General features: G+C 54.5%; 49 protein-coding genes, 1 tRNA gene, 1 pseudogene and 1 riboswitch (1 of these 52 cut by a window edge). Of the genes and pseudogenes, 30 read left to right on the forward strand and 21 right to left on the reverse strand.

Annotated elements, in window-relative coordinates; genetic code table 11:
• A protein-coding gene (locus AC2FNR_RS19410; RefSeq protein ID WP_170355795.1) for a WecB/TagA/CpsF family glycosyltransferase crosses the window boundary here: on the reverse strand, nucleotides 1-341 show its beginning. 460 nt of this gene lie to the left of the window's left edge; 341 of the gene's 801 nt are visible here — the first part of the coding sequence; the start codon lies at nucleotides 339-341; its stop codon lies off the left edge, out of view.
• A gap of 266 nt (nucleotides 342-607) precedes the next feature.
• Between AC2FNR_RS19410 and AC2FNR_RS19415 the strand changes: the two are divergent.
• Nucleotides 608-943, forward strand: a pseudogene (locus AC2FNR_RS19415) (Wzz/FepE/Etk N-terminal domain-containing protein); the annotation flags it as partial.
• A gap of 18 nt (nucleotides 944-961) precedes the next feature.
• Entirely contained in the window at nucleotides 962-2,842 is a 1,881-nt protein-coding gene (locus AC2FNR_RS19420) for an AAA family ATPase (RefSeq protein WP_496850919.1), read from the forward strand.
• Nucleotides 2,843-2,962: 120 nt separating this feature from the next.
• On the opposite strand, the gene AC2FNR_RS19425 is transcribed toward AC2FNR_RS19420, so the two are convergent.
• Nucleotides 2,963-4,267: a polysaccharide biosynthesis/export family protein gene (locus tag AC2FNR_RS19425; protein ID WP_353392688.1), complete on the reverse strand. Its 1,305-nt coding sequence runs from the start codon at nucleotides 4,265-4,267 to the stop codon at nucleotides 2,963-2,965.
• A gap of 42 nt (nucleotides 4,268-4,309) precedes the next feature.
• Nucleotides 4,310-5,014: a sugar transferase gene (locus AC2FNR_RS19430; RefSeq protein ID WP_170355789.1), complete on the reverse strand. Its 705-nt coding sequence runs from the start codon at nucleotides 5,012-5,014 to the stop codon at nucleotides 4,310-4,312.
• A gap of 258 nt (nucleotides 5,015-5,272) precedes the next feature.
• Between AC2FNR_RS19430 and AC2FNR_RS19435 the strand changes: the two genes are divergently transcribed.
• Nucleotides 5,273-5,623 (forward strand): hypothetical protein, encoded by a 351-nt coding sequence (locus AC2FNR_RS19435; RefSeq protein WP_480869055.1) that lies wholly within the window; start codon nucleotides 5,273-5,275, stop codon nucleotides 5,621-5,623.
• 301 nt (nucleotides 5,624-5,924) lie between these two features.
• On the opposite strand, the gene AC2FNR_RS19440 is transcribed toward AC2FNR_RS19435, so the two are convergent.
• Nucleotides 5,925-7,352, reverse strand: a complete 1,428-nt coding sequence (locus tag AC2FNR_RS19440; RefSeq protein WP_496850876.1) for an oligosaccharide flippase family protein — start codon at nucleotides 7,350-7,352, stop codon at nucleotides 5,925-5,927.
• A gap of 395 nt (nucleotides 7,353-7,747) precedes the next feature.
• Here AC2FNR_RS19440 and AC2FNR_RS19445 point away from each other — a divergent pair, with 395 nt between their 5' ends.
• From AC2FNR_RS19445 to AC2FNR_RS19455, 3 genes are all read left to right on the forward strand, one after another.
• The gene (locus tag AC2FNR_RS19445) at nucleotides 7,748-8,950 is read left to right on the forward strand and encodes an O-antigen ligase family protein (protein WP_496850877.1); all 1,203 of its coding nucleotides are present in this window, start codon (nucleotides 7,748-7,750) and stop codon (nucleotides 8,948-8,950) included.
• 187 nt (nucleotides 8,951-9,137) lie between these two features.
• Nucleotides 9,138-10,052, forward strand: a complete 915-nt coding sequence (rfbF, locus tag AC2FNR_RS19450) for a glucose-1-phosphate cytidylyltransferase (RefSeq protein WP_496850879.1) — start codon at nucleotides 9,138-9,140, stop codon at nucleotides 10,050-10,052.
• A gap of 109 nt (nucleotides 10,053-10,161) precedes the next feature.
• The gene (locus tag AC2FNR_RS19455; protein WP_496850880.1) at nucleotides 10,162-11,331 is read left to right on the forward strand and encodes a glycosyltransferase; all 1,170 of its coding nucleotides are present in this window, start codon (nucleotides 10,162-10,164) and stop codon (nucleotides 11,329-11,331) included.
• A gap of 248 nt (nucleotides 11,332-11,579) precedes the next feature.
• Here the strand turns inward: AC2FNR_RS19455 and rfbC are convergent, their stop codons facing one another.
• The 5 genes from rfbC to AC2FNR_RS19480 all read right to left on the reverse strand — a co-directional run bounded on the left by rfbC (nucleotide 11,580) and on the right by AC2FNR_RS19480 (nucleotide 17,315).
• On the reverse strand, nucleotides 11,580-12,113 hold the full coding sequence (rfbC, locus tag AC2FNR_RS19460) for a dTDP-4-dehydrorhamnose 3,5-epimerase (RefSeq protein WP_480869051.1): 534 nt from the start codon (nucleotides 12,111-12,113) through the stop codon (nucleotides 11,580-11,582).
• A 31-nt stretch (nucleotides 12,114-12,144) separates the two neighbouring features.
• Nucleotides 12,145-13,494: a UDP-glucose dehydrogenase family protein gene (locus tag AC2FNR_RS19465; protein ID WP_496850881.1), complete on the reverse strand. Its 1,350-nt coding sequence runs from the start codon at nucleotides 13,492-13,494 to the stop codon at nucleotides 12,145-12,147.
• Nucleotides 13,494-14,603 carry an NAD-dependent epimerase/dehydratase family protein gene (locus AC2FNR_RS19470; RefSeq protein ID WP_480869049.1) on the reverse strand — a complete coding sequence of 370 codons (1,110 nt, stop codon included), beginning with the start codon at nucleotides 14,601-14,603 and terminating at the stop codon, nucleotides 13,494-13,496. Before AC2FNR_RS19470 ends, AC2FNR_RS19465 begins: the two co-directional genes overlap by 1 nt.
• A gap of 19 nt (nucleotides 14,604-14,622) precedes the next feature.
• Nucleotides 14,623-15,927: an NAD(P)H-dependent oxidoreductase gene (locus AC2FNR_RS19475; protein ID WP_209195820.1), complete on the reverse strand. Its 1,305-nt coding sequence runs from the start codon at nucleotides 15,925-15,927 to the stop codon at nucleotides 14,623-14,625.
• Nucleotides 15,928-16,247: 320 nt separating this feature from the next.
• Nucleotides 16,248-17,315, reverse strand: a complete 1,068-nt coding sequence (locus tag AC2FNR_RS19480; protein ID WP_496850883.1) for a hypothetical protein — start codon at nucleotides 17,313-17,315, stop codon at nucleotides 16,248-16,250.
• Nucleotides 17,316-18,156: 841 nt separating this feature from the next.
• On the opposite strand from AC2FNR_RS19480, the gene AC2FNR_RS19485 reads away from it, so the two are divergent.
• Complete coding sequence (locus tag AC2FNR_RS19485; RefSeq protein ID WP_496850885.1) at nucleotides 18,157-19,209, forward strand: AAA family ATPase; 1,053 nt, start codon at nucleotides 18,157-18,159, stop codon at nucleotides 19,207-19,209.
• Nucleotides 19,210-19,352: 143 nt separating this feature from the next.
• On the opposite strand, the gene AC2FNR_RS19490 is transcribed toward AC2FNR_RS19485, so the two are convergent.
• Nucleotides 19,353-19,883, reverse strand: coding sequence for a hypothetical protein (locus AC2FNR_RS19490; protein WP_496850886.1), 531 nt, complete (start codon nucleotides 19,881-19,883; stop codon nucleotides 19,353-19,355).
• A 271-nt stretch (nucleotides 19,884-20,154) separates the two neighbouring features.
• Between AC2FNR_RS19490 and AC2FNR_RS19495 the strand changes: the two genes are divergently transcribed.
• Nucleotides 20,155-20,607 (forward strand): hypothetical protein, encoded by a 453-nt coding sequence (locus AC2FNR_RS19495; RefSeq protein WP_496850887.1) that lies wholly within the window; start codon nucleotides 20,155-20,157, stop codon nucleotides 20,605-20,607.
• Between the two features lie 512 nt (nucleotides 20,608-21,119).
• On the opposite strand, the gene AC2FNR_RS19500 is transcribed toward AC2FNR_RS19495, so the two are convergent.
• Both AC2FNR_RS19500 and AC2FNR_RS19505 read right to left on the reverse strand, forming a co-directional pair.
• The gene (locus tag AC2FNR_RS19500; RefSeq protein ID WP_058283652.1) at nucleotides 21,120-21,323 is read right to left on the reverse strand and encodes a hypothetical protein; all 204 of its coding nucleotides are present in this window, start codon (nucleotides 21,321-21,323) and stop codon (nucleotides 21,120-21,122) included.
• A 236-nt stretch (nucleotides 21,324-21,559) separates the two neighbouring features.
• Nucleotides 21,560-22,327 carry a helix-turn-helix transcriptional regulator gene (locus AC2FNR_RS19505; protein WP_480536629.1) on the reverse strand — a complete coding sequence of 256 codons (768 nt, stop codon included), beginning with the start codon at nucleotides 22,325-22,327 and terminating at the stop codon, nucleotides 21,560-21,562.
• Nucleotides 22,328-22,480: 153 nt separating this feature from the next.
• On the opposite strand from AC2FNR_RS19505, the gene AC2FNR_RS19510 reads away from it, so the two are divergent.
• The 8 genes from AC2FNR_RS19510 to AC2FNR_RS19545 all read left to right on the forward strand — a co-directional run bounded on the left by AC2FNR_RS19510 (nucleotide 22,481) and on the right by AC2FNR_RS19545 (nucleotide 30,010).
• Nucleotides 22,481-23,581, forward strand: a complete 1,101-nt coding sequence (locus tag AC2FNR_RS19510) for an ABC transporter ATP-binding protein (RefSeq protein ID WP_496850888.1) — start codon at nucleotides 22,481-22,483, stop codon at nucleotides 23,579-23,581.
• A gap of 34 nt (nucleotides 23,582-23,615) precedes the next feature.
• Entirely contained in the window at nucleotides 23,616-24,779 is a 1,164-nt protein-coding gene (locus AC2FNR_RS19515; RefSeq protein ID WP_093962198.1) for an ABC transporter substrate-binding protein, read from the forward strand.
• Nucleotides 24,780-24,817: 38 nt separating this feature from the next.
• Complete coding sequence (locus tag AC2FNR_RS19520) at nucleotides 24,818-25,669, forward strand: ABC transporter permease (RefSeq protein ID WP_093962199.1); 852 nt, start codon at nucleotides 24,818-24,820, stop codon at nucleotides 25,667-25,669.
• 7 nt (nucleotides 25,670-25,676) lie between these two features.
• Nucleotides 25,677-26,498 carry an ABC transporter permease gene (locus AC2FNR_RS19525; protein WP_093962200.1) on the forward strand — a complete coding sequence of 274 codons (822 nt, stop codon included), beginning with the start codon at nucleotides 25,677-25,679 and terminating at the stop codon, nucleotides 26,496-26,498.
• Between the two features lie 18 nt (nucleotides 26,499-26,516).
• The gene (locus tag AC2FNR_RS19530) at nucleotides 26,517-27,275 is read left to right on the forward strand and encodes an SDR family NAD(P)-dependent oxidoreductase (RefSeq protein ID WP_093962201.1); all 759 of its coding nucleotides are present in this window, start codon (nucleotides 26,517-26,519) and stop codon (nucleotides 27,273-27,275) included.
• 402 nt (nucleotides 27,276-27,677) lie between these two features.
• Nucleotides 27,678-28,271 (forward strand): recombinase family protein, encoded by a 594-nt coding sequence (locus AC2FNR_RS19535; RefSeq protein ID WP_496850889.1) that lies wholly within the window; start codon nucleotides 27,678-27,680, stop codon nucleotides 28,269-28,271.
• Between the two features lie 243 nt (nucleotides 28,272-28,514).
• Nucleotides 28,515-28,772 carry a hypothetical protein gene (locus tag AC2FNR_RS19540; protein WP_170665997.1) on the forward strand — a complete coding sequence of 86 codons (258 nt, stop codon included), beginning with the start codon at nucleotides 28,515-28,517 and terminating at the stop codon, nucleotides 28,770-28,772.
• A 185-nt stretch (nucleotides 28,773-28,957) separates the two neighbouring features.
• Entirely contained in the window at nucleotides 28,958-30,010 is a 1,053-nt protein-coding gene (locus AC2FNR_RS19545; protein ID WP_496850891.1) for a tyrosine-type recombinase/integrase, read from the forward strand.
• A 94-nt stretch (nucleotides 30,011-30,104) separates the two neighbouring features.
• On the opposite strand, the gene AC2FNR_RS19550 is transcribed toward AC2FNR_RS19545, so the two are convergent.
• Nucleotides 30,105-30,180 (reverse strand) — tRNA-Lys (locus AC2FNR_RS19550).
• A 211-nt stretch (nucleotides 30,181-30,391) separates the two neighbouring features.
• On the opposite strand from AC2FNR_RS19550, the gene dapF reads away from it, so the two are divergent.
• Both dapF and mtaB read left to right on the forward strand, forming a co-directional pair.
• A complete protein-coding gene (dapF, locus tag AC2FNR_RS19555; protein WP_496850893.1) occupies nucleotides 30,392-31,234 on the forward strand; it encodes a diaminopimelate epimerase in 843 nt (280 codons plus the stop codon).
• A complete protein-coding gene (gene mtaB, locus AC2FNR_RS19560) occupies nucleotides 31,231-32,487 on the forward strand; it encodes a tRNA (N(6)-L-threonylcarbamoyladenosine(37)-C(2))-methylthiotransferase MtaB (RefSeq protein WP_170355727.1) in 1,257 nt (418 codons plus the stop codon). Before dapF ends, mtaB begins: the two co-directional genes overlap by 4 nt.
• Nucleotides 32,488-32,629: 142 nt before the next feature.
• Here mtaB and AC2FNR_RS19565 read toward each other — a convergent pair whose 3' ends face one another.
• The 3 genes from AC2FNR_RS19565 to petA are packed head-to-tail and all read right to left on the reverse strand — an operon-like array spanning nucleotide 32,630 to nucleotide 35,360.
• Nucleotides 32,630-33,415: a cytochrome c1 gene (locus AC2FNR_RS19565; protein WP_496850894.1), complete on the reverse strand. Its 786-nt coding sequence runs from the start codon at nucleotides 33,413-33,415 to the stop codon at nucleotides 32,630-32,632.
• Between the two features lie 17 nt (nucleotides 33,416-33,432).
• On the reverse strand, nucleotides 33,433-34,764 hold the full coding sequence (gene petB / locus AC2FNR_RS19570) for a cytochrome b (protein WP_496850896.1): 1,332 nt from the start codon (nucleotides 34,762-34,764) through the stop codon (nucleotides 33,433-33,435).
• 11 nt (nucleotides 34,765-34,775) lie between these two features.
• A complete protein-coding gene (gene petA, locus AC2FNR_RS19575; protein ID WP_170355724.1) occupies nucleotides 34,776-35,360 on the reverse strand; it encodes a ubiquinol-cytochrome c reductase iron-sulfur subunit in 585 nt (194 codons plus the stop codon).
• A 490-nt stretch (nucleotides 35,361-35,850) separates the two neighbouring features.
• Here petA and AC2FNR_RS19580 point away from each other — a divergent pair, with 490 nt between their 5' ends.
• Nucleotides 35,851-36,294, forward strand: coding sequence for a c-type cytochrome (locus tag AC2FNR_RS19580; protein WP_496850898.1), 444 nt, complete (start codon nucleotides 35,851-35,853; stop codon nucleotides 36,292-36,294).
• 2 nt (nucleotides 36,295-36,296) lie between these two features.
• Here AC2FNR_RS19580 and AC2FNR_RS19585 read toward each other — a convergent pair whose 3' ends face one another.
• Nucleotides 36,297-36,911, reverse strand: a complete 615-nt coding sequence (locus AC2FNR_RS19585) for an FMN-binding negative transcriptional regulator (protein ID WP_496850900.1) — start codon at nucleotides 36,909-36,911, stop codon at nucleotides 36,297-36,299.
• 55 nt (nucleotides 36,912-36,966) lie between these two features.
• Nucleotides 36,967-37,115: riboswitch (FMN riboswitch) on the forward strand.
• A gap of 68 nt (nucleotides 37,116-37,183) precedes the next feature.
• Here AC2FNR_RS19585 and AC2FNR_RS19590 point away from each other — a divergent pair.
• The 5 genes from AC2FNR_RS19590 to cobO all read left to right on the forward strand — a co-directional run bounded on the left by AC2FNR_RS19590 (nucleotide 37,184) and on the right by cobO (nucleotide 41,133).
• Nucleotides 37,184-37,624: a 6,7-dimethyl-8-ribityllumazine synthase gene (locus AC2FNR_RS19590; protein ID WP_353392648.1), complete on the forward strand. Its 441-nt coding sequence runs from the start codon at nucleotides 37,184-37,186 to the stop codon at nucleotides 37,622-37,624.
• Between the two features lie 124 nt (nucleotides 37,625-37,748).
• Nucleotides 37,749-38,849, forward strand: a complete 1,101-nt coding sequence (gene aroC, locus AC2FNR_RS19595) for a chorismate synthase (RefSeq protein ID WP_496850902.1) — start codon at nucleotides 37,749-37,751, stop codon at nucleotides 38,847-38,849.
• Nucleotides 38,833-39,507, forward strand: a complete 675-nt coding sequence (locus AC2FNR_RS19600) for an HD domain-containing protein (RefSeq protein ID WP_170755124.1) — start codon at nucleotides 38,833-38,835, stop codon at nucleotides 39,505-39,507. Before aroC ends, AC2FNR_RS19600 begins: the two co-directional genes overlap by 17 nt.
• Nucleotides 39,508-39,539: 32 nt before the next feature.
• Nucleotides 39,540-40,475: a DMT family transporter gene (locus tag AC2FNR_RS19605; protein WP_480870611.1), complete on the forward strand. Its 936-nt coding sequence runs from the start codon at nucleotides 39,540-39,542 to the stop codon at nucleotides 40,473-40,475.
• A 58-nt stretch (nucleotides 40,476-40,533) separates the two neighbouring features.
• Nucleotides 40,534-41,133 carry a cob(I)yrinic acid a,c-diamide adenosyltransferase gene (cobO, locus tag AC2FNR_RS19610; RefSeq protein ID WP_496850904.1) on the forward strand — a complete coding sequence of 200 codons (600 nt, stop codon included), beginning with the start codon at nucleotides 40,534-40,536 and terminating at the stop codon, nucleotides 41,131-41,133.
• 53 nt (nucleotides 41,134-41,186) lie between these two features.
• On the opposite strand, the gene AC2FNR_RS19615 is transcribed toward cobO, so the two are convergent.
• The 4 genes from AC2FNR_RS19615 to AC2FNR_RS19630 all read right to left on the reverse strand — a co-directional run bounded on the left by AC2FNR_RS19615 (nucleotide 41,187) and on the right by AC2FNR_RS19630 (nucleotide 45,296).
• On the reverse strand, nucleotides 41,187-42,755 hold the full coding sequence (locus AC2FNR_RS19615) for an alkaline phosphatase D family protein (RefSeq protein ID WP_496850906.1): 1,569 nt from the start codon (nucleotides 42,753-42,755) through the stop codon (nucleotides 41,187-41,189).
• Between the two features lie 133 nt (nucleotides 42,756-42,888).
• Nucleotides 42,889-43,254, reverse strand: coding sequence for an SPW repeat domain-containing protein (locus AC2FNR_RS19620; RefSeq protein ID WP_170355715.1), 366 nt, complete (start codon nucleotides 43,252-43,254; stop codon nucleotides 42,889-42,891).
• Nucleotides 43,255-43,361: 107 nt separating this feature from the next.
• Entirely contained in the window at nucleotides 43,362-44,312 is a 951-nt protein-coding gene (locus AC2FNR_RS19625; RefSeq protein WP_496850909.1) for an AraC family transcriptional regulator, read from the reverse strand.
• A 117-nt stretch (nucleotides 44,313-44,429) separates the two neighbouring features.
• Nucleotides 44,430-45,296, reverse strand: coding sequence for a branched-chain amino acid aminotransferase (locus AC2FNR_RS19630; RefSeq protein ID WP_170755433.1), 867 nt, complete (start codon nucleotides 45,294-45,296; stop codon nucleotides 44,430-44,432).
• Nucleotides 45,297-45,456: 160 nt separating this feature from the next.
• Between AC2FNR_RS19630 and AC2FNR_RS19635 the strand changes: the two genes are divergently transcribed.
• The 6 genes from AC2FNR_RS19635 (at nucleotide 45,457) to dxs (ending at nucleotide 50,714) form a co-directional block, all read left to right on the forward strand.
• The gene (locus AC2FNR_RS19635; protein ID WP_480870543.1) at nucleotides 45,457-45,969 is read left to right on the forward strand and encodes a MarR family winged helix-turn-helix transcriptional regulator; all 513 of its coding nucleotides are present in this window, start codon (nucleotides 45,457-45,459) and stop codon (nucleotides 45,967-45,969) included.
• Nucleotides 45,966-46,667, forward strand: coding sequence for a response regulator (locus tag AC2FNR_RS19640; protein ID WP_170355711.1), 702 nt, complete (start codon nucleotides 45,966-45,968; stop codon nucleotides 46,665-46,667). The genes AC2FNR_RS19635 and AC2FNR_RS19640 overlap by 4 nt, the downstream gene beginning before the upstream one ends.
• A 69-nt stretch (nucleotides 46,668-46,736) precedes the next feature.
• A complete protein-coding gene (locus AC2FNR_RS19645) occupies nucleotides 46,737-47,663 on the forward strand; it encodes a histone deacetylase family protein (RefSeq protein WP_480870540.1) in 927 nt (308 codons plus the stop codon).
• Nucleotides 47,660-47,902, forward strand: a complete 243-nt coding sequence (locus tag AC2FNR_RS19650) for an exodeoxyribonuclease VII small subunit (protein WP_170355709.1) — start codon at nucleotides 47,660-47,662, stop codon at nucleotides 47,900-47,902. The genes AC2FNR_RS19645 and AC2FNR_RS19650 overlap by 4 nt, the downstream gene beginning before the upstream one ends.
• Complete coding sequence (locus tag AC2FNR_RS19655; RefSeq protein ID WP_496850913.1) at nucleotides 47,903-48,769, forward strand: polyprenyl synthetase family protein; 867 nt, start codon at nucleotides 47,903-47,905, stop codon at nucleotides 48,767-48,769.
• A gap of 16 nt (nucleotides 48,770-48,785) precedes the next feature.
• Nucleotides 48,786-50,714 (forward strand): 1-deoxy-D-xylulose-5-phosphate synthase, encoded by a 1,929-nt coding sequence (gene dxs / locus AC2FNR_RS19660; RefSeq protein ID WP_496850914.1) that lies wholly within the window; start codon nucleotides 48,786-48,788, stop codon nucleotides 50,712-50,714.
• The last annotated feature ends 108 nt before the right edge of the window (nucleotides 50,715-50,822 follow it).

Here is a 50,822-nt window from a genome sequence, read left to right on the forward strand (position 1 = left end):
ACGGCGACTTTTGCCGCCGAATGAATAAAGTCAGTGGTCGCAGTTCGTTCGGGGATTCGGGGTTGGCCCTTAATGAACTTGGAGGCCCAGACAACAATCTGGCCGTCCGCATGGACAATATCGGCAGAGTTCATGACCTTTGTGAACCGTTCATCCGTGGAATACGCGGAAATTGCATGCGCATTAGACGAAAACACCGTCAACGCACGGCCCAGCTGTCCTGACCTACGTTGCTTCACGTCTTCAACCATGGCTGACGTGAGTTCTTCGTCACTTGCAACTGCGACAGGCATTCCACCCACCAAAATATGCGGCAAACGCATTTCGGCATGTTTACTCATAATCAGTCGTCCCTAAAAACAAAGGTAGATACTAGGTACGGCGTAAGGTTAGCAGGCGTAGTGATTCTTACTATTAAATTTGGCTCTGAAACCCGGATTGCGGGCGAATTAACCTAAGTTAAGACTATTCTTATCACGTTATCTCGACTTTTAGCATCAATAGTTAAAATTTTAGTCTATTGTTCGCGCAATTGCAGATTTTCCTGTTGAATGCCCCCCTCTCGGCTTATGTTTCAAGATATAGATATTTAGTTTGTTTGTGAGTTATGACCGATCAGTACCGAAGAAGTTTGGATGCGGAACTATCAGGACTGGGACTGACCTCGGCAGGCGACCCGGAGCTTAGGGTTCTGTCAAACATTGCCTGGGCAATCAGGCGTTCTTTGTTTTGGGTACTATGTTTAGGTTTCATGGCGGCAGTTGTGGCCTATGCCCTGACGTATCTGTCGGTTTCAAAATATACGTCGAACGCCAAGGTAATGATCGAAACCCGCGTTCAGACAGAAACTGAATTCACACCGCAAGTATCCGGTTTGCCCTTGTCGCTAACTTCCCTTGAAAGCGAACTGGTCTTATTGCGCTCGACTGACTTGATAGAAACTGTCGTTGACCGGTTGGAGTTGCAGAACGACCCCGAGTTTTCAGGGCAAGACGAAGCTATTTCGTTGTCTCCGATTGATCTGGCACGGGGGCTGAAAGACCAGCTGGTCGCCTACCTTGTTGGAGAAGACAACGAGCTGGCGACCAGCGGTGAAGGTCAGCCAGAACTGGACCTGACGCGAGAAACCACCATAAAAAACCTGCAAGACTCAAGAAATATTGAACAGATTGGCGATCTTTCGGCGGTTTACGAAATTCGGGTAACCTCGGAATCTCCGCAAAAAGCGGCGTTAATCGCAAACAGTCTGGCTAGTGAATATATGACGCTTTTGACCAGAATGAAGCGCGACGACCTTGTGCAATCGCAGCAATGGCTTGCCACCCGGATCGGTCAAATACGCGAGGACCTGAACACGCTCAGCTCGGATCTCGAGGCGCACTCGATTGATACCCCCTTCACTCCGGACGAATACGCGACAATCAAGGCGCAGAGAATTAAGGCCGAAAAACGAGCAGCTCTGGTTGGTGATGAACTGTTTGAGATCGACGGGAAGTTAAAGACCCTGCGTTTCCTGAAAAGCAATGATCAACTGATTGAGGCGGTCGAGTTCGCGGCAGAGACCGGGCTGATGTCCCAAGTTCCGGGCAAGGCGCTCGACTCTAAGGAAAGCGTTGCGGTGCTCGAAGATGCCCAAAATGCTGCAGAACGCAGATCTGACGTTCTGAAAGGGCAACTTGCGGCACTGAATCTCACTATCGAAAACTTCAAGGAACAACAGGTTCGTCAAGTTCAGCACGATTCAGTCACCAAGAGAATTGAAAACGAAATTTTGGTCGCTGAAGCAATCTATCGAGATTTTGTTTCTCAGCTTGGCCGTCGTGCAGACCAAGGAGAGTACCTGGACGCTGGCGCGCATATTATCGAAACCGCGCGGGTTCCCGTTGAGCCTTCCGAACCACGGCGCTCCGTTACTGCGCTTATGGTCATGATCGTGGTTGTTTTCTTTGGGTTGGCATATGTTGTTATTCGCGAACTATTCCAAAAACGCCTGAGAACGACTTACGAACTTGAAAACACCACTGGCATCAAGTTGTCGGCGATTGTGCCAGAAATGAAACGGAACCGTCCGTTCGAAACATTTTTTACAAAGAACGGTAAGATCGATTCCCAGCTTCTTCACTACGGGCGCAAGCTTTTGGCGAACGCCGATTTTGGCTTACGAACACTTCGCCAGGATGGGGAATTGTCGACGTCTCAAGCTGCTGAGTTTTTTTCGAAGAGTCTGGACATCAAAAGCAACCATCGTACTCCGGAAAACGGGTGCATGATCTTTTCAGGCGCAACCGCGCTGGCGGATGAAGGCAAGACCTCTACGCTTCTACTGCTTGGTGCTGTCGGTGCCCAGGCGGGGTATCGAACATTGATCGTGGATTGCGACACAGTAACATCGACTTATCGAGACCTGTCTCAAGTCACCGAAGAGTCTCTGAAATACGCTGTCAACCACCCGTTATCTCTGCAGGATTTCATAGTTGGAACACCACAGGACGGGTTGGATGTTCTTCCCCTTGTCGGAACGCAAAAAGACACCAAACTGATCAAGTCCGTTGAGGATTTTCTGTGTTCTCAAACTTTCCTGAACCTACTGCATGGGTTGGCGGATTCATACGAGGTCATTCTGTTGGACACGCCACCACTTTTGCAGGCCGTGGAGTCCGCCTATCTTTCTCAAGTGTCGCAGCGTGTCATTCTGTTCACGCGCTGGAACAAGACTGACAGAAACTATGTTATGCAGGCAATGCGTGAGCTGGAAAATGCAGGGGTACGTCCGGCTGCCTTGGTCGCAACTCGCGTGGATATGAAGCAAATTAGAAAATATGGCGATCCGCTAATGGCGTAAGCCGGGTTAGCCGGTGGGTTCAAGCGTGCAGAACGTCTGCCGTCGTGAGTTTGAATGCGACCTGCCGATAAACACAGTTTAGCCAGTTTCGGTTCAGCACAAGGTCGGAAGAGAACGCGATCACTCCGTCAGCGGAGGCTCCGGCGCGATTTCCTGGACCGAGATCTCAAGGCTATCCCCAGGCAGCAACTGAGTCAGCTTGTCGACCTCTCGGGATTGCAACTGGCCATCTACCATCCGAAAAACGGTAACGGTGTAGTCGATATCCATAATCAGGCTTTCAGTACCGATTTCATCCGAGGCGCCCGCAAGATACTTCGAAATAGTGTCCATCTGATGCCGCGCGTCGCGAACGTCCAAAGTAGCTGCCCTTCGTTCCTGAAGCAGCCGCAACGATCGCTCTTGTTCGTATTGCTCTTGGTCCCGTATCAGCCGGGTCATGATCAGACTTGTGCCCGCGAGGTCTTCCTCGACATCCAAAAGGCGGGTCGCTGAAAGAACGGTCGTACGCCGCGTATCAGCCAAACGGGACCCAGGAGCCAGACCTTTGTCGACCAGGCTGACGACTCTAGCTTCTTCCTCTTCGTCGGCCTTCAGCGCCTTGGCCAATTCGGTCTTTTGCTCTTCGAGAATCCGAATTCTTTCAGAAGCCTGTTTTTTTGCATTCGTGAAAAATTCGCGTTCACCGGCCTCATTTTCCTGGTTGATTTTCCGGATTCTGATTTGCTCGGCCACCAATTCACTCAGAACTTTAGGTGATACCGAAACCGCAGTTTCCACTGGAGGCAGCAAATCCATGTCCTGAGCAATCTCGGACGAGGCACGCCACGCCGTAACAATACCTTCTGCATGTTTTAGTGCTGCTTGTCCGTAAGCGGTTTGCCATCGCAGCAATTGAATAGGATCAATGGTGATATCGTCAGTCAGCAGGCGGCTTCGGACGCCACCGGCCAAAGCCACAGCCTCGCGCGCGGTTATTGCCACCCGAAAATCGATTTGACCGGTTTGCGCAACATCGCCCCCTACGATAATCGGCCGGTAGCCGTTGCGCACGATTTCAATCTCATCGCCGTCCAGCTGGATAATGTAGATCTCGCCGTTCTGGTCGTATTGCTTGACGATTTTTCCGGCCGCATCCAGTCGGACGAGTTGTTCAAGTTCATCCGTGGACCTGCCCTGAGCTTGAAACTGTCCCAACCATTTTAAATTGACATCCCCATGCGCATCTATGGTCGCGTCAAAGGACAGATCCTCGAGCCCGGTGAAGGCGACAGTCACTTCGTCCCCCGGCTCAAGATCAAAATCTGCGGCTGCTGTGGTCGCCACCAACTGACTAAGGGACAAGCCCAATATCACTCCGGAGACCAAGCGAATGGCTTTCGCCCGTTGCACGCCGCAGTCACCGTTTCTTTCGTCGCGTTTCATTTCAAAATATCTCTTACCGAAAAACACCGTGACACGTCGCAGTCAGCAGCCGGTACCGTTGCAAACCGCCCCAACGGTTCGAACCAGTATCTTAAGGTCAAACCAAAGGCTGATCTTCCGCGAATAGTCGCTGTCAAAAATCGCGCGATGCGAGAATCCAACGTCGTTGCGTTCGGAAACCTGCCAAAGTCCGGTAATGCCCGGTTTCATCAGATTGTACTCCTTCCCGGGATACATCTTCTGCTGTTCAGGCAGCATGGGACGTGGTCCAACAAGGCTCATGTCACCAATCAAAACATTCCATAGCTGAGGCAGTTCATCCAAGGAGGTCATGCGGATAAATCGCCCGAGTTTCGTCACCCTTGGGTCGTCGTCCAACTTTTGCTTTGTTTCCCATTCAGACGCAAAGTTAGGATTATCGTCTAAATGTTTCTGCAAAAGCTGATCGGCGTTAGGCACCATCGAGCGAAACTTCAAAAAGTCGAATTCCCTGCCACCCAATCCAATGCGCTTTTGCCGGTAGATGACAGACCCCCCCTCAAGCTTGATCATAAGGGCAATTAAACCCATCAGCGGAAGGACAAATGGGGCACCAATCACAACCAGAAAAACATCCAGAATGCGCTTCCCTTTTACGGCATAAAAACTCTTCAAACTGTCTTTGTCACTCTCAAGCTGTACAGAAGCTTGATTATTTTGATAAATTTCAGCGTCTTCTAATTGGAAAGAACCTCGAAGTTGGTTCATGGTAACCCCCAAAACTAGCACTTTCGGACAACGGCCACATCGACGGAGCATTCTTCAAACAAAATGCACCCGAGAAACGCCTAGAACCCAAATGGCTCACGACGTTCCAGTAAACCTAATTTTCGCTCAATAGATTCGAGGTCGCGCGCGATGATGCGCGTTTACCCACCCATTATATTCTCCCGACTCACTAAAAAACGTGGTCAGAATTGTAGCCCCACAAGATGATCGCACTTCTGACGAGGCGAAACAACTTTTTTGTTATTAATTGACAAAGTGAATAGGCTCAGCTGCCTGAATTTTCCGCAAATTCCAGGCGCCGACGGTTCGCAGGACGATGTAGAATTTTTTGCTCGAAGAGTCAGATTAGCTAATCGTACAACACGCCGTCAGGCATTGCGACCAGAAGAGTTTTCGGTTTTCATCGACACTTTACGCGTGAATTTTTCACGCAACTTTAAGTTGAACGCAAAATTAAGACCCGCGATCAGAACCGGAGCACAACATCCGATGAACAAGCTGGTCAACGCAGCTGATCCAATGGTCGTTCCGGAAATAAGAAATGCTACAAAACACATTGCGGCGATCAACGGACCTGCCAGTAAGTAGACTGCTAGCATTGTTCTCTAAGCTCTTGCTCTTGCTCTTGGTGTTTCGCGTATTTTACTCTGCCTATCATGCGCCTCAAATGTGCGTTTTTTGGGGCACCCACTCACCAATATAGGTCAGTGAATCCTTTCGTTATGCTTTGACACATAATTTTGAAGCTGGTGTCATATTACCATCATATCTCTGGAACAACGACTCATCCGGCACAAAAAACCAAAATACGCAGCGTCGTTAGGCAAAATTGTGCCACCCAATATTTTTGGGCTTTGCGGGCATTGGTTAAGAAGCTGTTTATAATACGCTATTTCAAAGAGGGAAATTCGCCGATGTTCAGCCCGCGCCTGATTTTTGCGACGACAACAAGAGCGGCAGTTTGTTTTACGGCCACAAGAGTGGCAAACATCGCCACTGCGGCAAGGGTCAACAAGCCAAGTTGAACCGGCAAGCCCGATGACGAGTTGGCCAATAGCCCCAATGGAACAAAGGCAACGGTCCCGGCAATGGCCTTGTAGATTTCAGGCGCTGGCACAGTGACCGGATCAATTTTGCGACCGAAATACTGATAGGCCATAAAACTCAGGAGGGCGCTCAGTGCAAAGGCAAGAGCGGCGCCTCGCGCGCCCAAGAGCTCGATGATTAAGTAAGACAGGATCACATGCGCTATCAGGGCACAGCAGGTTATGGTCAGTTGCAACCCCGTCCGTTTCGCCCGCGTGAAAGAAAAGCTGATATAGGCACCCTGAAGCCCGAAAACAAACGAACCAAGCGTCAATATCCGAAGGTATTCTGAAGAATTCTCGACAAAATCAGCCTCGAACAGAAGACTGGCCAAGACCTCAGGAGCGCAGATCAGCGCCGCAGCAAGGGGAATCGACACCAGCATCAAGAACGAAAAGTAACGCTCCAGATAAGCGTTCGAGCTTGCGGTGCCATGCTTTTCCTGCATTTCAAAGACAGAGGGTGCGACAACGCGCATTATGGTGCTCATCAGTAGCCCCAAGGTTCGTGTAGCCAGTGCCTGCGCAGCGGCGAAGTATCCGGCAACCTCTAACCCGGCCAACGCAGCCAAAAGAGATTGCGACGACATCGCGAAGAACGTTGAGCTTGACGCAACCACGGCCAGCGGAAAACCGAACCACAGGTAGGTTTTTATTGCGCTGAGCTGTGGCCAGGCGATACCAGACTTCTTTAACGCGATACCCAGCGCATAGGCACCCGTCAGCGCAGCCCCCAGTGACATTCCGATCACCGCACTTTTGTACCCCCCGCCACTTAGCACAAGCCCGATCGCGAAGGCTACGCCAAGCGCATGACGCAGCAGGGTGACCGCAGCGAATTTCGGGCCTTCGTGATACAGCCGAAGGCACGTTGTTCCCACTTCGTGCATTGCCAGACTGACGCTGAAGATCGCAGCGTAAAACAGCCCGTCCACCCATGCTCCGGGCAAAATCAAGGAAGCAATTACGGAAACGACCAACATCATGACCGACAAGATCGCGCCCGCGCCCAAGGTCATTGCAATCGTGGTACCTTCGAATTCCTTAGCATGGTGAAATCGGCTGATCGCGATAACCAGCCAGAGAAACGTGAACGAGAACAGAATAGTCCCCAGTAACATTGTCAGATTGTACCTGGCAAAATCTGCCGGCCCCAAAACACGGGTAATTACGACTAGGATCGCCACCACAAAAACTGCGGACAGGATTCTGGGAACAAAGAACCAAGTCATCGAGACCGGCACCCTGTGGTCGCCTCTTTGAAACTCATTAGAACCTAACTGCCGTGATCAGGCACTTACACGACTCATAAACAACTGCACTGGAATTGCTGCAAGGATGGAGCCCTCCTTTTGACCTGTCAACTTTCCCCCTGGCTCGAGCAGGCAAAGTGGGCTCTGAAGCAGACTTGAACGAGCGTTCTCGAGACCGACCCGTTTCGATTGAGTTCACGAAGATAGACAAGGCGTAGGGTGGTTAGTACGCTTTCCCAGCCTGAGCCGTCTATTAGAGCTTATAGGCCACTTTTAGTCCGAACCCCGAATCGTGCCTTGACCCTATGAAAGCAACATACCGCACATTTTCGAGCCAGACCCTGGATGGGAGCACATTCCATCAGGTCGTATTAATGGTGTGCCAGGTTCTGATCGTTCTGACGGGAACTGGGCTTTTGTCCATCGTGCTGTGGCAAAACTCGCTGGCGAACAAAATCGAAATCCTATCTCTGGCGCCGATGCTTGCAATCACGTGCCTCTATTATCGGCATTTGCTCCGAGGGGCCGTCGCATCACCCGAGATCGTGTTGATTGTGATCCTTGCTGCAGCATCAGTGACGTGGAGCACCTATCCCGCCGAGTCTTTGGAACGCAGCATTCCGCTAATCGTAACAACCGCATTCGGCCTGGCCCTGGGCAGTATGATGTCGCTGCGAGGGTTGCTTTTGTTCATTGCGACATTTTTCGGCTTATCCATGGTGCTGGCAATGGGGGCAATCATTGCGTTCCCGCAAGCAAGGGGTATCCCGCCGTGGGGGGACACTTGGAATGGGATCTATATGCACAAAAATGGGCTTGGGGCAGCGGCCACAGCTGCCTTGTTGTCTTGCGCCTATGCAGTGAAAACACTTACGGGAAAACTGAAAACTCTGTTTGTTTTTCTAACATTGCTGTCCCTGTTTCTGCTTATTGCATCAGAATCCAGAACCTCTCAGATCCTGGCTGTGGTGACGATGTCTGCACTTTTTTTCCGCGGCCTCTTCCCAAATCGCGAAATCATGTGGGCCATCTGCTTCATACTAATCTCGCTGTTTTTGGTGGGCGTGACTGCATTTGTTCTGACATCGACTGTCGCAGAGCCTTTGTTCGCGCTGATCGGGCGCAAGCCAACGCTTTCAGACCGTATTCCGCTGTGGGAAATCGTATGGCCTTACGCGATGGACAGGTTTTGGCTGGGATACGGCTATGTCGCGCATTGGTACGAAGACGCACCGTACTTACGCATTTACTTCATCAAACTGGCGTTTCAGCCTTTCTATTCCCACAATGGCCTGATTGAAACTTTCCTGAATGTCGGATTTGTCGGCGTTGTTTTGTTTTTTCTTGCGCTCATGCGGTTCTTCTATGCGATTTTCTACAGCCTGTGGTTCATCCAGAACCGCGACTCGATCGCCTTCACCCTAGTTCTTGGGATGATGTTCGTCTTTGGCAACATAACTGAAAGTTTTATTCTGGAGAGGCTTTCCGCCACTTGGATGTTTTTCGTGGCTTATGCGACCAAGATGAACTTGATCGTTAGAACCGTGCGCACTGGTCAAGCTTCAGCCCAACAATAAAATTCGCGCGGCGCGTTTCCGTTATGGAAATAATATTGCATATTTTGAGCAATGTTTCCAAAAACTGCTTCTGCAATCGCGCTTTGATCTTGCGGGAAGATTGACAGCAACCCGCCAAGTGTTGTCGACTTTGAATATTGAAAATTCGAGTCTTTTTCTAATCTTAGGAACTTTTGGGGAGGCCCAATTGAAGACAGCAATATTTGCAGGTGGCAAAGGATCCCGCCTGATCGAAGAAACCCGCATCCGTCCCAAGCCTCTGGTTGAAATCGCCAACCGGCCTATCCTTTGGCATATCATGCAGCACTACTCGACCTATGGGCATCACGATTTTGTCTTGGCCCTTGGGTATATGGGCGATCTGATCAAGCAGTATATATCCGATCTATGCCAGCACGACGGAAACCTCCGAGTGGATTTCGCCAAACGCGAATTGTTCGGCGAGCCCGAATATCACAACAGTGTGCTGGACGCGCAGATGCCGCCCTGGACGGTCGATCTTATTGATACTGGGACCAATACCATGACCGGCGGGCGCCTTGCCCGACTACAGCCTTATCTGGGCAACGAAACTTTCATGCTGACCTATGGCGACGGCGTGTCCAACGTCGACCTTGATGCGTTGCTGGCCTTTCACAGGTCACATGGCAAGCTGGCCACGATCACCATGGTACGACCCCTTACGACGTTCGGCCATTTGCAGGTCCGCGAAGATGGTTTGGTCGAAGGCTTCATGGAAAAACCCGAAACCGCTGCTGACTGGATCAATGGCGGGTTTTTCGTACTGGAACCCGAGGTGTTCGACGCAGTGGCGGACGTCAATGGCGACGAAATCATGTGGGAAGAAGGCCCTCTGCCCAAGCTGATGGAATTGGGCCAACTAATGGCCTATCGCCATTCCGGCTTTTGGTATTGCATGGATCACCTTGCCGACAAACGTCGCCTTGAAGATATGTGGAAAAGCGGCAACCGGCCCTGGGCAACCTGGGAAAACGCGAATGGCAACGCGCCCCAGGCCCCAGAAGATGGCAACGGAAAACACCGCCCCGGAATAGGCCGAGGCGGCAATCCCGGCGATTGGGTGCGATACAAGTCCCTGTGACACAAACCGCCATTCGGGCCGGGCATAGACCGTCTGTCAGAAAGGCGTTGCGATAAGGCGCGAAGCTTGGATCAGGTCCAGGCGTGCGTTGTGTGTAAGGAGTAAAAGTGTGACCAGTTCCGCAGTTTCCGCACCGGTGCGACGCGAGGTATTGATATTCTCGCAACGCAAACTCAACGCAAATATCTCTCGGTGCTCGGGCTATGAGTTCGAGGATGTCGTTGCCGAGATCGAGGACGCGCAGGTTCTGACACCGACCCGTACCAGACAACCTCGCATTCCGTTGAATCCCAAGCGATGGTTGTCCAAACGGACGGACCTTTTTCAGCACTGGCCCTCTGGTGTGCCGCAATCTCGCTTGACCAAGGGTTACGATCTTTTTCTTTGCAATATTCAAAGACCTGATGAGCTATTGGTACTGGATGCGGTACCGAACTGGCGCGAGCAGTGCGACACGGCAGTCTGTGTACTGGAAGAGGTTTGGAGCGGCGATATCGACCTATACACTCCGTTGATCAAGTCCCTCTCGCAATTCGACCTGATCGCCTGCGCCTTTGCCGAAACCTGCGGCATGATTCAGGATCTGACCGACACCCCCGTCATCCAGATGCCCGCCGCCGCGGATATGGTCAGGTTCGCGCCCGACTCCCTGAACGTCGATCGGCCGGTCGACATGTATTCCATGGGCAGACGCCGCGCTGAATTGCACCAGAACCTGCTTGCTGCAATCAAGCAGAGACAGGGCTTTTACATCTACGATTCTGCCACCAAACCCCCGATCACCGGCGATCATACGGTGCATCGCGATTTGCTCGCGAATCTGATTCAGCACTCAAAGCTGTTCATGGTGGATATCGCCAAACTGGGCCATGCAGACCAAAAGGCAGGCAATATCGCCTGGGGCCCGCGACACATTGAGGGCTTTGCAGGCGGTGCGATTCAGGTCGGATACGCCCCGGATATGGAGGACTATCATCGGTTCTTCGACTGGCCCGACTCGGTCATCAGATTGCCCGAAGACCCCGATGAAGCCTTGGAAAGGATCGTGGCCCTTTGGGATGATCCCGCCGAACAGGACCGGATTCGCAGGGTCAATTTTGCGCACGGCCTGCAAAAACACGACTGGATGCATCGTTGGGCGCAAGTGTTGGACCATCTTAACCTGCCCGAGCCCGACGGTATGCTAAAACGTCGTCAGCACCTTTCAGATATCGCGGGGAAACTAGGTGCAACGCAACAGGAACAGACACTTGGTCCGAATGCCTTGGCGGCCACTTGATCCATCCCATTTCTGTGGTGAAGTCGTGGGGCGGCAGGTCGCACTCAGTACCCCCTCAAAACCAGTCAAAAAACCAGAACGTGCTAAAATCAAACTTGCCGCCCACACGAGAAGAATGACATTGTGGCAAAATTGTGTCCACTCCTCGAATGGAAACTGATTGTTAACTTTTTGGAAACTATCGCTTGAAAACCGATTCGATTGATCGCTTTCAGGAATCGCGTTCGCCTGAGAACACGCTCCCCGTATCAGTCGTTTTCGATCAGCGGCCAGCTTGTGTCCTTGGCTGAAATCTCAGTCACTTCATGCGGCCACGTTATACTAAGCGCGGGGTCGTCGTACCGAAACCCACCCTCATTTTGCGGCGAGTAATACTCGTCAACCATGTAACTGGCGACTGAGTCTGGCTGAAGCGTTTGAAACCCGTGTGCAAAGCCCTTGGGCACATACATGGCAAGTCCGTTCTGTGCGCTCAATTCAGCGCTGAAACTCTGCAGATAGGTCTTGGAACCGGGGCGAATATCAACAATTACATCGAACAACGCGCCCGCAACACATCGGATCAACTTGGTCTCTTGCGCCGGGGCGTGTTGGAAATGCAGACCGCGCAAAGTCCCTGCGTCACGGCTGAGGCTCATGTTCCCCTGCACGAAATTGGTCACAAGATCATGCGCTGCGAACTCTTGCGCGCAGAACGTCCGGGCAAAGAAGCCGCGATCATCGCCGCGCCGCTCCAACTCGATCAGATAGGCACCGGACAGAGGCGTTTCCTGAAAGATCATCGTTGTCCCCTTTTCCTTCCACTGCCGATGGTTAGGACACCGCAGGCTGCAGACCGATACCTTCGTACCGAGAAACGCTGTCCTTGGGTATCATCCGGCGTCCGTCGATCACCAAAGGCTGTACCGTTTGACCGTTCAACAGCATGGGAAGCTCGGAAAACTCGGGCCAACGCGTGACGATCATGACTGCATCTGCCCCATTTAGAGCCTGTTTCAGATCGTCCTCATAGGTAATCCTGTCCCCGAACAGTGCTTCGGCCTCATGCCGGGCAATTGGATCATAAGCGGTCACAACAGCCTTATCTGCCAACAACTCGCTGATAATGGTCAAAGCAGGGCTTTCGCGGATATCATCCGTACCCGGCTTGAACGCCACGCCCAGAACAGTGACGCGCCGCCCGGCCAAAGCCGGGATATGCGATCTGAGCCGGTCCATCATCTGATGCGGCTGTTTGGTGTTCGTCTGGATTACCGCGTTCAGCAGAGGCATGGGTGCACCTGCGTTTTCGCCATAGGCAATCAACGCTTTTACATCCTTTGGAAAGCAACTTCCGCCAAAGCCGCAACCCGCCGCCAGATAGGTTATGAACCCCGGCCAGACCCTTTCCGCGTTGTCCGGCAGGATCGGCGTGAACCGCTTGTCCAGATGCATCCCCTCCATCGCTTCGACAACGTCGACACCGACCTTGGCACAGAGATTTCCGATTTCATTCGAAAAGGAAATCAACGTCGCCAACAAAGAGTTGGCTGTATATTTGATCATTTCCGCTGTCGCCGGGTTTGTCCGCACAATGTCGACGCAGGGGAAAACCGAATAAAGCTCATCCATCACGGCGATTGCGCGACTGTCATTGCCGCCGATCACGATCCGGTCGGGATGCATGAAATCGGCAATCGCTTCACCCTCTTTCAGAAACTCGGGGTTCATACCGGTGCCGAAATCCTGGCCTGCTTTTTTGCCAGAGGCTTCCTCAAGAATGGGCGTGACCACCGTATCCGTCGTGCCGGGCACCACCGTGCTTTTGACCACCACGACATGGTAGGCGTCTTTGTCTTTTAACACCTCGCCAATCTGACGGGACACGTCGCGGATGTATTTGAGGTCAATTTCACTGCCGTCGAACGGCGTTCCAACCGCTATCAGTGAAATGTCTGAATTGAGCACCGCTTCGCGCAGGTCTGTTGTTCCGCGCAGGGTCTTGCCAACAGTTTCGCGCAACAGCTCGGCCAGTCCGTCTTCGTGTATGGGCGGGGTACAGGCGTTGATCTGGTCGATTTTTTGCTGAACCGTGTCCACGCAAACCACATCGTGCCCTTTACCCGCAAGACAAGCGCCTGAAACCAGCCCAACATACCCTGTTCCGATAACCGAGACGCGCATCACTTATCCTCTGACTCTTGATTGTCGCTGTACCACAGCAGCGCACGCCGCAGGCCCTCATCCACGCCGATCTCGGGGTCATATCCGATTTCGGCGCGAGCCTTGGCGATCACCGGACACCGGCGGTTTGGGTTGTCGACCAGATAGTCCTTGTCGTCCGAGACCTGAAACACGACCTTGCCGGAATACCCGAATTCATCCTTGGCAATCGCGGTGACACGCTCGGCCAGATTGGCCATCGAAATCTCAGGTTCTTCGATCCCGATATTATAGGCCTCACCCGGTTTTCCGTTCAGCATGATCTTGTAATAGCCACAGACCGCATCGGCGACGTAGCAAAACGTCCGGGTTGGTGCGCCATCGCTGAGCATTACGATATCGCGCCCCGCAAAGATATCGCGGGCGAAATCCGGCAAAACCCGCCGGTCCGAGATCTTAAGCCCCGGCCCATAATTGTTGAAGGGCCGCGCGATCGTGATCGGCAGGTCGTGCTGTTGCGCGAACACGACGCACAGCGTTTCTCCATACCGCTTGGATTCGTCGTAACAGGCGCGTGGGCCAGTGCAGGACACATTGCCCCGATACGTCTCGGGTGTGGGAATGTTTTCGGGGGTCGGATCGCCGTAAATCTCGGAGGTCGAGTAGAACAGGAACCCTTTGATCGGCTTGCCCTTTTGAGCCTGTTTCAAAGCATATTCCAACATATACCTCAGGCCACCAACATTCGCGTCCATCGTCTCGAGCGGGTGTTGGCGATAGTAGATCGGTGACGCGATCGAGGCCGCGTGGATGATATAGTCATAATCGCCCATATCATCCGGCAGGGGGTTCGTGATGTCATGCGTGGCCAAGGTCAGGTTGGCATCACCTTCGATCGCTTTCAGCCAATCGGGAACGCCCCGGATATAATTGTCGAAAACGGTCAACGAGATCGGCTTTTGGCCGGACAGCTTGTTCCAATGCAGGACGGATTGGACAAGGTAAAATCCCAGAAACCCTGCGCCTCCGAGGATCAGAAGGTTTTGACCCGACATGGCTTGAAACTCGGGCCCAATCTTGCGGGCGATATAGTCTAAATCAGCAGAAACAACATCTTGAGCAGTTTTCACGAGAGTTTTCTCTTTAAAGTTAAGGACTGGTAACAGGGAACATTTCGTCTTGTTGCTGGCGCAGTTTGACCGTGAGGCTATCGGTTGGCAGATCGACATCGTCATATGTCAGGACGGCATCTTTCGAGATATCGCGCTTTAGCGTTGCGTTCTCGGCCAGACCAATCGGTAGCAGGTTCTGCGACCGCACCACGTCATAGTTTTCGCACATGCCATAGGTCATGTATCCGCCCAGACCATCCAGTTTGGCCCCGGCTTTCAGGTCGGTCTTGGCACAGGTGATTACATCCACGACGGGACCGGCGATAGGCGCGATCACGGTATCCTGGGCCAAAGCCACACGCGCGGCGGACAGCGGTACCTCAAAAATCGTCAGGTGGTAAGGCACATAAAAGCTGTAAAGGTCGTTCTGCCCCAGTTTGCCATAGTTCAGATAGTGGCGCTGCATATCGTCCTGCGCCTCGGCAAAGACGTATACGCCGGGGCTGGGCTGACTACCGACCACATACTCAACGATCCCGCCTAATGCGCGGATCTGGTCAAGATCATAGGCCCCGGTCAACTCGTCCACATGACCTTTGTGCTCAATCCCGATCATGCCACGTTGCGCCACTTTGAACCCGGTTGCATTGGCCACAATTGCCTGCTCGAAGCTGATCTTGGTGCCATCCGCGAACGAGGTGACCATGTGCGGGGTTTGCCCCCATTGCTTGGCGAAACCCTCCTGCGTGGTCGGATTGCGGTAACGATCCTGCAAGCCCTTGATGTTGCCGCAAACCCGAGGGATCAGACCGATGCTTTCAACAAATCGCAGCAGGTTGATCTGCACGCCCGGCTGATCGCCATCACATCCAGTCAGAATAACGCCCGCCTGATCTGCCATTTGCTTAAGCAGAGGCCCGACCGTGCTGTCCAACTCGGCATTCATCAGAACCATGTGTTTGCTGTTCTCAATCGCAGCTGTCGTGACCCGAGCGCCGTATTCCACATGGCCAGTTGCTTCGATCAACACATCGACCTGTGACATCGCACAGGCCACCAAAGGGTCTGCGGTGATCACGGACTTGCCCTGTTCGACGGCTATGTCAGCGGCAGCGACAGTTTCAGCTTCGACGATATCACTGGGGGGAACGCCGGCATCCAGCAATGCCTGCCGCGCGGCGGAAACAGTGCGGTTACACAAGACGCCGACATGCATTCCGGGGGTATATCGCACAACCTGATTGACCAGACCGCGCCCCATGAACCCGGCGCCAAATACACCGATCCGGACTGGATTATTCTCGGCAGCACGGTTCTTGAGAAGGGTATCGACAATGATCATTTACATACAACCAATAAAAAAACTAACAGTTCGATCTTTGCGCCAGTAGATAGCAAATGGCAGTCTTTAGTCAGACTGGGCCTTGCGCAAACCAACGCGCTTTGCTCACAAGCACTTGATCAAAGGATAAACTGGAATCGTGATTCACATAAACGATTCGATTTATCTGAGCATTCAGTGGCTGATTGAACACGGCGCATTCCAAAGAATAGTCAAAAGTGACACCGGATTCGGGGGTGTGCTTCCCTTAAAACCATCCGAACCATGCGTCACTCGCCTCGTGATCAATGGCTCGGTGCGCTCCGCATCTGTCAGCTCTGTCAATTGGACCCTAGGCCTGCTGCAGACGCCGCTTTGACCTGGGTTTCTTCAAGAATGGACAGGCAGCGTCGACAAAATGTTTCCGACGAATGTTTTGCAAAGTTTTGAATTGGAAACAGGACAGCTTGACTGGGTAAATCAGAGGAAATGCGCTTCATATGCCGCCAGTAGGAAGGGTCGTCGAACTTAAACCCCCCTTCACAAACAAAGATTTCACCTGAAACGTTATCGATTACCAAGTCATGCGCGAAAAAACCGTGGCCAAGAACATGGTGTAGATTCCGCGCTATGCCTTCGAATGCCTCAGCATTTGGGACGACCAGAGCGTCGTTCAGGTATTCGACCAAAGCGGGTTCAAGGGGAGTATCTTTGGCATGCACACTAGGGTTCTCTTCCTTCGCGTCGCGGGCCCTTGGATATGAATGAAGGATCGTGTCGTCGGTGCAAACGATTCTGACGGTCGTGTAGAACAGTCGGCCGTCGTACTCGATCCGCGTGTCAATGAAGTCAGTAAATATCCGCCGTTCATCCTCAGCAGGTAGTGCCTCGGTTCCCTCTTGAATCTCGGTCGGTAAGGCCGTCCCGAAACGACTTCTGACGAAGCCCCCGGTTTCCCTGAGCGTCGGAACCGGGATACCAGCATCCACAAATGCCTTGTGCGACGCCAGCTTGTCCGCCAACAACTGACCAGCCTCGGCGGTATTGAATGTCGCGATGGCTTTCTTTTCGAGATCCAGCACCTTCGCACTGAAAATATCACTATGGTCTTCACCAAATAGGTGGACCAGAAAAACCGGCACTTCATCGCTCAGAGACGCATCCAATTCAGCAACATTCGACGCCCATTCGGTTGCGAACCCATTCCTTCGCAAAGTGTCACAGAACGTCGGAAGGAACTCGAATGCCGAAACCTTTCCGTTGGCGAGTGGCCCAGCCTTTGTCAGGGCCGAAAATACGACTTTTGCGCGTTTGTCGGTTGGCTGCGATTCTTTAATTAGCCGATCGAGGATAAAAAGCGGTATCTTCGGAGAAATCTGCAGTACTTGCTTGGCGAATTCTTTTAACACAATGGAATTCCAGTCTAAAACAGAGTAACAAACCGAAGTTTCAAAACTGCCGTCTTGCTTCGCTAACAGACACCTAAAGCTTTTTGACCATTAGCTGGTCTGTCGTTCCCGCTAAAAAACGTAGCTTCCTTGTCGGTAAAACCTTACTTGGAAAACTTGACACATTTGCAGTTCTCTCGCAACTCGGCCGTCGTTTGCCGCAAGACGGGTACGAAAATCGAGTTATTCCATCAAAGCGACGACCCATAGTCCCGATAGTTTCCAAGCTCCTGCTGCCCAGTGAAAGCGATATTGACTAACCATACCCTTAGCTTCGGTCTTTGCCAGGCCGCGTCGCTCTTGTGTCTGAGGTCCTTTCCCAAAAGGATATCGCTTTTCCGGCAAAGCGGTGATCCGTGAAGGGTTCGAAATTTAAACCCTTTGCTAAGGCGTTCTCGCTGTGGTTCGTTGGGTACAGTTCAATCGGTGTCACTATGCTTCCGTATTGCTTTCGGAAACCAAGTGAGAACGTATGGCCACCTTTGTGCAACCAATCGACAGCTTGTGTTTATTCGAAAAAGTGGTGAGCCGTGCAGGATTCGAACCTGCGACCCACTGATTAAAAGTTCGATTTCGGCTATATGTATTTACTGTATTAGTCAACACATATCACAATAAAACAGTGACCTATTCCGCTTCCATCTGATCAAGCTTACGTCTCACACAACATCTGGTAGCCCCGTTTTTGGCCCCGCCAAGTTCCTTGGGCTATAGCATAAAGATTTCATATGTACTTACGATACTCGCCACGACATATAGACAGTCGGTAACAACCAAACCACAACATATGAAGGGAAAACACGTGGCTGAACTAAAGAAGCTAAAATCGACCAACGTCGGAAATCTGCTGGAAAGGACCTTTTCACCCAGAGAGATGATTTTGGAGCCGTGGTTGCGGAACGAAGAGACCTGCATCCTGTGGGCTGCAACAGGCGTCGGAAAGACCATGTTCAGTCTAGGGATGGCTTTGGCAGTTGCTGGAGGAGGGACCTTGGGAGACTGGACCGCACCGAAAGCCAGACGGGTTCTGTATATCGACGGCGAAATGAACATCCGTGACCTTCAAGAACGACTTCGGATGATGGTTGAAAATCGGGGCATCGTTGAAACGCCAGAGCAAAGGAACGACGCCCTGAACAACCTGACAATCATAGCCAGACAAGATCAGGATTTGGGGTCTACCTTCTACGACATTACGGACCCAGAACACCAAGAGGTATTAGTCAAGGAGGTAGCCGGAAATTACGATCTTATGATTCTGGACAACTTCACCACACTGACCAATGGCCTGGACGACGAGAATGATGCGACCGCTTTCAAAAAGGTTCAGGACTTGTTTCTGGAGTTGAAGCGGGATGGAGTGTCGACGGTACTAATCCATCACGCCAATAAAGGGGGTAAAAGTATGCGTGGGTCCACGGCGCTTGCTGCAACCTTCGAAGTAATTATCGGTCTCAAAAAGCCAAAACTATCCTCCGCTGGGCAAGCGAAATTTGTAGCCGAGTTCGAAAAGTACCGCTCCAAGGGCGACAACCGTATAGAAAACCGCACATGGACACTGGAGGAAAATGGATGGGTTGTTACCGAAGACTTGCCGGAGGACCCCAAGGAAGAACCGGTGTATCTGGCCCTAATAAGCCTTCAGTATACTTCAGGCCGTGAAATTGCGGACGCATTGGGAATCGGAAAAACAACGGTTGCTAATAAGATAAATTATTTGATCGCACATGGGGTCATCACAGCAACGGAACGAGATGAGTGCTACAGAAAGGCAAAAGAACTCCGGAAGCCTGAGGGCTATACTTCGGTAGATTTTGTGAATGACAACGATAACGCCGTGGTTGAGGCTTTTTGAGCTGGTATTCAGAAGGGGGGCATTGCCCCTCTTCATAGGGGTGTCCACTGTCCATATGCACTAGTGGGACAGGACACGGGACAACCCATCTATTGTTGAAAATCTCCCGCCTGACAGAATGCCTTTCCGTTGCCCGCTGTAGGTCAACAGTGCCTGTGATTATATTGGTGCAGCGCTTCCCTCAGATAGTCCCTCAGATCATCAAAGGGGTATTCGGCAGCTTCGCCAAGTTCGCTTCGCAGGTTCTCTAGGGAAAAGTAACAGTGTACAGCTTCACAGAGGTGGCTAAACACCCATTCTTTGTCTGGGTTGCCTCGCATCCAGTGTAGCACCAAAACGGCGAACAATGGACCATCTCCCTGTTCCAAGAACTGAACGAAAACCGGGACTGAAACACATGCCGCAAAATTGGCTGCAACAACGTTCCCTTCGTCTGCTCGAAGAAGTTGAGACACCTGAATTCCTGCATCCTTCATGGCCTTCTTACGATTGTCGTAGAGGTTTTCGTAGGTGTCCGCCAAAGCGTTGCCACGCTTCTCCACCTCATCTTCTAAATGAAGAGGAATTCCTTCAGCGTTCCTCACGAGGTCCTTGAATTTCTGCCTGTACTTCACGCAATTTATTCCAGCATTCATACCAAGGAGGCTCTCGTAGGATGTTTTGGTGTCGAGCATTCAGTTTACCATTCTTGCTTCAGGTCGCTAAGGGATAGCACCCACGGCCCGCTACAAAAGGTAAATGCCAAGTTAAGTTCCTGCTGTTGCCTAATTAGAACGAAGGTTGTTTCACTCCAGCCTACACACAAAAGACCATGGAGGCTGACGAGTCGCAGCCGGGTTTAGTTGCGATCTGGTCACAACCCACAGTGGAGGAAGAAGCCTTCTAGACCATACCGCTCAGAAGATTAGTAAAGGCAGAAGGCAAGTAGTTGGGGAGTGTCGAGCCGTGACCGAAGAAATGTACAGCTACGACTTTTTGATCGAACACTACTTCGAATGTGCTTTCACGGACGAAGGTTTGGCTCGTCGGGAAGTCTATCGATCAGATGAAGGGTTTACTGGAGTGATAACCTCTTACAAACCAAGTGATTTTGCATGCAATGACCTAGTATTGGAGTTGTGGCAAAAGGATGGGCAGAGCATTCGGACAATCGACAACGCTTGGCAAAGGCTTCCTATTGGAGAGGGCGATCACGTTTTGTGTATTTACGACCCGATCAGGTCTTCTGCACCCTTGCTAGCAAGGCGGCACACTACACAAAAGGACGCTTGCATCGAGATGATTCATAGATTTGATCGGTTGGATCAACTCGTCAAATCAATAGGGGACGAAAAATGGGACGATAGTGGAAAGTGGTTTGACTACGAAAGAGACGACTTTGTTGTTCAATTCGGTTAACGAATAACGCCAGCATTGGCATGTTACCAAGGGGTTTGGTGAGAGGCTGGCGCAAATTCCAACAACAACAATAACAACACTAAATACCCCCTGTTTTTTGAAGCGCCACCTCTAAACCCCCACCCCCTTTTCATTCTGAAACGACTTCTCTCCGGCCTACCGCCCGGCGCAGCAAGGCTCTAAGCCTCTGCCACTAGACCTTGCCCATATGGCAGACGCAGTGGAAATGCTGTCACAGAGAACTTCGGGTTGCCTGAGCGTGTCTGAGTAGTGCGGCCATCGGAATGACCGCAATGCGGACAAAGCGGTCAGTGGTTCTCCAATCAAATCGGCCGACCTTGGGTTTACAGTACACGGTTGTGGAGAGTGAGAAGGATTAGTTGTCTTCACTTCCGGAAGTATAGTGTCTCAATTGGCACCCTTATTGCATGCTGAGCAGGACGTTATGGCTCACGAGCGTCCTGATACCCTCCGGTTAAGCCCTTTTGAGTGTCAGAGGTATCGTCCCAAAATTAGGTTGTTGGTTGTTCGGGTGCGTCACCCAGAGCCAGCAGCAAAAGAATAGCCAAAAGGGGTGATCCAACCAGACCGATCAGGAACCAGATCAAACCAGACCGGTTGCGCCGCCCTGCCATCGTGATCGGCAGGATATAAAGCCAGATCACGACAACCAGCAAGATGAGCATAAAAATCAACTGGATAACTGGTGCGTCCATGAAATTTTGCCTTTCGTATCTTGACGCCATTTTTAAAACGGCTGATCCGGTTAGATAGACAATGGCCCGAAAGCGTTTTCGTGTATTAATTTAGCCCAACATGGGTCCCAGGCGTCCCAACCCTCTCCCTTTGGGTTCCTTGGCTATCAGACAGTGCCGTCCAAATGTTTGGTGTTTTCCGGGTCACAAGGTAGCAAGGTCGGCAAAACGGATAAAGTGGGTGTTCAAGGAACCTTTTAAAGCGCCTTTTCAATGAACTTTGAAAAAAGCTCACCCTGCGAGTTGATCCTAAGTTTCGCGTAAATGTTGCGTCTGTGGATGCGGACTGTGCCTGGAGAGATGCCGAGAATTGTGCCAACAGCTTCTGCCGAATGGCCTTTCAATGTGAACTCAACGACTTCTCGTTCTCGTGACGTCAGAACGCCATCGCCAAATGCCTGGAATGCTAGATCAACGCGACGACTAACGCCATTCGCTGCGGCGCCGCGGGCCATCGTTGGAAAGTCACTCCAATGTTTGCAACAGGCTGCCCGAACGAGCGGCCATAGAGCTTGCAAATGACGAATTTCCTTGGCGGAAAAAGGCTTCTCTGCTCGCATGAGCGAGACCACAACCATCCCAACGCCTGGGATATCGATAAAGTAGCCAATCTCCTCTGCTAACCCAGTCCTTTTGTAATAGCTGCGATAGTATTCGCCCTGATAGAACCTGTCCGGTGCGATATCGCGCATGCGGTACAGACCCGGTGTTATTGGTTTTGTCGCGGCCAAAAAAAATGGATCAAGTACGTAGGGCCCGGCTTGGTAATCCTCAACAAAAATACGCCGTTTGCTTTTGGGGAAATCGTCGTGAATGTCTATTGGTGCTTCGGTTCCGACATGGCCAAACACCACCGTAAAATCAAATGGTGCGACCTGCCGTAAGCCATCTGCCAAAGCACATGGAAATTCTGGGGTTCCGATCTTCTCCACGACCCTGCCGGCCTCTTCCATCCAATCGTACACACGTCGCTCCAGATTTTCGAAAAGCACTTCTATACCCCAATTGTGGTATATACAGTTATTCCGAGTTATTGTTACTTTTTCCTTGTTTGAGTGGTATGCCAACAAATGCCAAAAAATCAAGCAAAAGGAAAACGGCAGTATATGAGCTTTGACATGAGCGTCACCATGCAGACGATTGCGGAACTCCGAGGAGTGACCAAGACCTTCGGGAATGTGGTCGCCGCCAAAGACCTGAATCTTTCCATTGGGAAAGGAGAGTTCCTGTCGTTCTTAGGCCCATCTGGTTGCGGCAAAACCACTGCGCTTAGAATGTTGGCAGGTTTCGAGAAGCCTACCGAAGGTCAGGTGTTGCTCGATGGAAAAGTCGTCAACGACTTGGATGCGCACCATCGCCCAGTCAACATGGTGTTTCAGCACTATGCTCTTTTTCCTCACCTAAGCGTGTTCGACAACATCGCGTACGGCCTGCGCCAACAACGACCACGCGTAGACAAACAAACAATCGCGACAAAGGTTGAGCAAGCGCTGGAAACTGTCCGTCTTGGTGGGTTTGGCCCACGTCGCATCTGGGAGATGTCTGGTGGTCAGCAGCAACGCGTCGCTTTGGCGCGTGCGATCGTAAACGAGCCCAAGCTTTTGCTGCTTGATGAACCAATGGCTGCTCTGGATCGAAAGCTTCGAAAAGAAATGCAGTTTGAACTGCAGAACCTGCAACGACAACTGGGAATAACTTTTGTCCTCGTCACGCACGACCAAGAAGAAGCGCTTTCAATGTCCGACCGAATTTGTGTGATGGAAGGCGGCAGTATTGTGCAGGTTGGCAGCCCACGCGAACTCTATGACATGCCCCGCAGCCGCTACGTGGCTGGATTTGTAGGCACCTCTAATTTCTTTGATGCAACTGTGACTGACTCAGCAGCCGACCAAATCACTGTGCGTTTAGCGAGTGGCCAAAAGGTGCACGGAACTCCGGAGATTCCAATAGATGCAGGGCAGGAAGTGTGCGTTAGTATCCGTCCTGAACAGATCACGCTGACCCGCGCGCTACCCACAGCTGAAATCGCTCTGCCAGTTACCATTCAAAATCGGATCTTCCTTGGGGAGCACACAGAATACCTTGCGCGCAATGAAGCACTGGGTGATTTCCATGTACTTGTGCCAAGGCAAGCGGAATTGAACGAGGGGACGTTCAATGCAGGAGAGCAGGCCTTTGTTTCATGGGGCGAAGGCGCACTGCTGATCCTGGAAAAATAACAAATCCCGCAATCCAACAACAGAGAGGTTCACAATGACCAAGGATAATGGGACTATTTCCAAGCAAAAGTTCATGGAAGAGCTTCGCCGGTACCAAAAGGGTTCGGTTACACGGCGACATTTCTTAGGCGTGACAGGTCTTGGGATGGCAACGGCCGTTCTGGGCACGGCCATTCCTGGGTTGCGTCCACGCCCGGCATTTGCTGCCGGGGACATTGGCGACCGAGTGATCCTCGCCACATGGCCGAACTACCATGACGAGATGAACTTCGAAGCCTTCACGGAAGCCACTGGCGCCCATGTTCAGGTCAATGTTTTTGGCTCGAACGAAGAGATGTTGGCAAAACTTCAGGCTGGAGGGTCTGGCTGGGACGTTTTCGTTCCAACCAACTACACGATCACTACGTATGTGGGTGAAGATCTGATCATCCCGCTCGATACGTCCAAACTGCCAAACTACGACGCAGGTTCATTCGAACAGCGCTTTTCCGATGCCGGTTCTGTCGATGGCCAGCTTTACGCGGTCCCAAAAAACTGGGGCACGACTGGCTTTGCAGTGAACACCAGCAAGCTTGACGGCGCTCCGACTCCAACCACATGGAAAGAGTTCTGGGACCTTACTATGGAAGGTTACTCAGGCCGGACAATGGTGCATGATTACCAACTCACCACCATCGGTAATGCACTGAAATACTTCGGCTACTCCTTCAACTCGGTCGATGAGAAGGAACTGGCGGATGCCGAGAAATTGTTGCTGGATGCCAAACCGCATCTGTTTGCAATCTCGTCGGATTATCAGCCACCGATGCGTAACGGTGACGCCTGGATGACGATGTGCTGGACAGGTGACGGCAAGCAGATGAATGTCGACATGCCTGAAATCGCCTACGTTCTGGGAACTGAGGGCGGTGAACTCTGGTCCGACTACTACGCTATTCCTAAGGGCGCACCCCATATGGATGCCGCTTATGCCTTGATCGACTTCCTGCTGAACCCGGAAGTTAATGCGAAAGAAGTCCTCGCCCACGGCTATCCATCGGCTGATGCTCGCACCAATGCGTTGCTGCCGAAGGAACTACTGGAAGATCCGATCCTTTATCCGGCAGCTGACCTTCTGAATGCACTCGAGTTCGGCGCGGCGGCTACACTAACCGATCCAAACCGTGCCGAGTTGCTCGCCCGCTTCAAGTCGGCCTAAGCGGCAAGGCCGCCAATATCGGAAAAGACGAGGACAAAATGACCGAACGAGGCAGAAAAGCACTGTTGCTGGCTCCAGCAGGAATATGGCTTTTGGTAATGCTAGCCCTTCCTCTGCTGGTCGTCTTCGTCTTTTCCTTTGGCGAACGGGGTGCCGCCGGAGGCTACGTTCCAGCGTTCACGTTGGAACAATATGCCAACCTTCCTGCGCGATGGACGGCGTTTAAGAACACTTTGATCCTTGCACCTCTGGGGACTATCGCTGCGTTGGTAATTGCCTACCCGCTCGCCTACTTTCTTGCAGTGCGTTGTTCACCAAAGTGGAGAACTTCGCTGTTGATCCTAGTGATCGTGCCGTTCTGGACATCGATCCTGATCCGGTCATACGCTTGGATTTTCATCCTTGGGGGGCGTGGCTTGCCCGCTTTACTGGAGTCGATCGGCATCGATGATATCCGCCTGATAAATACGCCGTTCGCTGTGCTTGTCGGGATTGTCTATGGGTATCTACCTCTGATGGTTTTCCCGATTTTTGTAAGCTTAGACAAACTGGATAAACGCCTTCTGGAAGCATCGGCTGATCTCGGCTCTACCCCATGGCGTACGTTCCGTCAGGTGACACTTCCTTTGTCGGTACCTGGTATCGCAACTGGCTGCATGCTGGTCTTCATCTTGCTGATGGGCGAGTTTCTGATCCCAGCGATCTTGGGCGGCGGAAAGGTCTTTTTCGTCGGAAATGCGCTGGTGGACCTGTTCCTGCAGTCTCGGAACTGGGCGTACGGATCGGCGGTCGCAATGACTCTGGTTGTCGTAATGCTTGTCACTGTCTCAATTTACATGAAATTCATCTCGCGCCTGGGTGGCCAGCGCGAAGATGTCTCGCTGATGTGAGGGTCCGATGCGCTTATACGCGATTTGCGTCTACCTTTTTCTCTATATTCCAATCGGCATCATCGCGCTTTTCAGCTTTAATGCCGGACGACACGCAAGCCAGTTCATGGGGTTCTCGACCCAATGGTATGGTAGAGCGCTGAACAACCCATTTGTAATGGACGCGCTCGAGACCAGTCTGCTTGCGGCATTAATAACTGCTTGCCTCGCATCCACTCTCGGAACCATGGCGGCCATCGCTTTACAAGGGGTTAAGGGATGGCTCCGAACTTTGTTTGATGCGATGATTTATATTGCGATAATGATACCCGGTATCGTCATCGGCATCGCGACACTCATTGCCCTGGTCACCGTATTCGGCTGGCTAAACCCGCTTCTTGCAAGCCTATGGCCCGATGGAGCAAATCCCCCGCAACTTTCCATGGGGATGCCCACGCTTGTCGCCGCCCACACCATGTTCACAATGGCGCTGGTCATAATCATCGTACGTGCAAGGCTATCGGGTATGGACCGCGCGCTCATGGAAGCTTCGGCTGACCTCTTTGCGACGCCCTGGGGCACCTTTCGACAGGTGACCCTGCCGTTGATAGCACCGGCAATTTTGGCAGGCTTCCTGCTCAGCTTCACTTTCTCATTTGATGATTTCATCATCGCGTTCTTCGTAGCTGGCTCAGAAACAACCCTGCCAATCTACATATTCTCATCCATCCGGCGCGGCGTAACACCCGAGATCAATGCCATCGGCACTATGGTTATGGGCGCGTCGCTCTTGTTGCTCGTAGCAGCGCAGCTGCTTTTGCGCCGAGGCGCCTCAAAATCGAATAATTAAATAAAGGAGCCAAGTGACATGCGGCTTGCAGGTAAGGTCGCGCTCGTGACGGGCGCGGGATCAGGAATTGGTCGGGCGGGTTCAATGGCAATGGCACAAGAGGGTGCGCATGTTGTGGTAACCGATCGCGATGCAACACTTGCTGAAGCCACTGTGGCCGCGATCGTAGCGCAGGGAAATCAAGCATCTGCCATACAGCTTGATGTGACCGATGACGATGCCCTTACCAGAACCATAGACGAAGCAGTTAAAAACTTCGGTCGGCTTGACGTGTTGCACTCTCACGCTGGGTTGCAGATCGAAGGAACGCTGGAAGAAGTGGAACCAGATGGAATGGATGCTTCTTGGGCATTGAATGTCCGCGCTCACTTCATTGCCGCGCGTGCAGCCGTCGCCCATATGAAATCACAAGGTGGAGGCAGCGTGATCGTCACGGCCTCCAATTCTGGGGTTCAATATGACCGGGGTATGATCGCCTATGCGACTACAAAGCACGCTGCTGTTGCGATGGTCCGGCAGATGGCAGCCGACTACGCTGTCCATGCAATCCGTTTCAATGCCCTATGTCCAGGATTTGTAGACACCCCTTTCAATGCAGGCTTCGAAAAGCAGATGGGAGGCCGTGCCAAACTGGAAAGCTACATCGAGCAGGCGATCCCCATGAGTCGATGGGCGACAGTTGACGAGATTGGCCATGGGATCGTCTATTTGGCTTCAGATGAATCCGCTTTTATGACGGGGCAAGCCCTGGTTATCGATGGCGGTGAATGCATTTAGTGATGGGTTAGACCGCTCAAGAGAATGTCTATCGCCGCAATTCATTTTGGCGAGCACATTTCAGTCCGCTTTGGGCTCAATGCGGTCATCCGACCATTGCCGTCAGCTTTCCATCCGATGTTTGTGAGGTGGCCGACTTCCAAACAACAACAATAATAACACTTATAACCCCCGTTTTTTGAAGTCGCCTTCCGAAACCCCTGCCCCCTCTTCATTCTGAAATGAGTTTTCTCTGGCCAACTGCCCAGCGCAAAAAGGCTTCCCAACCGCTGCCGATAGACCGTGCCCATGTGTCAGCCTCAGAGCGTGGCGCAAATGTCTGTCTATGGAGTCGGTTTCGGCTTTTGGCAGACACCCTGCCGCAACTTCCTAAACATCATTGGCAGACAAGGAGGCCATCACATGATGATCGGATATGCACGTACCTCGACACTGGAACAGAAAGCATCCCTAGAGGCTCAGAGAGAGTCACTGAGGGGCGTTGGATGCGAGAAGGTGTACGAGGAACAGATAAGTTCTGTGGCTCCCAGAGAGACCCTCAACGCCGCTCTAGAGTTCTGCCGGGAAGGTGACGTTCTGGTTGTGACCAAATTGGATCGCCCGGCCCGGTCTGTGAAACATCTCGGGGAAATTGTGGACGACCTAGAAGCTAGGAATATTGGCCTTCGGGTGCTGAACCTAGGCTTGGATACGTCAAATGCTACCGGAAAACTGATGCTGAATGTTCTGGGTTCCGTGGCTCAGTTTGAACGGGAGATGATGCTGGAACGCCAACGGGAAGGCATCGCCAAGGCCAAAGCAGAAGGCAAGTACAAGGGTCGGAAACCGACGGCCCGTATGAAAAAGAATGCGGTGCTGGACCACTTGGCCCTAGGTCACAGCAAAAGGGAAACCGCAGCACTTCTAGGGCTTTCCGAGCGGTCCGTTTATCGAATTGTCGCTGAATACCAAACTCCGGCCTTGTGGACGGAGAATACCGGCCAATCAACAACTTAAGAGAGTGCTGGCTTGGTAGACGCACAACCCTTACATATCACCTCACCCATGGCGTGTTCAGGGTACAATCGAGCAGGATATGTTAGATACATACTAGGACTTACAAAACTTCTCTGCGATAACACCGCGAGAACAGATGGAAGAATTGAAATGCTCTCGGAAAAGCGAAAAGAAAAAAACAAAAGCAATCTGGGAAAGCGCCTTAAGGACGCAAGAACCGCCGCCGGGTTCACCCAGAAAGCAATGGCTGACGAACTTGGCATCGAATACTACACGATGGTCAGTCAAATGGAGTTGGGTTACATCAGCATCCCTGCGACGCTTTGGGGGCCGATTGCTGACGTTCTGAAGATGGACAAGTCAGAGTGGGTGTTGCTCTGCCTGATCGAGTACCAACCAGAACTCTATCGTGCGTTGTTCCAAAATCGCAGTCGCCGTGAAGTCACCAAGTTCCTGACACTGCTGCGGAAAGGGCAGCTGGACGACTACCTGTCCGATTAGCAGAAAATGGGGCCGGGAAGCAACTTGACAGCAATGTATGTAGGTACTAAACACGCCTTCACGAAACTAGCTTCACAAAAAATCAAACCAAGACAAAAACGACGCAACCCTTACGCCAGCCAGCATGTATGTAGTTACTAAACTTATCTTCCGAAATTGACTGAACAAAACTGGAGACTGACAAGATGAAACTGTTCAAGAAAGACAACTCGCCCTACTGGCACTATCGCTTCATGGTGAACGGGAAACGGTACAGGGGAACGACAAAACGCACGTCCCAATCTGAGGCCAATCGGGTCATGATGGCCGAGTACAACAAAGTCATGAACAGACGCCAGCATGGGGAGAAGCCCGAGATTACTTTGCGGGATGCCTGCAAACTCACAGTTGCCACCGTAGAGGGCAGAACCGCCGAAAGTTACCAGTATGCGACCAACAAACTGCTGGGGCTAACAAAGGCCTTTGAGGGACGCTGGGCGTTGAATCCCGACCGTTATCTGTCATCGCTTACGGATGATGATCTGGATGATCACCGGCTAGCCCGACAGGAAGAGGGTGTGAAACCGAACACCATAAATCTCGAACTTCGGTTTCTGAAACGGATCAACAATCTATGCCGGAAACGCCACAAGGCGAATCCTGATTTGGATTTTCAGATGCTAAAGGGCTTTGTCAAATCTCGCTCCTTATCGACCGAAGAAGAGAGGGCGGTGATTGCGTACTGCCTCGAAAAAGAAGCCGAACACAAGGCCGGAGCATGGCAGAAGGCACACGACTTATTTGTCTATCTCATCGACACCGGAGTCCGTCTTGGGGAAGCACTCGGGATTGAGTGGGCTGACATAGACATGCAACGGAGGGTTATCGACAACTGGAACTACAAGACAGGGAAAGCGATCTTTGTGCCTATTAGTGACAGGCTGCACGAAGTTCTGTCCCGTAACCATGCCCAACGCCAACCCTTCGTTTCAATGGACAAGGCGGTGAAGAACCTGCGGGAAGCTATCGGGACCATGTGTCCATCCAGCAGAAGGGTTCTCGCTGAAAAGGGGAAAGCAACAATCCACTCCTGCCGAGACACCTATGCCACCCGGCTTCTGAACAACGGGATGCCTCTAGATAAGGTTTCACACCTGCTTGGTCACGCCACGCTGCAACAGACCCAAAAATATGCAAAGTATGCCAAGCAGCCTACAGCAGACGAGGCAAGGGCGATCCTCAATCAAAACGCCGCCTGAAAAACGGTGGCCCCGAATTTGGCCTTCGTATGGAGTTACTATACTTTCAGCGAAGGCCAGTTCACCCTCAAGTCGCTGATTTAATTTGAAAAAGTGGTGAGCCGTGCAGGATTCGAACCTGCGACCCACTGATTAAAAGTCAGTTGCTCTACCAACTGAGCTAACGGCCCACTCTTTTGTTAGGATCTTTCGATCCGTGGCGCTCTCTAAGGCATTTTCCCGATTGGGTGCAAGTCCTTATTTCACGCCTCGTTTCGCCTGTAATTTCTTACGTTCCGGCGACCCGATAGGCGGCCTAATTAGGCAGGGGACGCAGGGGGGTCAACCCCTTTTTTCAGGAATCTGCGCGATAGGGTGGATTCATTTCAAAGGCAGGGTTATATGCCCGCCATGCAACGAATACTGACCTCGGGTTTGCCCTTCATGAAGATGCACGGGCTAGGCAATGACTTTGTCATTGTGGATGCGCGTGCGCAAAGCATTGACCTGACGCCCGCTCTGGCAAAGGGAATCGGTCACCGTCAGTTCGGAGTCGGGTTCGATCAGCTGGCCGTGATCGAAAACGGTGAATCGGACGCGCATCTGGTGTTCTACAATGCGGATGGATCGACCTCGGCCGCGTGCGGCAATGCCACGCGCTGCATTGCCCGATTCCTGATGGAGGAAACCGGCAAGCCCGAGCTGACCCTGACGACGGAACGCGGCACGCTTTGTGCGCGCGACGCGGGCGACGGGCTGACCTCGGTCAACATGGGCCCACCGCAACTGGAGTGGCACGAGATTCCGCTGGCTGAAGAGGTTGATACGCTGGAACTGCCTATCGAAGGCGTTCCCTCGGCAACCGGAATGGGCAATCCGCACTGCACATTCTTTGTGGACGATGCCGAGGCCATCCCACTGGAAGAATTCGGATCGCGCTACGAATATCACCCGCTTTATCCCGAACGCACGAACGTTCAGGTGGCGCAGATCATCGGCCCCGATCACATCCGTATGCGCGTGTGGGAGCGCGGCGTGGGCATCACGCTGGCCTCGGGCTCGTCTTCGTGTGCCACGGCGGTGGCGGCTGCACGGCGTGGCCTGACCGGGCGCAAAGTGCAGATCGAGCTGGATGGCGGCACGATCTGGATCGAATGGCGCGACGATGGCGTTTGGATGACCGGTCCCAGTGCCCATGTATTCTCGGGCACGCTGACCCCCGAATTTCTGAGGACGCTGGGATGAGCGCGCCCAAGTTCACTACTCTGGGCTGCCGCCTGAACGCCTACGAGACCGAGGCGATGAAAGAACTGTCGCAACAGGCGGGCCTGTCGAACGCCGTGGTGGTGAACACCTGCGCCGTGACGGCCGAGGCCGTGCGTAAAGCCCGGCAGGAAATCCGCAAGCTGCGTCGCGAGAACCCCGATGCCCGCCTGATCGTGACCGGCTGCGCTGCTCAGACCGAACCCGAAACCTTCGCCAAAATGGACGAGGTCGACGCGGTCATCGGCAATACCGAAAAAATGCAACCCGACACCTGGAAAGGCATGGCCGCCGATTTCATCGGTCAGACCGAGGCGGTACAGGTCGATGACATCATGTCCGTAACCGAGACCGCAGGCCACTTGATCGACGGCTTCGGCACTCGTTCGCGCGCCTATGTGCAGGTTCAGAACGGCTGTGACCACCGCTGCACCTTCTGCATCATCCCCTATGGCCGCGGCAACTCGCGTAGCGTCCCTGCGGGCGTGGTGGTGGACCAAATCAAGCGGCTGGTGGACCGGGGCTATAACGAGGTGGTGCTCACAGGCGTCGACCTGACCTCGTGGGGCGCCGATCTGCCCGCACAGCCCAAGCTGGGCGATCTGGTGATGCGCATCCTCAAGCTGGTGCCGGACCTGCCGCGCCTGCGGATCAGTTCGATCGACTCGATCGAGGTGGATGAAAACCTGATGCAGGCCATCGCGACCGAACCGCGCCTTATGCCACACCTGCATCTGTCGCTGCAGCATGGCGATGACCTGATCCTAAAACGGATGAAACGCCGCCACCTGCGCGACGACGCCATCCGCTTCACCGAAGAGGCCCGCAAGCTGCGCCCAGACATGACCTTTGGCGCGGATATCATCGCAGGCTTCCCCACCGAAACAGACACCCATTTCGAAAACTCGCTGAAACTGGTCACGGATTGTGACCTGACCTGGCTTCATGTCTTCCCCTACTCCAAACGCGAAGGAACGCCCGCGGCCCGCATCCCGCAGCAGATCAACGGCACCATCATCAAAGCCCGCGCCGCGCGCCTGCGCGCTGCCGGAGACGCTCAGGTCGCGAAACACCTGACCGCACAATTGGGCAAAACCCATCACATCCTGATGGAAAACCCACATATGGGCCGCACGGAACAGTTCACCGAAGTCACTTTCGATACGCCCCAACCCGAAGGTCAGATCGTAACCGCCTCGATCACCGATTACACGGACAGCCAACTCAAAGCCTGATCCGTCCTTCATCTGGCTAAAAATATCTCGGGGTTGAGTTGGCCGCAGGCCAAGAAGGGGCTGGGCCCTTTATCCCGCCAGAAACAAGAAACCCCCGCAACCGGATGGCGCGGGGGTTTTCAATTTCAGAAATGCAAAAGCCTTAGTGCTGACGCTTGCCTTTGACACCGGCCCACAGGCGCTTGTTCACCAGATACAGCAGCACCGACAGAACCGACAGGAAGATCACGCCGACAAAGCCGGAATACTTCCGCTCCATCATCTTGGGCTCAGCCGTCCACATCAGAAAGGCCGCAATGTCCTCGGACATGGCTTCTACCGTGGCAGGATGGCCATCGGCGAATTCGACCTGATCCTCGGACAGCGGCGGCCCCATCGAGATCCAACCACCGGGGAAGGCTTTGTTCTCGTACAGAATGGTGCCTGCCTCTTCCTTTTCCTCACCAGTATAGCCATCAAGCAGGGACGCGATGTACTCGGCACCACCCATGCCTTTGAAGAACTGGTTGATCCCCAAGCCGTAAGGGCCGTGGAACCCGGCGCGGGCCTTTGCCATAAGGCTCAGGTCCGGTGCACCGACACCAGTGTTTGCCGGGAAGTGATCGGTTGGGATCGCAGGACGGAAATCATCCAGTTCCGGATCGAATATTTCGAAATTCTCTGCCGAATAGGCGATGACTTCTTCTTCCGAATATCCCAACGCTTCCAGGTCACGCAGAGGTACATATTGCAGACCGTGGCAAGCCGCACAGACTTCGGTATAGACCTGAAGGCCGCGTTGAAGCTGGTTCTTGTCCCAGGTGCCAAACGGCCCCTCGAATGAAAAGCTGAAGTCCTCGATATGCTGCTCGCCGCCGCCTGCCGCGAAGGACGCAGCAGGGGTGAGAGCCAGAGCAAACGCGGCACCGATTGCAAGTTTCTTGAACATGTTTCCGGTCCCTCTTCTTACTCGGCCGGCGTGGCTTCGGCATCAGCCTTGCCATAATGCGCGTTGAAGTCTTCTTCGATGGTCTCGGGCTGGGCCAGAGGTTTCTCGATCACACCAAGGATCGGCAGGATCACGAAGAAATAGGCGAACCAGTAAGCCGAGGCGATCAGCGAGAAGGTCGCATAGGGCTCCTCGGCCGGCATCGCACCCAGCCACATCAAGGCAAAGAAATCGACGATCAGCAGGTAGAACCACCATTTGAACATCGGACGGTATTTGCCCGAACGCACGCTGGAAGTGTCCAGCCACGGTGCCAGAGCCATCGCCAGGATCGCACCGAACATCGCAATCACACCAAAGAACTTGGCATCGATGATGCCGCCGGTGATGAAGCTTGCGAACTGAACAACCCAAACTTCACCGGTGAAGGCCCGCAGGATCGCGTAGAACGGCAGGAAGTACCATTCAGGCACGATATGTGCAGGTGTGACCAGCGGGTTGGCTTCGATGTAGTTGTCCGGGTGGCCCAGATAGTTCGGCATGAAGCCCACAACCGCCCAGAACACGACCAGGATCACGACCAGCGCAAACAGGTCCTTGATCACAAAGTAGGGCCAGAAGGGCAGCGTGTCTTTCTCGGCATCGGCTTTCGACGTGCGGCGAACCTCAACACCTGTGGGGTTGTTGTTGCCGGTGGTGTGGAAGGCCCAGATATGCACGATGACCAGCGCCGCAATCACGAACGGCAGCAGATAGTGCAGCGAGAAGAAGCGGTTCAGCGTGGCGTTGTCCACTGCGGGTCCGCCCAGCAACCAGGTCTGGATCGCGTCGCCAACGAAGGGGATCGCACCAAACAGGCCGGTGATCACGGTCGCACCCCAGAAGGACATCTGACCCCAGGGCAGAACATAGCCCATGAAGGCAGTACCCATCATCATCAGGTAGATCAGCATCCCGATGATCCACGTAATCTCACGCGGCGCTTTGTACGAGCCGTAGAACAGGCCACGGAAGATATGGATGTAGACCGCAACAAAGAACAGCGATGCGCCATTCATGTGCAGATAGCGCAGCATATAGCCGCCATTCACGTTGCGCATGATGTGCTCGATGCTGGCAAAGGCCAGATCAACATGCGGGGTGTAGTGCATCACCAGAACGATGCCGGTAATGATCTGCAGTGCGAGACAGAATGTCAGCACGATACCCCAGATCCACATCCAGTTCAGATTCTTGGGGGTGGGGATCATGAGTGTATCGTACAGCAAGCCGACGATGGGCAGGCGGCTGTTCAGCCACTTTTCGCCGTTTGTCTTCGGCTCGTAATGATCGTGGGGAATTCCGGACATTTGGGTCTCCCTTAGCCGAGTTTGATGGTGCTGTTGTCCGTCCACTCAGCGGGCGGAACAGGCAAGTTTTCAGGCGCAGGGCCCTTACGGATACGACCGGCAAGGTCATAGTGCGAACCGTGGCAGGGGCAGAACCAGCCGCCAAAGTCACCGGCATCGCCCAGCGGCACACAGCCCAGGTGCGTACATACGCCCATCTGAACCAGCCAGGCACCGGGGGCTTCGCCCTCAGGCGAGGGCATGACGCGGTTTTCGTCGGTCGCGGGCGCATCAGCCGGTTGGTTGAAGTTGCGCGCCAGCGGATCGGGCAGCGCATCCAGACCTTCGGCGTCCTGCTCTTTGGCCTCTTGGATCTCGGCACCGGTGCGGTGACGGATAAAGACGGGTTTACCCAGCCATTTCACAGTCAGCTGCGTCCCCGGCTCAACGCCGCTCACGTCCACACGGATCGAGGACAGCGCCTGAACGTCTGCCGAGGGATTCATTTGGTTGATCAGGGGCCATACGGCTGCACCCGTCGCAACGACACCTGCGCCGCCAGCGACGTAGTAGAGGAAATCTCTGCGGGTGCCTTCGTTGTCTTCTGCGTGGGACACGAGGTTTTCTCCGATTCCGGCGCCCGGAGGATACCGGGCAAACATGCATCAGCACCGCATCAAAGCGGCGTCTCATCGCGGCTATCTAGCCGGGAGAAATCGGTTCGTCCAGCGGTCATAGGCGCGCACTACGCCGCATCTGGGCATTCATGTCACTACGTCAGGTACTTTTTTCAAGGTTGGAGCTGATTTTAGCCAAAGGATTCGAGCACCAGGGCCATGTCTCTGCTCAGGTGATTCGCGCTATTAACGGGCAGGTCCGCGCGCGAACCGTCAGGCTTTACAAAGCAGAAACCGAAGAGGTCAAACTTTCAAGAATATTCCCAATTCTTGCCTTATTTTCTTCAACTTCAGCTAAAATCAGAGCGTATAAATTATTGAATTAAAAATAGATATTTCAGAATGACCCCATACGCTCGGAATTTGATTGCACTTGGCACGCGAATGCAAGAAGGCGCGGGTCAGGACAACTTTTAGCAGGACTTTTCCCATGCCACAGACTTCACGGATCACGCTGCTTTTCGCTTTGTTACTATCGACACAGGCCCTCGCGGCCGGAGATCCAGCCAAGGGCGAGGCGCTTTACAACAGGTGTTCCTCTTGCCACGCGATCATCAAGGATGGTGAGGTTTTGGTGAAAGGAGGAATCACCGGGCCGAATCTCTTTGGTGTTGTCGGGCGCATAGCTGGCACCGAAACCGACTACCTGAATGGCAGTGAACGGCTGCCGATCGGAATGTTCACCGACGACATGATCCTCGCGGGCCAGGAAGGGTTGATCTGGACCGAGGACAACATCGCCGCTTATTCCAAAGATCCGATTCGCTTTATCAAAGACTATCTTGACGACGAAACGGCCCGTTCCAACATGAGCGTAAAGCTGAAAAAAGGGGCCGAGGACATCGCGGCCTACCTGGCAACGTTCAGCGACTGACCCTAGCGCTGACCCCGCATCAGCGCGGTCAGCCTCGAAAGCTCTGAACCGATCCCCTCTGCCACCTGATCCGCCGCGGCCAAGCGCACGGTTTCGGGTTTGTTCTGGTTCAGCTTCCATGTGCCCTGAATATCGTTGACCTGCATCCGGCAAGGCACGATCATGCGCATCATCCGGTCCAGTGCATCAGGGGTCATCTTGCCGGTTGTCCAAGCTGGTTTAGGCAACAACCGCTGCTCATAAAAAGCCGACTGACGGTCCAAAAGATCCCGTAATTCATCATGCGGGCGCAGTTCCAGCTTTCCCGTCAAGTGAACGGCGACATAATTCCACGTAGGCACCTGATCTTCGACCCCGTACCAATCGGGTGAGACATAGCCGTCCGGACCGGCGACGGCGATTTTCGCCGCGCGCGGGACTGTCAGCGCGCGGACAATCGGGTTTGACCGCACAAGATGCAATTCTGCGACCGCGCCATCTTCGCTCAGCAGAAAAGGTACATGACTGATCAACGGCGCGCCTTCGGTGGACAGCGCCAATACGCCAAAGGCCCGCGCGCGGGCAAATTCGACGCTTAGGGCCTGATCTTCAGAGCGGAAAGCCGGGTTTGGGTGCATATCAAATCTCCTAACGGAACGCCTTGCAGATTCGCAGCGATCTTGGCAAGGTCCGCGTCGTTCTCAGGGCGGGGTGAAATTCCCCACCGGCGGTATGCGGGCGCTGATCCGTAAGCCCGCGAGCGGCCTCGGTACACGAGGTGACAAGCAGATCTGGTGAGAAGCCAGAGCCGACGGTTACAGTCCGGATGAAAGAGAACGCGCAGCGTGCCCCTCGGCGCGGCTGCTCGTGATCGCCTTGGGTGACGTGTCTGTTTACGTAGGAGATCATGATGACACACACCCGCTATGCTTTCGTCAAAGCCAACTGGCATTCCGATATCGTTGATCAGGCGCTGGAAGGGTTCCTGCAACTTATCCCCGCCGACCAGATCGACGTGTTTGACGTCCCCGGCGCGTTCGAAATGCCCCTACTGGCCCGCGACCTCGCACAAACCGGGCGCTATGCGGCCATCGCCTGTGCCGCTTTTGTGGTGGATGGTGGCATCTACCGGCATGATTTCGTGGCGCAGGCCGTGGTCGATGGGTTGATGCGCGCCGGGATGGACACGGGCGTACCGGTCCTGTCGGTCTCGCTGACCCCGCATCAATATCAGGAAACTGACCACCACAACGCGATCTACCGCGCGCATTTCGTGGAAAAAGGGCGCGAGGCCGCGCAGGCTGCACTCAAAATCACCGAAACCCGCGAAAAAGTTGCGCAGGCGGCCTGATCTTCATCTTTTCGCAAATACTCAAACGCGCTGCCCACAGGGCAGCGCACCCCGCCCCAACCGCAAATCCGCTTGAGGCCAGAGGCTCTCCCCGCTAATCACAACCCTCAAAGGAGCACGCCCCATGTCGATGAACAGTTTCGGACACCTCTTCCGCGTCACCACCTGGGGTGAAAGCCACGGCCCCGCCTTAGGGGCGACGGTGGATGGTTGCCCTCCGGGCGTTGCGATCGACGAGGGTATGATCCAGCATTGGTTGGACAAGCGTAAACCGGGTCAGAACAAATTCACCACCCAGCGGCGCGAACCCGATCAGGTCAAAATCCTGTCCGGCGTGTTCGAGGGGCAGACCACCGGCACGCCCGTTCAGCTGATGATCGAGAACACCGATCAACGCTCGAAAGACTACGGCGATATCATGGACAAGTTCCGTCCGGGCCACGCTGATATCACCTATTGGCAGAAATACGGCATCCGCGACTATCGCGGCGGCGGGCGTAGCTCGGCGCGCGAAACCGCATCTCGTGTTGCCGCTGGAGGATTGGCGCGCGAGGCCATCAAACAGATCGCGCCAAATGTGCAGATCACCGGCTATATGACGCAAATCGGCCCGCATAAGATCGACCGCGCCAATTTCGACTGGTCGCAGATCGAACAGAACCCGTTCTGGACACCCGACGCCCAAGCCGCTGACGAATGGGCCGCCTATCTGGATGATCTGCGCAAATCCGGCAACTCGGTTGGCGCTGTGGTCGAAGTCGTCGCGCGCGGCGTCCCCGCAGGGATCGGCGCGCCGGTTTACGCCAAGTTAGACACTGATCTGGCCGCAGCGATGATGTCGATCAACGCCGTCAAAGGCGTCGAAATCGGCGAAGGCATGGCCGCCGCAGAACTGACCGGTGAGGCCAACGCCGATGAGATTTTCATGGGTCAGAACGGCCCACAATACAGCTCCAACCACGCGGGCGGTATTCTGGGCGGTATCTCGACCGGACAGGACATCGTCGTGCGGTTTGCAGTCAAGCCGACCTCCTCCATTCTGACGACGCGCAAGACGATCACTAAATCGGGTGAGGAAACCGAGATCATCACCAAAGGTCGCCACGATCCCTGCGTCGGCATCCGCGCCGTCCCGGTGGGTGAGGCGATGATGGCCTGTGTGATCTTTGATCATCTGCTGCTACATCGCGGCCAGATCGGAGAAAACCGTGGACATATCGGCTGACCTGCGCGGCCGCTTGCGCGGCGTCGTCGCGCAGCGCATGGAAACAGACCCGGCCCATGATCTGGCCCATCTGGACCGCGTCTGGGTGAACGCACAGGCCATTTCTGATGACCGGACAGATATGACTGTTCTGCTGGCGGCCAGCTATCTCCACGATCTGGTAAACCTGCCAAAAGATGATCCGGATCGCCATTTGGCTTCACGTAAATCTGCCCTGGAATCAGAGCCTATTCTGGGAGATTTTGGTTATAGCCGCGCCCAGATCGACGCCACCAAACATGCCATTGAGGCACATAGCTATTCGGCAAATATTCCACCCGAAACGCCCGAGGCCCGCATTCTGCGCGACGCCGACAGGCTGGACGCATTGGGCGCCATCGGGATTGCACGGAACTTCTCGGTCTCGGGCGCTTTGGGGCGTACTCTGTACGATGCAGCTGATCCCTTTGCCGCTGATCGCACGCTAGATGATCTGCACTTTTCACTGGACCATTGGAAAGTGAAATTGCTGAACTTGTCCGACGATATGCTCACCGAATCCGGACGGCAGATTGCAAAACGCCGTACCGCGCGGATGATCCGGTTTCTGGAAGACTTCGCCGAAGAAATCGGCAGTGAACTACCCAATACATGGATAAACGGCGAGGCCACCCGTTGATCTTTGCCGACTAAAGGCGCAGGGTTCGGCCCATGGCAAAATCCTTAACATCGCATCGACCCGTCCTGGCGGTGGGTCTGAAGCTGGGCGCTTTGTTCCTGTTCACGGCGATGGCTGCAGTGGTCAAAGCGGTGTCGGATGACTTTCCACCCGGCGAAATCGTGTTCTTCCGATCACTTTTTGCGATACCGGTTGTCGTTGGCTGGCTGCTTTGGCGCGGAGAACTGGCAAAAGGTCTAATCACTAGAAAACCCATGGGGCATTTCTGGCGAGGGGTTCTGGGAACGTCAGCCATGGGACTAACCTTCACCGGACTGGCTTTACTACCCCTGCCTGAGGTTACGGCGATTGGGTATGCCACACCGATCTTCACCCTAATTCTGGCGGCCTTCATGTTGGGCGAACGTATTCGTATGATCCGCATCGGCGCAGTCAGTCTTGGGCTGCTCGGCGTATTGATCATGATCTGGCCCCGGCTGGGCGGCAACAACATGGAAAGCACAGCGGCGATCGGGGCGCTTTGCGTTTTGGTTGCGACGATGGCGCGTGGGTTTGTACAAATCCACATCCGACAATTGGTGCAGGTCGATCACCCCGCCGCCGTGGCCTTTTACTTTTCACTGACAGCAACCCTTTTATCGTCCTGTACGGCCTTGTGGGGCTGGACGACACCAACCCTTGAACAGACTCTGACACTGGCAGTTATAGGAATAACAGGCGGTGTTGCTCAGATTTTGGTGACCACGTCTTACAAGTTCGCGCAGGCCTCCATGCTGGCGCCTTACGACTATACAACGATGCTGTTTGCCGTGGTTATCGGGTACGTTTGGTTCGACGAACTGCCCACACTCGTCATGTTGATCGGTGCCACTTTGGTAATTGCGGGCAACGTTGTGGTGATCCTACGCGAACGTCAGCTGGGCTTGGAACGCAATAAAGCCCAATCTGCAACCGATCCCAAGACCTGATCTTTACCTTTGCCGAACTTCACCTAGGTTGGGCGCAACAGAATGAAAGGTTCCTCTCATGAGTGACGCGCAGGATCACAAGGAAAAGATGCAAAAGGTGCAGGCCCAGCACCGCAAGAAAGTATCCGAGGCCGTAGACCCGGATCGCGGGTTAGTCTTGATCAACACAGGCAAGGGCAAAGGCAAATCCTCGGCTGCGTTTGGTGTGGTGATCCGGGCGCTTGGCTGGGGTCAGAAAGTGGCCGTGGTGCAGTTCATCAAGGGCAAGTGGAAAACGGGCGAGCGCCGCTTTTTCGAAGAGCGCGATCTGGTCACCTGGCAAACGATGGGCGAGGGTTTTACCTGGGACACGCAAGACCGCGAGCGTGACATCGCCGCCGCCAACGCGGCCTTTGACAAAGCGCGGGCGTTGATGGCCAGTGGCGAATACGACCTTGTGGTGCTGGACGAGATCAACATCGCCCTGCGCTATGAATATCTGACGGTGGATCAGGTGATTGATGGTCTGAACGAACGGGCAGTCAACACTGGCGTGTTCCTGACGGGCCGCGACGCGCCGCAAGCCCTGCGAGACTATGCCGATCTGGTCACGGAAATGACCGAAGAAAAACACCCGTTTCAAGCTGGCATCAAAGCCCAGCGCGGCGTGGACTATTAAACTTTGGGATGACAGAGCGCCCCCGATCATAAGTCAAGGGCGCTCTGATCCTATCAAATTGCGCGAGACTTCGGGTCCAGCGTGATCGACCAAAGCTCGGTATCGGCGCGGTCCATCAGACGCACTGTCATCTGCTCGGTTGCACCGTCGATATCCACCAATCCAAAGAACTGAAGGCCAGCGCTGGGCGGCAGGTTGGCACCCTGATCCTCAGTCGGGGCTTTGACGAATTTGACTTCGGGACCAAAGGTCCCATCCAGCGCGTTCGGACCAAAGGTTCCAGCGTGCAACGGGCCCGAGACGAATTCCCAGAACGGCTCAAAATCCTGAAACTGCGCTTTGTTTGGGTCATAGTAGTGCGCAGCAGTATAGTGAACGTCAGCCGTGAACCAAACCGTATTGGTGATCCCGGCGGTTTTGACAAACCGCAACAGATCGGCAATCTCCAACTCGCGTCCTTTGGCGGGGCCACTATCACCGTTCGAGATCGCCTCGGCCCCGGACTTTTCGCGCCAGTTGTCCCAGACGATCAACCCAATCGGCATGTCGGACGCGATAACCTTCCACGTCGCCTCAGATGCGGCCAACTCCCGTTTCAGCCAAGCCAGTTGCTCGACCCCCAGAATGCGGGACTGATCGGTGATCTCATCCTCCATCGAGGCACCATTCGGTCCGCGATAGCTGCGCAGGTCCAAAAAGAACACGTCCAGCATCGGCCCATATGAAATCTTGCGATACACCCGCCCCGGCTCGGCCGGGGTGATGCGCAGCGGTGTCATCTCGTGGAAGGCGCGGGCGGCGCGGGATTGCAGCACGTGGACCGACTTCTCGGTATAGCGGTCGTCCGAGACCAGATCTTTCGCATCCGACCAATTGTTCACGACCTCATGGTCATCCCACTGAAAGAAGGTCGGGCAGACGGCGTTCATGGCGCGCACATGCTCGTCCATCATGTTGTATTTCCACTGACCACGGAATTCGTCCAGCGTTTCAGCCACTTTGCGTTTCTCGTCGATCAAGGTGGTGTTTTTCCAGATCAGTTGATCATCCTTGACGACCTCATCCTGCATCGGACCATCGGCATAAATCGTGTCGCCCGAGTGGATGAAGAAATCGGGCTTGTGCTGCGCCATGGTGGCGTAGGTGCGCATCCCTTCGTCGTCGATGCCCCAACCCTGCCCAGCGGTGTCGCCCGACCAGGCAAAGCGGATATCCCGGCGCGAGGTCGGTGCAGTGCGGAATTGGCCAACAATAGGCTCTGATACGGCGTTGATGTCGTGCAAATCGGCGGCCACAAAACGGTAAAAGATATCCTGATCCGACGGCAGCCCATCGACCAGTCGCTTAACGGCCAGATCACTGTTGGGAATCGCATCCATCGGAGTCAATTTGCGCGCATCAGCAAAGCTCTCGGTAGTGGAAACTTCCATCATCACGCGGGCGGGACGATCCGTGCGGGTCCAGATCATACCCGAGGTGGTGTCAACATCACCCGACTGAACGCCGTGGGTGAAAACCGGGCGTGAGGATGCGCGGCTGATGGCCGGCATGGACAGTGATGCGGCGAAGGCGGTGCTGCCAGCCAGAAAGGCTCGGCGGTTGGGGCGTAAGATTCGGGTCATTTGGGCTCTCCTGTCTGGTGGCCCTTAGGGACCACACGATTGGTGAGCGGCAGTGAGCCGCCTGTTTGTAAAACAAGCGGCTCAGATTTTTGAAAGTATCACGATGATATTGTGACACTTGTGGATAACGCATTCACGCTGTCACACCCTCTTCCGGCGTGCTGAGCGAGATGACGGCGACCACCGCAGCGCCGTTCAACCAGTAGAATACCGCATCCAGGCCCGAAAACCCAAACAGGCTGGGCGCAGCCAGAAATGTCACTCCGACCAGAAGATCCACGGCCAGATGAAACTTATAGGGTAAGACGCGCCAGATCCCCAGGTGATGGTCGGTCAGAACGGTAAGCACAAAAGCGGCAACACCAGTGACGACCGACAACCACAGCGCCAACGGATTGGATTGACCCAGCCCCAAAAGAAAAGGCAGCGTCATCAGGGCGATAGCGACGGGATAGTCCAGATAGGCATGGATATTGCGCGTAACGAAACGAACAGACATTATATTTCCTTTCCTTGCTTGGTATGGCTCCAAGGTAGGTCGGAAAGCCTGTACGTTTCAGTCCGGATCGTCCGCAAAAAATTGCAGATCGTCCAGAAATCAGGGCATCAATGCATTGATCGATATGCTGCCGGCGACAGGCCGACCTGTTTCTTGAAGACGCGGGAAAAGGCTGCCTCGGATGCATATCCTACTTCGGCCGCCGCATCTGCCACATTCCACCGGTTTTCAGTCAGACCGTGGCAAGCGATCTGCATCCGCCAATCGGTCAGATATTGCATCGGAGTTGTCCCCATCTTCTCGGAAAACAGTTGCGCAAATGCGGTGCGGGACATTCCAGCCTCGCGCGCTAAGCTCTCAACACTCCAGTCCTGCGCGGGCGCCTGATGAAACGCTGTCAGCGCGCGGGACACACGCGGGTCAGCAAACCCGGCCAGCGCGGATTCGCTGGGGCTTTGATGTTCCAGATGAGCGCGGATGGCCTGCGCAAACAGAACTTCGGACAGTTTTAGCGCGATTAAATCGCCGCCAATCCGCGTTCCACCAATCTCGGACCCAATCATCCGCAGGGTAGACTCGATCCAGGCCCCGGCTTCCTCGCCGTAATTCTCGATCAGGATATAAGGGGGCAGCCGGTCGATCAGCATATGTCCGGTACCCTGCCGCCCGGGTGGCCCAGTGAAAGAGAAATGCCCGCAGATCAGTTGTGTATCGCGGGTCTTGTCCTCGCCGCCATAGATCAGCACGCCATCACCCTGATAGCCTGCAACCTGCAGCACCTGTTCCAGCGGCAGCGCATCCAGCGGTTTGACCTCGTTGCACAGCAGCGCATGGGCTGATCCATGCGGGATCAGGATCAGATCGCCCTGCTTCAGACGCAGGATTTCCCCTGTGTTAGAGACATGAACCTTCAGTTCACCGCGCTGCACAAAGTGAAACCGGGCTACGTTTTCAAAGGCCGGTACCTGAATGCCAAAAGGGGGCGTGAACGAAGTTCGGAAATAAAACGTACCGCGCAAAGACAGGCGGGTGAGGATATCGCTGAGAAGGTCCAACATAGACCTAACGTACAATCGTCTGCCAAAACATCCAGCAGCCCGGACGATCTGCACAATCTCTTGAACGCTGGGCAAAGAAAAACCCCCGCCAAAGCGGGGGGTGTGATTCCTTGTGAATCAGGCGCGGACCAGCGCCTCGTATGCGGCAGCGATCTCGCGGGTGATGTCGCCCACTTCGAACGTGTAGTCGCCGATTTGCCCGACCGGAGTGACCTCGGCTGCGGTGCCGGTCAGCCAGCATTGCTCGAAATCGGCCATTTCTTCCGGCATGATGTGACGTTCGATCACATTCAGACCCTTGTCTTTCAGCATACCAATCACGGTCTGGCGGGTAATGCCGTTCAGAAAGCAATCGGCCAGCGGGGTGTGAACCTCACCATCCTTAACGAAAAACACGTTCGCACCGGTCGCCTCGGCCACATAACCGCGGTAATCCATGAACAATGCGTCCGAGCAGCCCTTGGCCTCGGCCTTATGCTTTGAGATGGTGCAGATCATGTAAAGACCCGCCGCCTTGGCGTGGACGGGGATGGTTTCGGGGCTGGGGCGTTTCCATTCCGCGATATCCAGCTTGGCACCCTGCATCTTTGCGTCGCCGTAATAGGCGCCCCAAGGCCAGACTGCCACAGCCATCCGCACAGGGTTTTTAGCCGACGCGACACCCATATCCTCACCCGAGCCGCGCCAGACCAGAACGCGCACATAAGCGTCCTGCAGCCCGCTGGCTTTCAGAGTCTCTTCCTTGGCGGTTTCGATTTCGTCCAACGTGTAAGGCATCGGCATATCCAGCGCCTCGGCCGAGGCGATCAGGCGCTCGGAATGTTCGCGGCTTTTGAAAATCTTGCCATTGTAAGCGCGCTCGCCTTCAAAGACCGAGGACGCATAATGCATTGCGTGTGTTAGGATATGGACATTGGCTTCGCGCCAGGGAACCAGCTTGCCATCCAACCAGATGACACCATCACGATCATCATACCCCGCCATGCGAAACCTCCTGAACCGGGTCGAAATTTTCGATTATTGCGCCAATTAAGTCCGAATCGGACATAAAGTTGCGCAAAAACTGCGATTCGATACCTGTCTCCTCTTGGAATGTCAATAACGCTGACATAAACTCGGGCAGAAGTAACGTATGAGGCATGATATGTCTGACACCCGTCCCGCCCAGGTTTTCGGCGGCGAAAGCCTGTTGTTTCTGACAGATGAACAACTGCGGCAGGGGATCGAAGCGATGTTTTTTGCCTATCGCGGGTTCACAGCGGATCCTGATCGCATTCTGTCGGACCTTGCCTATGGCCGCGCGCATCATCGCGCGATCCACTTCATCAAACGCGCGCCAGGGACAACGGTTAACAACCTGCTGGCCATATTGGGGGTGACAAAACAGTCTCTGAACCGGGTTTTGCGCACGTTGATCGAGGACGGTTTGGTCGAAAGTCGCGTTGGAACAGTGGACAAACGCGAACGGCACCTATTTCTAACCCATGAAGGCGAAGCTCTGGAAGCGAAACTATCAGAAGCCCAGCGCGTTCGAATGCGTGCCGCTTACAAAGACGCAGGCCCCGAGGCCGTGTCAGGGTTTCGTAAAGTACTTGAAGCCATGATGGATGCTGATATGCGTCATGCATACAAGAAATTACGGGATACCACCTCATGAGCGATATGGACGCCCATCTGCTGATCGTTGACGATGACGAACGTATCCGGGATTTGCTCAAGAAATTTTTGATGCGGAACGGATTTTTGGTTACGGCGGCGCGGGATGCGGCCCATGCACGTCGGGTTTTGTCGGGGTTGGATTTCGACATGATCGTGCTGGATGTGATGATGCCAGGGGAAGATGGTGTCAGCCTGACGAAGGCGCTGCGCGAAACCCATGCGACGCCCATCCTGTTGTTGACAGCCCGCGGCGAGACCGAGCATCGAATTGCAGGGCTTGAGGCGGGGGCAGACGATTATCTGGCCAAGCCGTTTGAGCCCAAGGAACTACTGCTGCGCATCAATGCCATTCTGCGGCGCATGCCCGAAACGCCAGCACAAGAGACTGTCAGCAAAATCCTAACCCTGGGTCCGATCCGGTACGACGTCGAAAAAGGTGAGATGTGGCAAGGTGAAGAACCTGTTCGCCTGACCGCAACGGAAAGCCAGTTGATGAAGATTTTCTCGGCCCAGCCTGGCGAGCCGATCAGCCGGTCGAAACTGGTTGAAGATCTGGGCCGCGACAAGGGCCAGGCACAGGAACGCGCGGTGGATGTCCAGATCACCCGGCTGCGGCGCAAAATCGAACAAGACCCCAAACAGCCGCGGTATTTGCAAACTGTACGCGGCGCGGGTTACATGTTGGCTCCGGACTGATTGAGCCGCTGCGCGGTGATTTCATGCCTTCGGCGAGGATATTTGTAGCCAGATGAAGATGGGATCCCGATGAAGACTGCGCTTTTGACTCATGCGGATTGCCTTGGACATGTAACACCCGAGGGCCATCCTGAACGGGTCGCGCGGTTAGAGCATATTCTGCACGCTTTGGAACCATTGGATTTGGATCGCAAGACTGCGCCCTTGGCAGCGGATGATGATTTGCTGCGTATTCATCCCGAAAGCTATATTCAGGATATTCGCCGTGCCGCTCCGACCGAGGGGTTCCGTCAGGTTGATGGCGATACGTTTCTGTGCCCAGGCTCGGTCAGTGCCGCCTACCGCGCGGCGGGCGCGGCTGTTCGTGCGGTGGATTTGGTGCTTGGTGGTGAGGCCCCAAATGCGTTTTGTGCGGTTAGGCCGCCCGGCCACCACGCGGAAACGGACACCGCAATGGGGTTTTGTGTTTTCGGTAATGCAGCGCTGGCCGCCAAACACGCGCTGGACCATCACGGACTGAAACGGGTCGCCGTTTTCGATTTCGACGTCCACCATGGTAACGGCACGCAGGACCTGTTGTGGGACGAAAAACGTGCGTTGGTCGTCACCAGCCAGCAAATGCCCCTGTGGCCGGGTTCGGGCCGGCCTGACGAGACCGGAACATTTGACACCGTTTTGAACATTCCCCTGCCTCCGGGCTCAAGCGGGGTGGTGATGAGGGCAGCTTATCGCGCGCTGGCCTTTCCGCGTCTCAGAGAGTTTCGGCCCGAGCTGATAATCATCTCGGCCGGGTTTGACGCGCATCAGGACGATCCGCTGGCAGAGTTGAACTGGTCCACAGATGATTTCGCATGGATCACCTCCGAACTTTGCAAAATTGCGGGCGAAGCATGCGGCGGTCGTATCGTCTCGACTCTGGAGGGCGGGTATGATCTGAGAGCCCTGTCCGAAGCCACCCGTGCTCATGTGGAAGAATTGATGAAGGCAGCCCAATGACCGAGACACCCGTCGACCAGATGACATTCGAACAGGCCATGAAAGAGCTGGAGACCGTGGTCGGCCAGCTGGAACGTGGCGATGTTGCATTGGACCAGTCCATCGCGCTGTACGAACGCGGAGCGGCGCTGAAGAAGCGCTGCGAGGATGAGTTGAAGCGAGCCGAGGAAAAAGTGGCCGCGATCACGCTGGACGCCAATGGTCAGCCGACCGGGACTACGCCTGTCGAAGGTCAGTAAATGTTTCGAGACAGATTGGCGCAGGATGCGGCGTTTATCCAGGACCACTTCAATACGGTTTTGGGGGCGCTGGACGATCTGGATGTGACCCGGGCGATGGCTTATGCCACCGAGGGTGGGAAAAGGCTGCGCGGATTTCTGGTATTGGAAAGCGCGCGGTTGCATGGGGTCGACGCCGATCGCGCGATTTGGCCAGCTACGGCGATCGAGGCGCTGCATGCCTATTCGCTGGTCCATGATGATCTGCCTTGCATGGATGATGATGATCTGCGCCGGGGGCGGCCGACGGTTCATGTGAAATGGGATGAGGGCACCGCCGTTCTGGCCGGGGATGCTCTGCAGACGCTTGCCTTTGAGTTGTGCGCGCGTGCCGAGGTGGGTGAAGCCGCAATTCGCGCGGATTTGACCCTAACGTTGGCCAAAGCCAGCGGTGCGCAGGGGATGGTTCTGGGTCAGGCGCTGGATATCGCGGCGGAAACGGCGGCCAGCCCGCTGACGCTGGATCAGATCACGCGGCTGCAGGCGGGCAAAACAGGGGCTTTGATCGAATGGTCGGCCTGTGCGGGCGCGCGGTTGGCGAAGGCGGATGCGGACCCGCTGCGCCACTATGCCCGCGCCCTGGGGCTTGCCTTTCAAATCGCGGATGACATTTTGGATGTTGAGGGCGATGCCGAAAAGGCCGGGAAGCGCCTGCAAAAGGATGCACAGGCGGGCAAGGCCACCTTTGTGTCGCTGCTTGGGTTGGAGGCCGCCAAGGCCCGCGCGGCCGAGCTGGTGGATCAGGCCTGTGCTGCGCTGGATGGCTATGGGCCTGCCGCTGAAACCTTGAAGGACGCCGCCCGCTTCGTTATTGCCCGGGACAGCTAAGCCAGGAATGCGCCATATGTCTGACCGCCCCAATACGCCTCTGCTGGACCTTGTGAACCGCCCTGCGGACCTCAAGCAGTTCTCGGACTCGCAATTGCGACAGGTCGCGGATGAGCTGCGGGCTGAGACCATCTCGGCCGTGTCTGTCACCGGGGGACATCTGGGGGCGGGGCTGGGTGTGGTCGAACTGACCACGGCGCTGCACGCCGTTTTTGACACGCCGCGCGATAAGATCATCTGGGATGTGGGGCATCAATGTTACCCGCACAAAATCCTGACCGAGCGGCGTGACCGCATTCGCACCCTGCGCATGAAAGACGGCCTCAGTGGCTTTACCAAACGCAGCGAAAGCCCCTATGACCCGTTTGGGGCCGCGCATTCCAGCACCTCAATCTCTGCGGCGCTTGGGTTTTCCGTCGCGCGCGATTTGGGCGGTGTCACGCCTGAAGGCTTGGGTGATGCGATTGCCGTGATCGGCGATGGGTCGATGTCCGCAGGCATGGCGTTCGAGGCGATGAACAACGCGGGCCACCTGAAGAAACGCCTCGTTGTGATCCTGAACGACAATGAGATGAGCATTGCGCCCCCGGTTGGTGCGCTGTCCAGCTATCTGTCGCGGATTTATACCGAGGCCCCGTTCCACGATCTGAAAGCCGCCGCCAAAGGCGCGGTGTCCCTGCTGCCGGAACCCTTCCGCGAAGGGGCGAAACGCGCCAAAGAGATGCTTAAGGGCATGGCCATGGGCGGCACGTTTTTCGAAGAACTTGGCTTTTCCTATATCGGTCCCATCGACGGGCATGACATGGACCAGTTGCTGCCGGTTCTGCGCACGGTCAAGGCGCGGGCAACCGGGCCGATCCTGATCCATGTGCTGACCAAGAAAGGCAAGGGCTATGCCCCCGCCGAGCAAGCCCGCGACAAAGGGCATGCAACCGCGAAATTCGACGTGGTGACCGGCAAACAGCACAAAGCGCCTTCGAACGCGCCGTCCTATACCTTGGTCTTTGGCAAGACACTGGTGGATGAGGCCGGGCGCGACGACAAGATAGTAGCTGTGACCGCTGCGATGCCCGATGGCACCGGACTCAACTTGTTTGCCGAACGCTACCCTTCACGCTGTTTCGACGTGGCGATTGCCGAACAGCACGGCGTGACCTTTGCTGCCGCACTGGCCGCAGGCGGGATGAAGCCGTTCTGCGCCATGTATTCGACTTTCCTGCAGCGCGGTTATGATCAGGTTGTGCATGACGTGGCCATTCAGCGCCTGCCGGTTCGGTTCGCCATCGACCGCGCGGGCCTTGTGGGGGCCGATGGCGCGACGCACGCGGGATCGTTCGACATCGCTTATCTGTCCAACCTGCCGGGCATGGTGGTGATGGCCGCCGCCGATGAAGCCGAGCTGATGCACATGGTCGCCACAGCCGCCGCACATGACGAAGGCCCCATCGCCTTCCGGTATCCGCGAGGCGAGGGCGTGGGCGTAGACCTGCCCGAACGCGGTGAGGTTCTGGAAATCGGCAAAGGCCGCATTATCCAGACCGGCGCGCGCGTCGCCCTGCTGTCCTTCGGCACCCGTCTGGCCGAGGTGCAAAAGGCGGCCGAGGCGCTTGCCGCCAAAGGCATCACGCCGACCATTGCTGATGCGCGATTTGCCAAGCCACTGGACCACGGCCTGATTCTGGATCTGGCCGCCAATCACGAGGCACTGATCACCATCGAAGAAGGCGCAATCGGCGGGTTCGGAAGCCATGTGGCGCAGCTGCTGGCTGATGAGGGCGTGTTTGATGACGGCCTGAAATACCGTTCAATGGTACTGCCCGATATCTTCATCGATCAGGCCAGCCCTGCTGATATGTACGCGGTGGCCGGGATGAATGCCGAGCAGATCGAGGCCAAAGTGCTCTCGGTTCTGGGCGTGGCGACGATCGGCGAAAAACGCGCCTAATCTTTGTTTTTGCGGAAAATGGTGCCTCAAGAGGGCACTTCAGCCAATCTGTCACAAATGACAGATATCAGACCTGGGATTGCAGTGCTTCCATTCGACAATATGTCT

This window comes from Ruegeria sp. SATB045, from assembly GCF_059613525.1.

What these genes read in the sequence shown, in the direction of transcription:
- AC2FNR_RS19425 (WP_353392688.1), bottom strand. Translation starts at nt 4,267, where the DNA reads ATGAAACGCGACGAAAGAAACGGTGACTGCGGCGTGCAACGGGCGAAA.
- AC2FNR_RS19430 (WP_170355789.1), bottom strand. Translation starts at nt 5,014, where the DNA reads ATGAACCAACTTCGAGGTTCTTTCCAATTAGAAGACGCTGAAATTTAT.
- AC2FNR_RS19440 (WP_496850876.1), bottom strand. Translation starts at nt 7,352, where the DNA reads ATGACTTGGTTCTTTGTTCCCAGAATCCTGTCCGCAGTTTTTGTGGTG.
- AC2FNR_RS19445 (WP_496850877.1), top strand. Translation starts at nt 7,748, where the DNA reads ATGGTGTGCCAGGTTCTGATCGTTCTGACGGGAACTGGGCTTTTGTCC.
- rfbC (WP_480869051.1), bottom strand. Translation starts at nt 12,113, where the DNA reads ATGATCTTTCAGGAAACGCCTCTGTCCGGTGCCTATCTGATCGAGTTG.
- AC2FNR_RS19465 (WP_496850881.1), bottom strand. Translation starts at nt 13,494, where the DNA reads ATGCGCGTCTCGGTTATCGGAACAGGGTATGTTGGGCTGGTTTCAGGC.
- AC2FNR_RS19475 (WP_209195820.1), bottom strand. Translation starts at nt 15,927, where the DNA reads ATGATCATTGTCGATACCCTTCTCAAGAACCGTGCTGCCGAGAATAAT.
- AC2FNR_RS19490 (WP_496850886.1), bottom strand. Translation starts at nt 19,883, where the DNA reads ATGCTCGACACCAAAACATCCTACGAGAGCCTCCTTGGTATGAATGCT.
- AC2FNR_RS19500 (WP_058283652.1), bottom strand. Translation starts at nt 21,323, where the DNA reads ATGGACGCACCAGTTATCCAGTTGATTTTTATGCTCATCTTGCTGGTT.
- AC2FNR_RS19510 (WP_496850888.1), top strand. Translation starts at nt 22,481, where the DNA reads ATGAGCGTCACCATGCAGACGATTGCGGAACTCCGAGGAGTGACCAAG.
- AC2FNR_RS19515 (WP_093962198.1), top strand. Translation starts at nt 23,616, where the DNA reads ATGACCAAGGATAATGGGACTATTTCCAAGCAAAAGTTCATGGAAGAG.
- AC2FNR_RS19520 (WP_093962199.1), top strand. Translation starts at nt 24,818, where the DNA reads ATGACCGAACGAGGCAGAAAAGCACTGTTGCTGGCTCCAGCAGGAATA.
- AC2FNR_RS19525 (WP_093962200.1), top strand. Translation starts at nt 25,677, where the DNA reads ATGCGCTTATACGCGATTTGCGTCTACCTTTTTCTCTATATTCCAATC.
- AC2FNR_RS19530 (WP_093962201.1), top strand. Translation starts at nt 26,517, where the DNA reads ATGCGGCTTGCAGGTAAGGTCGCGCTCGTGACGGGCGCGGGATCAGGA.
- AC2FNR_RS19535 (WP_496850889.1), top strand. Translation starts at nt 27,678, where the DNA reads ATGATGATCGGATATGCACGTACCTCGACACTGGAACAGAAAGCATCC.
- AC2FNR_RS19540 (WP_170665997.1), top strand. Translation starts at nt 28,515, where the DNA reads ATGGCTGACGAACTTGGCATCGAATACTACACGATGGTCAGTCAAATG.
- AC2FNR_RS19545 (WP_496850891.1), top strand. Translation starts at nt 28,958, where the DNA reads ATGAAACTGTTCAAGAAAGACAACTCGCCCTACTGGCACTATCGCTTC.
- dapF (WP_496850893.1), top strand. Translation starts at nt 30,392, where the DNA reads ATGCCCGCCATGCAACGAATACTGACCTCGGGTTTGCCCTTCATGAAG.
- mtaB (WP_170355727.1), top strand. Translation starts at nt 31,231, where the DNA reads ATGAGCGCGCCCAAGTTCACTACTCTGGGCTGCCGCCTGAACGCCTAC.
- AC2FNR_RS19565 (WP_496850894.1), bottom strand. Translation starts at nt 33,415, where the DNA reads ATGTTCAAGAAACTTGCAATCGGTGCCGCGTTTGCTCTGGCTCTCACC.
- petB (WP_496850896.1), bottom strand. Translation starts at nt 34,764, where the DNA reads ATGTCCGGAATTCCCCACGATCATTACGAGCCGAAGACAAACGGCGAA.
- AC2FNR_RS19580 (WP_496850898.1), top strand. Translation starts at nt 35,851, where the DNA reads ATGCCACAGACTTCACGGATCACGCTGCTTTTCGCTTTGTTACTATCG.
- AC2FNR_RS19585 (WP_496850900.1), bottom strand. Translation starts at nt 36,911, where the DNA reads ATGCACCCAAACCCGGCTTTCCGCTCTGAAGATCAGGCCCTAAGCGTC.
- AC2FNR_RS19590 (WP_353392648.1), top strand. Translation starts at nt 37,184, where the DNA reads ATGACACACACCCGCTATGCTTTCGTCAAAGCCAACTGGCATTCCGAT.
- aroC (WP_496850902.1), top strand. Translation starts at nt 37,749, where the DNA reads ATGTCGATGAACAGTTTCGGACACCTCTTCCGCGTCACCACCTGGGGT.
- AC2FNR_RS19605 (WP_480870611.1), top strand. Translation starts at nt 39,540, where the DNA reads ATGGCAAAATCCTTAACATCGCATCGACCCGTCCTGGCGGTGGGTCTG.
- cobO (WP_496850904.1), top strand. Translation starts at nt 40,534, where the DNA reads ATGAGTGACGCGCAGGATCACAAGGAAAAGATGCAAAAGGTGCAGGCC.
- AC2FNR_RS19615 (WP_496850906.1), bottom strand. Translation starts at nt 42,755, where the DNA reads ATGACCCGAATCTTACGCCCCAACCGCCGAGCCTTTCTGGCTGGCAGC.
- AC2FNR_RS19620 (WP_170355715.1), bottom strand. Translation starts at nt 43,254, where the DNA reads ATGTCTGTTCGTTTCGTTACGCGCAATATCCATGCCTATCTGGACTAT.
- AC2FNR_RS19625 (WP_496850909.1), bottom strand. Translation starts at nt 44,312, where the DNA reads ATGTTGGACCTTCTCAGCGATATCCTCACCCGCCTGTCTTTGCGCGGT.
- AC2FNR_RS19630 (WP_170755433.1), bottom strand. Translation starts at nt 45,296, where the DNA reads ATGGCGGGGTATGATGATCGTGATGGTGTCATCTGGTTGGATGGCAAG.
- AC2FNR_RS19635 (WP_480870543.1), top strand. Translation starts at nt 45,457, where the DNA reads ATGTCTGACACCCGTCCCGCCCAGGTTTTCGGCGGCGAAAGCCTGTTG.
- AC2FNR_RS19640 (WP_170355711.1), top strand. Translation starts at nt 45,966, where the DNA reads ATGAGCGATATGGACGCCCATCTGCTGATCGTTGACGATGACGAACGT.
- AC2FNR_RS19645 (WP_480870540.1), top strand. Translation starts at nt 46,737, where the DNA reads ATGAAGACTGCGCTTTTGACTCATGCGGATTGCCTTGGACATGTAACA.
- AC2FNR_RS19650 (WP_170355709.1), top strand. Translation starts at nt 47,660, where the DNA reads ATGACCGAGACACCCGTCGACCAGATGACATTCGAACAGGCCATGAAA.
- AC2FNR_RS19655 (WP_496850913.1), top strand. Translation starts at nt 47,903, where the DNA reads ATGTTTCGAGACAGATTGGCGCAGGATGCGGCGTTTATCCAGGACCAC.
- dxs (WP_496850914.1), top strand. Translation starts at nt 48,786, where the DNA reads ATGTCTGACCGCCCCAATACGCCTCTGCTGGACCTTGTGAACCGCCCT.